Origin of the sequence: Arthrobacter sp. MA-N2, assembly GCF_000517125.1 — a bacterium.
Taxonomy (GTDB): domain Bacteria; phylum Actinomycetota; class Actinomycetes; order Actinomycetales; family Micrococcaceae; genus Arthrobacter; species Arthrobacter methylotrophus.
This window is the reverse complement of the sequence record NZ_KI912155.1, coordinates 1360924-1417999: the sequence shown is the minus strand read 5'-3', so window position 1 is coordinate 1417999 and position 57076 is coordinate 1360924. Positions and strand designations below refer to the sequence as shown.

Annotated in this window: 52 protein-coding genes and 4 pseudogenes (1 of these 56 cut by a window edge); 36 read left to right on the top strand and 20 right to left on the bottom strand. The window is 63.8% G+C overall.

Annotated elements, in window-relative coordinates; translation table 11 throughout:
* A protein-coding gene (locus tag A3M3_RS24085; protein ID WP_035741475.1) for a DUF6390 family protein crosses the window boundary here: on the bottom strand, window positions 1-422 show its 5' portion. It extends 352 nt beyond the left edge of the window; 422 of the gene's 774 nt are visible here — the first part of the coding sequence; the start codon lies at window positions 420-422; its stop codon lies off the left edge, out of view.
* A gap of 121 nt (window positions 423-543) precedes the next feature.
* On the opposite strand from A3M3_RS24085, the gene A3M3_RS0107245 reads away from it, so the two are divergent.
* The 3 genes from A3M3_RS0107245 to A3M3_RS0107235 are packed head-to-tail and all read left to right on the top strand — an operon-like array spanning window position 544 to window position 3572.
* Entirely contained in the window at window positions 544-1725 is a 1182-nt protein-coding gene (locus A3M3_RS0107245; protein ID WP_231497201.1) for an ABC transporter substrate-binding protein, read from the top strand.
* Complete coding sequence (locus A3M3_RS0107240) at window positions 1718-2803, top strand: FecCD family ABC transporter permease (RefSeq protein ID WP_051422991.1); 1086 nt, start codon at window positions 1718-1720, stop codon at window positions 2801-2803. The genes A3M3_RS0107245 and A3M3_RS0107240 overlap by 8 nt, the downstream gene beginning before the upstream one ends.
* Window positions 2796-3572 (top strand): ABC transporter ATP-binding protein, encoded by a 777-nt coding sequence (locus tag A3M3_RS0107235; protein WP_028265790.1) that lies wholly within the window; start codon window positions 2796-2798, stop codon window positions 3570-3572. The genes A3M3_RS0107240 and A3M3_RS0107235 overlap by 8 nt, the downstream gene beginning before the upstream one ends.
* Window positions 3573-3630: 58 nt before the next feature.
* On the opposite strand, the gene ppc is transcribed toward A3M3_RS0107235, so the two are convergent.
* Window positions 3631-6429, bottom strand: coding sequence for a phosphoenolpyruvate carboxylase (gene ppc, locus A3M3_RS0107230; protein ID WP_028265789.1), 2799 nt, complete (start codon window positions 6427-6429; stop codon window positions 3631-3633).
* Between the two features lie 283 nt (window positions 6430-6712).
* On the opposite strand from ppc, the gene A3M3_RS0107225 reads away from it, so the two are divergent.
* Window positions 6713-7549: a DUF1684 domain-containing protein gene (locus tag A3M3_RS0107225; protein WP_028265788.1), complete on the top strand. Its 837-nt coding sequence runs from the start codon at window positions 6713-6715 to the stop codon at window positions 7547-7549.
* Window positions 7550-7555: 6 nt separating this feature from the next.
* Here the strand turns inward: A3M3_RS0107225 and A3M3_RS0107220 are convergent, their stop codons facing one another.
* The gene (locus tag A3M3_RS0107220) at window positions 7556-8770 is read right to left on the bottom strand and encodes an acyl-CoA dehydrogenase family protein (protein WP_028265787.1); all 1215 of its coding nucleotides are present in this window, start codon (window positions 8768-8770) and stop codon (window positions 7556-7558) included.
* A gap of 47 nt (window positions 8771-8817) precedes the next feature.
* A complete protein-coding gene (locus A3M3_RS0107215; RefSeq protein WP_028265786.1) occupies window positions 8818-9609 on the bottom strand; it encodes an SDR family NAD(P)-dependent oxidoreductase in 792 nt (263 codons plus the stop codon).
* Window positions 9610-9718: 109 nt separating this feature from the next.
* On the opposite strand from A3M3_RS0107215, the gene A3M3_RS0107210 reads away from it, so the two are divergent.
* Together A3M3_RS0107210 and A3M3_RS28775 are read left to right on the top strand one after the other, a co-directional pair.
* A complete protein-coding gene (locus A3M3_RS0107210; RefSeq protein WP_028265785.1) occupies window positions 9719-10885 on the top strand; it encodes a glycoside hydrolase family 76 protein in 1167 nt (388 codons plus the stop codon).
* 29 nt (window positions 10886-10914) lie between these two features.
* A complete protein-coding gene (locus tag A3M3_RS28775) occupies window positions 10915-11424 on the top strand; it encodes a hypothetical protein (protein ID WP_231497200.1) in 510 nt (169 codons plus the stop codon).
* Between the two features lie 8 nt (window positions 11425-11432).
* On the opposite strand, the gene A3M3_RS0107195 is transcribed toward A3M3_RS28775, so the two are convergent.
* Window positions 11433-12035 carry a YdeI/OmpD-associated family protein gene (locus A3M3_RS0107195; RefSeq protein WP_028265784.1) on the bottom strand — a complete coding sequence of 201 codons (603 nt, stop codon included), beginning with the start codon at window positions 12033-12035 and terminating at the stop codon, window positions 11433-11435.
* 64 nt (window positions 12036-12099) lie between these two features.
* Between A3M3_RS0107195 and A3M3_RS0107190 the strand changes: the two genes are divergently transcribed.
* The 6 genes from A3M3_RS0107190 (at window position 12100) to A3M3_RS0107165 (ending at window position 17840) form a co-directional block, all read left to right on the top strand.
* The gene (locus tag A3M3_RS0107190; RefSeq protein ID WP_028265783.1) at window positions 12100-12768 is read left to right on the top strand and encodes a glyoxalase/bleomycin resistance/dioxygenase family protein; all 669 of its coding nucleotides are present in this window, start codon (window positions 12100-12102) and stop codon (window positions 12766-12768) included.
* A gap of 238 nt (window positions 12769-13006) precedes the next feature.
* Entirely contained in the window at window positions 13007-13546 is a 540-nt protein-coding gene (locus A3M3_RS0107185) for an NUDIX hydrolase family protein (RefSeq protein ID WP_028265782.1), read from the top strand.
* Window positions 13547-13637: 91 nt separating this feature from the next.
* On the top strand, window positions 13638-14603 hold the full coding sequence (locus tag A3M3_RS0107180) for a DUF6707 family protein (RefSeq protein WP_028265781.1): 966 nt from the start codon (window positions 13638-13640) through the stop codon (window positions 14601-14603).
* Between the two features lie 61 nt (window positions 14604-14664).
* Complete coding sequence (locus A3M3_RS0107175) at window positions 14665-15390, top strand: SRPBCC family protein (protein WP_028265780.1); 726 nt, start codon at window positions 14665-14667, stop codon at window positions 15388-15390.
* A gap of 33 nt (window positions 15391-15423) precedes the next feature.
* Window positions 15424-16764, top strand: coding sequence for a tRNA guanosine(34) transglycosylase Tgt (tgt, locus tag A3M3_RS0107170; protein WP_028265779.1), 1341 nt, complete (start codon window positions 15424-15426; stop codon window positions 16762-16764).
* 146 nt (window positions 16765-16910) lie between these two features.
* Window positions 16911-17840, top strand: a complete 930-nt coding sequence (locus tag A3M3_RS0107165; protein WP_028265778.1) for a type IV toxin-antitoxin system AbiEi family antitoxin domain-containing protein — start codon at window positions 16911-16913, stop codon at window positions 17838-17840.
* Window positions 17841-17949: 109 nt separating this feature from the next.
* On the opposite strand, the gene A3M3_RS0107160 is transcribed toward A3M3_RS0107165, so the two are convergent.
* From A3M3_RS0107160 to A3M3_RS0107145, 4 genes are all read right to left on the bottom strand, one after another.
* Window positions 17950-19455: a DUF6297 family protein gene (locus tag A3M3_RS0107160; RefSeq protein WP_155854307.1), complete on the bottom strand. Its 1506-nt coding sequence runs from the start codon at window positions 19453-19455 to the stop codon at window positions 17950-17952.
* 2 nt (window positions 19456-19457) lie between these two features.
* Complete coding sequence (locus A3M3_RS0107155; protein WP_028265776.1) at window positions 19458-20144, bottom strand: ABC transporter ATP-binding protein; 687 nt, start codon at window positions 20142-20144, stop codon at window positions 19458-19460.
* 123 nt (window positions 20145-20267) lie between these two features.
* Window positions 20268-20966, bottom strand: coding sequence for a queuosine precursor transporter (locus tag A3M3_RS0107150; RefSeq protein WP_028265775.1), 699 nt, complete (start codon window positions 20964-20966; stop codon window positions 20268-20270).
* Between the two features lie 322 nt (window positions 20967-21288).
* A complete protein-coding gene (locus A3M3_RS0107145) occupies window positions 21289-22689 on the bottom strand; it encodes an MFS transporter (protein WP_028265774.1) in 1401 nt (466 codons plus the stop codon).
* 224 nt (window positions 22690-22913) lie between these two features.
* On the opposite strand from A3M3_RS0107145, the gene A3M3_RS0107140 reads away from it, so the two are divergent.
* Together A3M3_RS0107140 and A3M3_RS0107135 are read left to right on the top strand one after the other, a co-directional pair.
* Complete coding sequence (locus tag A3M3_RS0107140) at window positions 22914-23279, top strand: iron chaperone (RefSeq protein ID WP_028265773.1); 366 nt, start codon at window positions 22914-22916, stop codon at window positions 23277-23279.
* Between the two features lie 31 nt (window positions 23280-23310).
* A complete protein-coding gene (locus A3M3_RS0107135; protein ID WP_028265772.1) occupies window positions 23311-23850 on the top strand; it encodes a DUF6036 family nucleotidyltransferase in 540 nt (179 codons plus the stop codon).
* A 165-nt stretch (window positions 23851-24015) separates the two neighbouring features.
* Here A3M3_RS0107135 and A3M3_RS0107130 read toward each other — a convergent pair whose 3' ends face one another.
* A complete protein-coding gene (locus A3M3_RS0107130; RefSeq protein ID WP_028265771.1) occupies window positions 24016-25527 on the bottom strand; it encodes an XRE family transcriptional regulator in 1512 nt (503 codons plus the stop codon).
* Between the two features lie 162 nt (window positions 25528-25689).
* Here A3M3_RS0107130 and aceA point away from each other — a divergent pair, with 162 nt between their 5' ends.
* Complete coding sequence (aceA, locus tag A3M3_RS0107125; RefSeq protein WP_028265770.1) at window positions 25690-27021, top strand: isocitrate lyase; 1332 nt, start codon at window positions 25690-25692, stop codon at window positions 27019-27021.
* 101 nt (window positions 27022-27122) lie between these two features.
* Entirely contained in the window at window positions 27123-28775 is a 1653-nt protein-coding gene (gene aceB, locus A3M3_RS0107120) for a malate synthase A (RefSeq protein WP_028265769.1), read from the top strand.
* A 100-nt stretch (window positions 28776-28875) separates the two neighbouring features.
* Here aceB and A3M3_RS0107115 read toward each other — a convergent pair whose 3' ends face one another.
* Entirely contained in the window at window positions 28876-30072 is a 1197-nt protein-coding gene (locus tag A3M3_RS0107115; RefSeq protein WP_028265768.1) for an MFS transporter, read from the bottom strand.
* 83 nt (window positions 30073-30155) lie between these two features.
* On the bottom strand, window positions 30156-31376 hold the full coding sequence (locus A3M3_RS0107110) for an ROK family transcriptional regulator (protein ID WP_028265767.1): 1221 nt from the start codon (window positions 31374-31376) through the stop codon (window positions 30156-30158).
* Window positions 31377-31545: 169 nt separating this feature from the next.
* Between A3M3_RS0107110 and A3M3_RS0107105 the strand changes: the two genes are divergently transcribed.
* From A3M3_RS0107105 to A3M3_RS0107040, 13 genes are all read left to right on the top strand, one after another.
* Window positions 31546-32664 (top strand): Gfo/Idh/MocA family protein, encoded by a 1119-nt coding sequence (locus A3M3_RS0107105; RefSeq protein ID WP_442853114.1) that lies wholly within the window; start codon window positions 31546-31548, stop codon window positions 32662-32664.
* The gene (locus A3M3_RS0107100; protein ID WP_028265765.1) at window positions 32661-33476 is read left to right on the top strand and encodes a hypothetical protein; all 816 of its coding nucleotides are present in this window, start codon (window positions 32661-32663) and stop codon (window positions 33474-33476) included. The genes A3M3_RS0107105 and A3M3_RS0107100 overlap by 4 nt, the downstream gene beginning before the upstream one ends.
* Before the next feature lie 130 nt (window positions 33477-33606).
* Window positions 33607-34917, top strand: coding sequence for an ABC transporter substrate-binding protein (locus A3M3_RS0107095; RefSeq protein WP_028265764.1), 1311 nt, complete (start codon window positions 33607-33609; stop codon window positions 34915-34917).
* A gap of 13 nt (window positions 34918-34930) precedes the next feature.
* Window positions 34931-35893 carry a carbohydrate ABC transporter permease gene (locus tag A3M3_RS0107090; RefSeq protein WP_028265763.1) on the top strand — a complete coding sequence of 321 codons (963 nt, stop codon included), beginning with the start codon at window positions 34931-34933 and terminating at the stop codon, window positions 35891-35893.
* Entirely contained in the window at window positions 35893-36786 is an 894-nt protein-coding gene (locus tag A3M3_RS0107085) for a carbohydrate ABC transporter permease (RefSeq protein WP_028265762.1), read from the top strand. Before A3M3_RS0107090 ends, A3M3_RS0107085 begins: the two co-directional genes overlap by 1 nt.
* Window positions 36787-36842: 56 nt before the next feature.
* The gene (locus A3M3_RS0107080; RefSeq protein WP_028265761.1) at window positions 36843-37592 is read left to right on the top strand and encodes a sugar phosphate isomerase/epimerase family protein; all 750 of its coding nucleotides are present in this window, start codon (window positions 36843-36845) and stop codon (window positions 37590-37592) included.
* Window positions 37589-38746 carry a Gfo/Idh/MocA family protein gene (locus tag A3M3_RS0107075; protein ID WP_155854306.1) on the top strand — a complete coding sequence of 386 codons (1158 nt, stop codon included), beginning with the start codon at window positions 37589-37591 and terminating at the stop codon, window positions 38744-38746. The genes A3M3_RS0107080 and A3M3_RS0107075 overlap by 4 nt, the downstream gene beginning before the upstream one ends.
* 9 nt (window positions 38747-38755) lie before the next feature.
* The gene (locus tag A3M3_RS0107070) at window positions 38756-39934 is read left to right on the top strand and encodes a Gfo/Idh/MocA family protein (RefSeq protein ID WP_028265759.1); all 1179 of its coding nucleotides are present in this window, start codon (window positions 38756-38758) and stop codon (window positions 39932-39934) included.
* A gap of 36 nt (window positions 39935-39970) precedes the next feature.
* Window positions 39971-40969 carry a sugar phosphate isomerase/epimerase family protein gene (locus tag A3M3_RS0107065; protein WP_028265758.1) on the top strand — a complete coding sequence of 333 codons (999 nt, stop codon included), beginning with the start codon at window positions 39971-39973 and terminating at the stop codon, window positions 40967-40969.
* A gap of 149 nt (window positions 40970-41118) precedes the next feature.
* The gene (locus A3M3_RS24075) at window positions 41119-41988 is read left to right on the top strand and encodes a TolB family protein (protein ID WP_035741469.1); all 870 of its coding nucleotides are present in this window, start codon (window positions 41119-41121) and stop codon (window positions 41986-41988) included.
* A 26-nt stretch (window positions 41989-42014) separates the two neighbouring features.
* Window positions 42015-42527, top strand: a complete 513-nt coding sequence (locus A3M3_RS24070) for a heme-degrading domain-containing protein (protein ID WP_051423300.1) — start codon at window positions 42015-42017, stop codon at window positions 42525-42527.
* Between the two features lie 113 nt (window positions 42528-42640).
* Complete coding sequence (locus tag A3M3_RS0107045; RefSeq protein ID WP_028265756.1) at window positions 42641-43339, top strand: DsbA family oxidoreductase; 699 nt, start codon at window positions 42641-42643, stop codon at window positions 43337-43339.
* 127 nt (window positions 43340-43466) lie between these two features.
* Window positions 43467-44108, top strand: coding sequence for a TetR/AcrR family transcriptional regulator (locus A3M3_RS0107040; protein WP_028265755.1), 642 nt, complete (start codon window positions 43467-43469; stop codon window positions 44106-44108).
* Window positions 44109-44139: 31 nt separating this feature from the next.
* On the opposite strand, the gene A3M3_RS0107035 is transcribed toward A3M3_RS0107040, so the two are convergent.
* From A3M3_RS0107035 to A3M3_RS0107020, 4 genes are all read right to left on the bottom strand, one after another.
* The gene (locus A3M3_RS0107035; protein WP_081736717.1) at window positions 44140-44880 is read right to left on the bottom strand and encodes a LytR C-terminal domain-containing protein; all 741 of its coding nucleotides are present in this window, start codon (window positions 44878-44880) and stop codon (window positions 44140-44142) included.
* Window positions 44873-45172: a type II toxin-antitoxin system VapB family antitoxin gene (locus A3M3_RS0107030; protein ID WP_028265753.1), complete on the bottom strand. Its 300-nt coding sequence runs from the start codon at window positions 45170-45172 to the stop codon at window positions 44873-44875. The genes A3M3_RS0107035 and A3M3_RS0107030 overlap by 8 nt, the downstream gene beginning before the upstream one ends.
* 636 nt (window positions 45173-45808) lie before the next feature.
* Window positions 45809-46396, bottom strand: coding sequence for a TetR/AcrR family transcriptional regulator (locus A3M3_RS0107025; protein WP_081736716.1), 588 nt, complete (start codon window positions 46394-46396; stop codon window positions 45809-45811).
* 335 nt (window positions 46397-46731) lie between these two features.
* Window positions 46732-46911: a hypothetical protein gene (locus A3M3_RS0107020; protein ID WP_028265751.1), complete on the bottom strand. Its 180-nt coding sequence runs from the start codon at window positions 46909-46911 to the stop codon at window positions 46732-46734.
* Window positions 46912-47671: 760 nt separating this feature from the next.
* On the opposite strand from A3M3_RS0107020, the gene A3M3_RS0107010 reads away from it, so the two are divergent.
* Entirely contained in the window at window positions 47672-48010 is a 339-nt protein-coding gene (locus A3M3_RS0107010; RefSeq protein WP_028265750.1) for a cupin domain-containing protein, read from the top strand.
* Between the two features lie 323 nt (window positions 48011-48333).
* Window positions 48334-49833, top strand: a complete 1500-nt coding sequence (locus tag A3M3_RS0107005) for an APC family permease (protein ID WP_081736715.1) — start codon at window positions 48334-48336, stop codon at window positions 49831-49833.
* A gap of 588 nt (window positions 49834-50421) precedes the next feature.
* Here the strand turns inward: A3M3_RS0107005 and A3M3_RS29490 are convergent.
* From A3M3_RS29490 to A3M3_RS0106985, 4 genes and pseudogenes are all read right to left on the bottom strand, one after another.
* A pseudogene (locus A3M3_RS29490) lies at window positions 50422-50711 on the bottom strand (OpcA/G6PD domain-containing protein); the annotation flags it as partial.
* An 18-nt stretch (window positions 50712-50729) separates the two neighbouring features.
* Window positions 50730-51192, bottom strand: a pseudogene (locus A3M3_RS27325) (glucose-6-phosphate dehydrogenase); the annotation flags it as partial.
* Window positions 51193-51207: 15 nt separating this feature from the next.
* Window positions 51208-52841, bottom strand: a pseudogene (locus A3M3_RS24060) (glucose-6-phosphate isomerase).
* Window positions 52842-52846: 5 nt separating this feature from the next.
* Window positions 52847-53119, bottom strand: coding sequence for a hypothetical protein (locus tag A3M3_RS0106985; protein WP_028265746.1), 273 nt, complete (start codon window positions 53117-53119; stop codon window positions 52847-52849).
* A 420-nt stretch (window positions 53120-53539) separates the two neighbouring features.
* Between A3M3_RS0106985 and A3M3_RS0106980 the strand changes: the two genes are divergently transcribed.
* The 5 genes and pseudogenes from A3M3_RS0106980 to A3M3_RS24055 all read left to right on the top strand — a co-directional run.
* Window positions 53540-53917: a cupin domain-containing protein gene (locus A3M3_RS0106980; RefSeq protein ID WP_051422984.1), complete on the top strand. Its 378-nt coding sequence runs from the start codon at window positions 53540-53542 to the stop codon at window positions 53915-53917.
* Window positions 53918-53926: 9 nt separating this feature from the next.
* Window positions 53927-54412 carry a dimethylamine monooxygenase subunit DmmA family protein gene (locus A3M3_RS0106975; protein WP_028265745.1) on the top strand — a complete coding sequence of 162 codons (486 nt, stop codon included), beginning with the start codon at window positions 53927-53929 and terminating at the stop codon, window positions 54410-54412.
* Window positions 54409-55386, top strand: a complete 978-nt coding sequence (locus A3M3_RS0106970; RefSeq protein WP_028265744.1) for a PDR/VanB family oxidoreductase — start codon at window positions 54409-54411, stop codon at window positions 55384-55386. The genes A3M3_RS0106975 and A3M3_RS0106970 overlap by 4 nt, the downstream gene beginning before the upstream one ends.
* On the top strand, window positions 55383-56381 hold the full coding sequence (locus tag A3M3_RS0106965) for a heme-dependent oxidative N-demethylase family protein (protein WP_051422986.1): 999 nt from the start codon (window positions 55383-55385) through the stop codon (window positions 56379-56381). Before A3M3_RS0106970 ends, A3M3_RS0106965 begins: the two co-directional genes overlap by 4 nt.
* 128 nt (window positions 56382-56509) lie before the next feature.
* Window positions 56510-57076: pseudogene (locus tag A3M3_RS24055) on the top strand (primary-amine oxidase); the annotation flags it as partial.

The following is a 57076-nucleotide window of genomic DNA, read 5'->3' as shown; positions in this document are numbered from 1 at the left end:
TCATCGCGGAGCAATCCCAGCCAGGGATAGATCTCAAAGACGTGGAAACTGTGGTGCGGCACTCCACCTGCCAGGACGCCCTCCACCAAGTGCGGGAACTGCAGGCCAGTGCGGGCCCGGAAGCGATCCTCCATCGAATTCCCGATGTTCCTGATGCCCACGGAATCCAACAGGCTGTTGCCCACCCAATAAGCCTCCACCACGCGGGCATCAAGCGGGTCAACTATCCCTATGGAACCCGCTATGAGTTCCAAGTACGGCCACGCCCCCGCGAAACCCTTGGCCAGTTCCCGCAGTCCCTGATCAGTGACGCCGGACTGGCCGTAGTGCAGCAGCGCATCACTGTCCGGGGGCCCGCAGCTGCCCCGGGCATTCGGAGGATAAGCGTAGCGGACGAACAACTGCGCACCATCGGCGATCATCGCGTGGCCACCTTCTGCAAGGGTCCCTTGAAACTAGCACCGGGGCAGACCCGGGACAAGGGATTCGCGCTCGGCTTGCGACGGCAAAATCGTTGACACCCAAACGCTACGAGCGGATGCTGTGAAGACCGACGCACAGACGGGTCAAAACATGGGATCCTCCGAGCTAGACCGCCGCACTGCCCTCCAAATCCTCGTGGCCGGCGGCTCCGCAGCGTTCCTGGCCGGATGTAACGGACCAGCCGGCTCCGCGCCGCCGTCGTCCGCTTCCACCCAGCCGTCCGCTTCCACCGCCCCGAGCATCAGCGTGACTGACCAACGCGGCAAGACGGCTACGTTTGCGCGTCCCGTCACGCGGGTTGTCACCATTCCGATGCCGGCGGCCTCCCTTCTCGTCGCCGTGGACCAGAGCTCGGACCACTTGGCCGCCATGCACAACGTTTCGTGGGTGGCCATGCGCGACGGCGTCATGGGAACCATGTTTCCCCACGCCCTCGATATCCCCCACGACATCGCCGCGCAGGATTTCACCCCGAACGTAGAGAGCGTGCGGGCGCTGAATCCCGACGTCGTGATCCAATGGTCTGATGCGCAGCTCGTCGAGCCGCTCGAGAAGGCAGGACTCACCGTCGTCGGCCTGAAAAACACCGGTACGCAACAAGACGTCGACGCCTGGATCGCGATGTTCGCCGCAATGCTGGGAAAGCCCGAGCGTGCCGTCCAGATCAAGGCCAGGAGTGACCAGGAACTGGCCGCTATCACCTCACAGGCAGCTGCACGCACCAGCAAAGGCCCGAGCATTCTGTACTTCAACAGGTTCACGGGCGGCCTCAAAGTTGCAGGGGCCAACAGCTACAACGACTTCTACATCAAGCTCATCGGGGCCACCAACACCGCCACCGGAAAAGACCCGTTGCCAGGCTCGGGGATGATCGGCCTGGACGTGGAACAGGTGCTCAAGTGGGATCCTGAGGTCATACTTCTGGGCAATTTCGACAACGCGATGCCCCAAGACATCTACGCTGACCCCGTGTGGCAGAACGTTTCCGCGGTCCGCTCGCGCCGGGTCTACAAAGTGCCCCTCGGCGGGTACCGCTGGGATCCCCCCGGCCAGGAATCGCCGCTCATGTGGCACTGGCTCGCCGACATCGCCTTCCCGCAGGAAAAGTCGCCGCTGCGGAGCACGGTGAGCGAATACTTCAGCTTCCTCTACAACCACCAGCCCACGGCCGCCGAGTTGGACAAAATCCTGTGGACCACCAACAACAGCGCATCCGCCAACTACCAGCAATTCAATGCTTGATGAAACCAGCCCTCCCCGCCTGCGTCGTCACGACCGAGCCAAGCCGCGCGACCAGCGGCGCGAACCGGCCGCCGTCGTTCCCCTCGCCCTTGCTGCTCTGTTCCTTGTCACCACAGGACTTGTAGCGCTAGCGCTCGGTCGCTACAGCGTTCCGCTCGGGCACGTCATCGAGATCCTGACCTCCCGGATCGCCCCGTTTCCTACCGAAGCGAACGCCACGGAACAGAACATCGTGCTCCTCGTGCGGATGCCGCGGATCCTCCTGGCGGCGCTGGTGGGCGGCGGCCTGGCGCTCGGCGGCGCAGCCCTGCAGGCCGTATTCCGCAACCCCCTCGTCAGCCCCGAAATCATCGGCGTCTCTGCCGGAGCATCCTTCGGTGGTGCACTCGCGCTCCTCCTGGGTCTGGAATCCGCACTCCTCGTCACCGGGTCATTCGCGTTCGGGCTGATCGCTCTCGCAACCTTGTTCCTGATCACCTCGGGCCGCGGGGGAACGCCGATGTTGATGGTCGTGCTCGGCGGTGTGGTGACCGGCTCGTTCTTCTCGGCCCTGGTCGCATTGGTGACGTATGTCGCGGACCCCAACACCACCCTGCCCGCCATCGTGTTCTGGCTGCTCGGCAGCGTTGCCACGGCTACCTTCACCAAAGTGCTAGTTGCCGTGGTCCCCATCCTGGGCGGCGCCGTCGTACTCTTTGCCCTGCGCTGGCGGATCAACGTGCTCTCCTTGGGCGACGACGACGCCGCGGCCTTGGGCGTGCGGCCGCGGCCGCTGCGCTGGGTGGTGCTGCTCGCGGTGGCCCTGATCGTGGCTGGAGCGGTCGCGGTCAGCGGCGCTGTGAGCTGGGTTGGTCTCGTGGTTCCGCATCTGGCCCGCATGTGGGTGGGTCCCGATCACCGCATCTTGCTTCCCGTGTCCTTCCTGCTGGGTGCGGCCTACGTCGTCCTGGTGGACACCGTGGCGCGGACGGCGACCGCCGGTGAAATCCCGTTAGGCGTCCTCACCGCCTTGATCGGCGCACCAGTCTTCTTCCTGCTCCTTCGCCGTAACCGCGAAAGGATCTGGGAGAGTGCTTGAACTGGACCAAGTGGGCTTTGGCTACAACCAGCGGAAATGGGTCTTTCGCGACGTGAGCTTCAGGGTGTCCCCGGGCACGGCAACCGCGGTGTTGGGACCTAATGGAAGCGGTAAGACCACCTTGGTGCGCTGCGCTGCCGGGCTGCTGGCACCCTTGGAAGGGGTGGTTTTCCGGGAGCAGAGCGCGGGATTCGTGCCTCAGGCACATGGCAGCGCTTTCGCCTACCGCGCCCTGGACATGGTGCTGATGGGGCGGGCGAGGCATGTGGGTGTCTTCCGCACGCCGGGAAGTGCCGATCGTGCCGCCGCTTTGGACGCAATGGAACGGGTGGGCGCCGCCCAGCTCCAAGACCGGCTCTTCCCCACTCTGAGCGGCGGCGAGCAACAGCTGGTCCTCATCGCCCGGGCCATCGCCGCAGGCTCACCCCTCCTGGTCCTGGACGAGCCGGCCACCGGGCTTGACCTGAAGAACCAGGTGAGGGTCTTGACGCTGCTGCGCGAGCTCATGGCCGACGGCATGGCGTTGCTCCTGAGTACCCATCACCCGGACCACGCTATGCACCTGGCCGGTCAGGTTGTTCTCTTGGGCCGCACCGGCGCCCGCGCCGGCCGCGCCGCCGAGCTGCTGACCGATGCCGAGCTTTCGTCCCTGTACGGCGTTCCGGTCAGCACGCTGTCATATTCCGACGGCGGTGTGCCCCGTTTGACGCTCGTGGTGGACTACGGAGCAAAGGTGCAGGAGCGTTCCGGCGAGCGCCCGCATAGGTGAGTGAGCGTTCCCCGAAAAGCCCACATAGCTGAGCGAGCGTCGGCCGGGAAAGAAGTGCTTAGCCGGTGTTGCGGAGGCCGGCGGCCACTCCGTTGACGGTGATGAGCATGGCCCGCTGAAGTCGTTCGTCGATCTCGGCGCCGGAAATGGAGGCTTCGCGGACGCGGCGCAGCAATTCCACCTGCAGATAGCTGATGGGGTCCAGGTATTGGTCGCGGATTTCCAGGGAACGCTTGAGCGTCGGCTGGGCTTCCAGGAGTTCGGTTTCGCCGCTCAAGAGCTCCACTTCGGCAACGGTGAGATCGTACTCCGCGCGGATTGCCTTGAACAGGTGGTGCAGCTCTTCCGGAACCAGCGAAGACACGTAGTGCCCGGCGATGTCCATGTCCGTCTTGGCCAAGGTCATCTCCACATTGGAAATCACGGACTGGAAGAAGTGCCAGCGCTTCGTCATCTCGGCGAGTTCAGCGGAGTTGCCTGCTTCGCGGGCGGCCTCTAACCCTGAGCCCACGCCGAACCAGCCCGGGACGATCTGCCGTGACTGCGTCCAACCGAACACCCACGGGATAGCCCGCAACCCACCCAGGCCGGCTCCGGAATCGGGGCGCTTGGACGGCCGCGAGCCGATGTTCAGGGAACCTAGCTGCTCCACCGGCGTGGAAGCCAGGAAATACGCGGGCAGGTCCGGATCGTCGATCAGCGTGCGGTACTGGGCAAACGCGGCGTCCGAAATGATCTCCATGACCTGCCCGTAGCGTTCGCGCTCGTCGTCGGAAGTGCGTGGGGTGCGGTGCAGCGCGGAGCCCTGCATCACGGCGGCCAGGGAAAGCTCAAGGTTTTCGCGGGCGAGCTCCGGCAGCGAGTACTTGTCCGAGATGACTTCGCCTTGCTCAGTGAACTTGATGGCGCCTTCGAGCACCCCGTTCGGCTGGGCCATGATGGCGTCGTAAGTGGGTCCCCCGCCGCGGCCCACCGAGCCGCCGCGGCCGTGGAACAGCCTGACGTTCACGCCGTGCTTGGCCGCTACGTCGCGCAGCTTGCGCTGGGTTTTGTGGATCTCCCACTGGCTGGTCATGACCCCGGATTCCTTATTGGAGTCTGAGTAACCCAGCATGATTTCCTGGACATCGTCGCGCAGCCGGACGAGCTCGCGGTAGGAAGGATCGGAGAGCAGCAGGTCCACGATTTCGGCCGAGGCACGCAGTTCTTCCACGGTCTCCAGGAGCGGAGCGAAACCGATCTTGGCGTAGGGAGCCGCGCCAAAAAGGTCGATCAGCCCGGCCTCACGGGCTAGCACCGCGGCGGCCAGGACGTCGTCCGCTCCGCGGGTCATGGAGATGATGTAGGTCTCGACGACGTCGGGCCCGTAGGTTTGGAGGGCGTGGCGGATGCTGCGGAAGACGTCGTACGTGCGGTCGCCGTCGCCGTCGAGCTTGATGGGGTGGCCGGACAATGGGCGGCGGGAAGCCAGCTCCGCGCTCAGCCGCTCGAAGCGCTCGGCGCGGCTCAACTCGCCGTACGGGGTTCCCACGCCGATCCGGTCCATCAACTGCCCGACGGCGTCGTGGTGGTAATCGGCATGCTCACGGATGTCGAGGGTCGCCAAGTGCAGCCCGAAGGAGGCGATCGCACGGCGGACACGGGCCAAAGCGCCGTCCGCCACGAGCACCGCCGAGTGCTTGCGCAGCGAGGTTTCCAGCAGCTCGAGTTCGGCCAGCAGCTCCGAGGTTGATGCGTAGTCGCGGCCGGCTTCGTGGTATTTGGATGCGGCCACTCGGCGGCCGGTGTTGATGAGCTTGGCCTTGATGCACGTCAGCTTGAGGCGGTAGGGCTCCTGCGCGTTCAACTCCAGGACGCGTCTGTCCAGGCCCGGCAGGTTCTTGAGGTCGACGGCGATCGAGTCCAGGAGGTCCTCTTCCGCGTCCACCAAAGCCGTGGAGTTGGAGAGGATGGAGATCAGTTCGTCGATCATGGAGATGCTGATCCGCACGGCGTGCTGGTTCTGAAGCTGCAGGACTTCGCGGGTCACAGAGGCGGTGACGTTCGGGTTGCCATCGCGGTCCCCGCCGATCCAGGACCCGAAGCGGATGGGGGCGTTGTGCGGGGGCAGGACCACGCCGTGTTCGCCCAGCAGTTCAGTTAGGTCAGTGAGCATTTCCGGCATGGCGTCGGTCAGGATGCTGCTGAGGTAGTAGATGGCGTTCCGGGCCTCGTCCACGGGGGTGGGACGGACTTGGCGCAGTTCGTCGGTCTGCCACATCTGGTCAATGACCTCGGCGAGTTGGCGGTCCTGGCGTCGGCGCGCGGCCGTGCCCTCGAGAGTGGATTCGGCCAGGACGTCCGAGAGCTTGCGGACCTTGTCCAGCACGGAACGGCGGGAGGCTTCGGTGGGGTGGGCGGTGAAGATCGGGCGAACGTCAAGCTCGTTGACGACGTCCTGCAGGGCCTGGGTTCCGGCTTCCTCGGCAATCTCCGTCACGGCTTTGGCCAGCCAGCCGTCCTTTTCCTTGCGCGTGCGCAGCCCGCGGACGCGGTGCACCTGCTCGGCGGCGTTGGCAAGGTGAAAATAGAAGGCGAAGGCGCGCACCAGCTCCGTGGCTTCCTCAAGCGGCAATGAGGCGAGCAGCTCCCGGACCTGTGCGACGACGTCGTGCGCGCTCCAGGGGCCTGTGGCGTCAGCACCGCCGCGGGCTGCTTCCTTGGATTCCTTGGTGAGCAACCGCACCTGCTCAACGAGCTGCAAAAGCTCCGGCCCGTGCTGGCGGACCAACGACTCCCCGAGAAGCGTGGAGACGCGGCGGACGTCCGCCCGGAGTTCCGCGGCAAGGTCGGTGCTGAGATGTGCAGTGTCAACCATGAAAAATACCTTCTGGCGTTGTGTGTGGCCCGTACACTGCGCTGGATACTGTGAGCCGGATTACTAATATTTCCTAGGGAATCTTACCCGCAGCTCTTCCGGTGGTGGCAATCCGTCCCAAATGTTGTCGCTGCCCCCGTACCCGCCCGCCCAACTGACTCGCAGTTGTTGTCGTTTTGAGCCCTCAGAACGACAACAACTGCGAGCCAGTTGGGTTCCGGGAATGGCGGCGAAAGGTGCATGGTTAAGGCAACCACACACCGTCCAAGCCGCTGGAGGAACCATGAGCACAACAGCTCCCGCAAGCAATGCCCAGCTGGAACGCTGGCAGCGTTTCCGCAACGGCCGTAACGCCGCCCTCGCAGCGGACCACGGCTGGCTGACCCTCACCTCGTTCCAGTGGCTCGAATCCGCACCCGCCGCCGTCGAACTCGTCCCGGGGCTCTGGTCAACGGACGGTACGACGGCGGCCCTCACCGCGAGCGCGGCGGACGGGCTCACGCTCGCGGAAACGGGAGCTCCCGTGGACGGCACGATTTCGGCCACCCTCCAGGACGAGGAATCGCTCATGTGGGTGCAATTCGGCGGCACTGACGGCAGGCAAGTAGTGGTGGAACTCGCCATGCGCGCGGACAAATACGCCATCCGCACCAGGGATGACTCCTCGCCCGTGTTGACCGAGTTCGACGCCGTGCCCACCTACGAGTTCAATCCCGCCTGGGTGCTCGAGGGTCGCTTCGAGCCCTACCCCGAGCCGGTGGATGTACCGATCGGGACGGCCAACCCCTTGGTGGACGGGGTGCACCGGTCCGTGGGCGAAGTCGTCTTCCGGGCGCCGGGCCTTCCCCACGAGGTGCGCCTGCATGCCGAGGCGGAGAAGCTCGGAGCCCTCACCGTCACGTTCCACGACGAAACGAACGGCGACACCACGGACGAATGGCGCAAGCTGTCCGTCTCACGCCCCCGGCCCGATGGGTCCGTCGTGCTGGACTTCAACCGAGCCATCAACTACCCCAGCGCTTTCACCCCGTACGGCACGTGCCCCATGCCGGTGCCGGGAAACTCGATCGACGTGGCGGTCGAAGCCGGGGAGAAACTGCCGGCGGGACGGATCGTCTAAAGACCCTCACACGATCGCGGAAACCCCCGTCACGGCCCGGCCCACGATGAGTGAGTTGATCTCGAACGATCCCTCGTACGTGTAGATCGCCTCGGCGTCGGCAAAGATCTTGGCCATCCGATAATCGGTCACAATCCCGTTTCCACCGAGGATGGACCGGCCCATGGCCACGGTTTCGCGCATGCGGGCACTGCAATAGGACTTGGCCAGCGCCACTTGGGCCATTTGGGCGCCACCGTGCCGCACTCCCTTGCTGTCGGTGTACATGTCCTCCTGCAGCTGGGCGATCCGCACCATCATGCCCATGCTGGCCACGGCATTTCCGAGCATGTCCACCAGTTGCTGCTGGATGAGCTGGAACTTCGCCAACGGCCGGCCGAACTGCTGGCGCTCGAGCGCGTACTGCCGGGCGACGTCGAACGCCGCCAATTGCTGCCCCACGGCCTGCCAGGCCACCATGAGCCTGGAACCGCGCAGCAGGTGGTTGGTATCGGCGAAACTGTTGACCCCGGCGAAACGGTCCGCCTCGGCGACCCGGACGTCCTTGAGGACAATGTCGGCGTTTTGCACGGTACGCAGGGCGATCTTGTTCTCGATCCTGGTTCGCGTCACTCCGGGAAGCGTGGCGTCCACGATGAAGCCGCGGATGGCGCCGTCGGCCTCGTCCCGTGCCCAGACGAGCACGTGGTCGCAGAACGTCCCGTTGCCGATCCAGCGCTTGGCGCCGTTGAGCACCCAGTAGTCGCCGCCGTCGTCGCCTCCCCCGGCGACCCGACGGGCCACCGTCTGCATGCCGCCGGCCACGTCGGATCCATGGTCAGGTTCAGTGAGCGCGAAGGCTCCGGTGGTCCTCAGGTTGGAGGCATCGTCCAGGTATCGGTCCTGTTGCTCCTTGGAACCGAACTCGTAGAGCGCTTCGATGAAGAGGTCGTGGTGGACCATGAAGAACGTGGCAATGGAGGTGTCCACGCGGGTCATTTCCGCAATGACGAGCCCGGCGAACAGGTTGCTGTAGCCGCGGTGGGTCGGCGTGCTCAGGCGAAGCGCGGCGAGCTTGGGCAGGATGTGCGCCGGGAACTCGGCCTTGTCCCACCAATCCTTGGCGTAGGGCGCGATTTCCGTGGCAAGGAATTCCCGGAGTTCATTGATCTTGCGTTGTTCCTGGACGCTGAGGAGCGATTCGAAATCGAAAAAATCCGCCCCCGGCAAAGAGTCCGGCAAAGAGCCAGACGAACGCCCGACGCCGGCTGCCGCCTTATGCGTCTGGCTCACTTCGGTGCCATCCGGATAGCGCCGTCAAGGCGGATGGTTTCGCCGTTGAGCATGGCGTTTTCCACGATGTGCGCCACCAGGTTGGCATATTCGGCGGGCCGGCCCAGACGGGCGGGGTGCGGTACTTGCTGGCCCAGGGACAGTTGGGCATCCTGCGGCAATCCTGCCAGCATGGGGGTTTCGAAGATGCCCGGCGCGATGGCCATGACGCGGACCAGCGAGCGCGCCAGTTCGCGGGCCAGGGGTAGTGTCATGGCGGCCACCGCCCCCTTGGACGCGGCATATGCGGGCTGCCCGATCTGGCCGTCGAACGCCGCCACGGAGGCCGTATTGATGATGACGCCGCGTTCTTCACCGCCGAGCTCGGTAGACGCAGGCTCGTTCCGGACCATCGCGGCTGCGGCCAAGCGGATCACGTTGAAGGTACCTACGAGGTTGATCTGGATGACCCGGTTGAAGTTCTCCAGCGGAAGCACGCCGTCCTTGCCGAGCACCTTGCCCGGGGTTGCGATACCGGCGCAGTTGACCAGGATCCGGAGCGGGCCAAGGGCGACGGCGGCATCCACCGCGGCCTGTACCTGATCCTCGTTAGTGACGTCGGCGGGGACGAACACCGCTTTGCCTTCGGCTCCCGAGGCATTGAGTTCGGCAGCGAGGGACTCACCCGGTGAAGAGCGGAGATCAAGCAGCACTACTGATGCTCCGGCGTCGAGCAATCGCCTGGCGGTTGCTGCCCCCAGTCCCGAAGCTCCGCCGGTTATCAACGCCACTGCGCCCTTGATGTCCATCCATCCTCCTTGATGCAGAACCAAAATCCGTTAATGCATGTTAACTGAATCACGTTGATTGTGCACTGTGGAGGGCAAGCCGTTCACGCTGTCGCGTTAAGCTGTCACCATGCCAGCCCCCGGAACGCCCGAAACACCGGTTTGGGCCGCCCGGGCCAACGACGCCGCACGCTCGGTGACCCGGCATTTCGGCCGGCGCCTCGTGTTCCTCCCGGGAACCCATCTCGCTGCGTCGCGCTGCCCCTCGAACCGATTTCCGTTCCAGCCATGGAACTATTGGTGGCAGGCGCACTACGTCGATTGCCTCGTGGACGCCGGCATGCGCGAGCTGGCTTCGGGATCAAGGTTCGACGGCGCCACCCGGCCTAGCGCCGGCGCCTTGGCTTCACGCCTGGTCACCACCATCCGCTTGCGCAACTTCCTGCGCTACGTCAACAGCTACTACGACGACATGGCATGGCTGGCCCTCGCGGCCCTCCGCCTGGACGGCTTGGCCGAGAAATCGCACAAGCCGGGCCGCCGGCGCAACGCCCGCTTGCAGAAAAGCCTCTCGCCGCAGTTCGAGTCGGCCTCCACGGACCACATGGGTGGTGGCACCTTCTGGAACACCACACGAGATTTCAAAAACACCCCCGCCACGGCCCCGGTAGCCCTGTATTTCGCCCGGACCGGCAAACCGGAGCGTGCCCAAGGGCTGCTGGACTGGCTCGATTCCACGCTCTACGAACACGCCCGGGGCCTATACCTTGACGGTGCCAAAATCCAAGAAGGCAAACTCGTCCTGGCAGAGGAGATCTACACCTACAACCAAGGCCCGGTACTCGGCGCCTTGTTGGAACTGGGTGGAGAAACGAACCTGGCACGCGCAGCCGCCCTCGTCGGCTCGGCGGCCGAACATCTGACCGTGCAAGCGTCTCCCAGGCAGCAGGAGAACCTGGTCCTGCGCGGCGAAGGAACCGGCGACGGCGGACTCTTCACCGGGATCCTGGTCCGCTACTTGGCGCTCGCCGCGAAGGACCTGCGTTTGCCTGCCGTTACCCGTGCCACCGCCCGCCAATTGGTGCTCGACACCGCGGAGGCGCTCTGGACGGGGCGCGCCACGCGCACCGACGCTACCGGCAGGACGTCCGGAAAGCACGACGGCGGTGGCTGGCTGGTGTTCTCGACGGAACCCCGGCACCCGGCCACCGAAACGTACCCGGCGGGCACCGCCGTCGGACTCTCCACGCAACTGCAGGCATGGACGGTGCTGGAAGCCGCTTCGCGAGTCCAGTAATTGTCAGTGCCGAGGCCTAGTCTGGAGGCGTGAACCCTTCACCGAGTCCGTTGCCTGTCACAGTGGTCGCTCCGCCCGCGGAATGGTGGCAGATCGTCAGTGCGCTCAGCCCACTCGCGGTCCTCGTGGCGGCGATCGTTGCCGCGGTGGTGGGCCTGCTGTCCCTGCGGCAGAAGGCGCGGGCGGACAACAGGTCCGAATGGTGGCGTCGGGCTCAATGGGCGCTGGACGCATCCCGGTCCCGCAGCCGCTCCGAGGCCGGGATGGGCCAGAAAGCCATCGAAATTCTGGGCCAAAGCGAGCTCGCGTCCCGGGAGGAACTCGAGCTCCTCAAAGTCGGCACGGAAGATGCCCTCCTGGCAGCGGCCAAGGCATCTGAAACCCCCACCGTTACGCAGTCGCAGCGTCCCGCCTCAGTGAGCCCCGAGGACCGCAAGGTCCAGATCGCCGCAGCCAAGGCCAGGGTCACACTCGACAAGCGGCTCGGCGAGGACACCCCTGAATGGCTCGCTGCCCTGGCCCGGGAAACCCCCGGGTAACTCTCCGGCTATTCTGCCACCGCGGGCTTTTTCTTCTGCGGATGCGGGGTCTCCTGCCGCGCCAACATCTCCACGAAGCCGGCAATCTTCCTGGCCCGGGTCTCCGCCTTCTTCACCGCGTTGGTGCGGTAGATCAGGGAATAGCGGTTGACCGCCGTCAGGACATCGAACATGGCCTGGGCTTCGGGAACGGCGGCGATGGCGGCAGCGAGGTCCTCGGGGACTTCCGCATCCGCTTGACCCACGTAGGCGGCCTCCCAGCGCCCGTCGGCCTTTGCGTCCTCGACGGCGGCCCGGCCGGCGGCGGTCATCTTCCCTTCGGCTTCCAAACGGGCAACGTGTGCAACGTTCCGTTTGGACCAAGGGCTTTTAGGGCCGCGGCGGGTCATGCGCTGGAAGACGCTCTCGTCGTCGCGCCTTCTGCCTTGGCCGTCGATCCACCCGAAACAGAGGCACTCATCCAAAGCAGCGGCGTAATCCAGTTCCGTCACGTTGCCGCCCTTTTTGTGCAGTACGAGCCACACGCCGGGGCTATCGGCGCCGTTCTTTTCGAGCCAGGACCGCCATTCGGCAGCGTCTTTGACGATCAGTTCTTCAAGTTCAACAGCCATGGCCCCATTCTGGTGCGAGCTAGGCTGAGACGAAAGCCCACTCGAGCTATGTCCCGGAGGATCCATGCTGCGCGTCCGCCCCATCCAGTTCACCTCCGACATCGCTGGCTGGAAGCGCCTTCTTACGGCGCTGGGCCTCGTGTGCGTCGCGGACCACGGCGGCTGGGTGGAGTTCGATTCCGGCGCGGGCCGGATCGCCCTGCACCGCACGGCCCTTGGCTCGCCCGACGACGGCACAACGGTGTTCGGCGTCGAAGTAGGGGATCTGGCCGAGTTTGCGCGCCGCACCACGGCGGACGGAACCCGGGCCGAGCTGATCGACGCCGATCATGGCCAGGCCGTCCGTATCGTCGCGCAGGACGGCTTCCGCTTCCTCGCAGACAGGGCGGCCAGCCGCAGCACCAGCCCTGAAGCGGATCCGCGACTCGCCGTCGTCGGGACCTGGCTCACCCCGGACGTTCAGCAAGCCGCGCGGGAGTTACGCAACATCGGCGCGCGGCCGCGGCACATGTCCACTGGCGCCGCGGATTTCACTACGAAGAACGGCGGCATCCTTGTGGTCCGGGAATCCGCGGAAACTGCCGCAGGCGGCCTCGCTTTCGAGTACGACGGCGACCTCGCGGCCCTGGATACCCGGCTCGCCGCCGCGGGCGTCGGCTCAGCCATGGTCGGCTCGGTCCTGACGATCCCCACCCCGCGCGACGGCACCACCACCGTGGCCCAGGCTCCCTAGCCCAACCCTCCCTCACCTATACCCACCCCTAGCCCAACCCTCCCTCACCTATACCCACCCCTAGCCCAACCCTCCCTCAGATCCCGCAGATGCGTCGGGATAGGGACATAGATGTGAGCGAGCGCCGCCCGAATTAGCGCCAAAGGTGAGCGAGCGTCCCCGGCTTTGGGCTCGACGCAATCCTGGGCTGTCTGATTGCTAAGCCTCGGAACAGCAAGGGATGGGGTAGAACTTAACCATGAGTGTTCGTACCCCTGACCCCTACTCCGGCTGGCTTTCCGATGAAGACCTCTTCGAAGCCCGCGGCCGCCTCCCCATGGTTTATGTTGAGGCGGTTCCCGTGCGTTTGGATCCGCTCGGCTTCGTCAACGAGGTGGGCACCCTGCTTCAGGGCGATGCCGACGGCACCATGGTCCGGTCCTTCGTTTCCGGCCGTGTGCTTTACCGCGAAACCATCCGGGCAGCGCTGCTGCGGCACATGGAGAAGGACCTCGGGCCTCTCGCCTTCCCGCAATTGCCTGTCAGTCCCGTGCCGTTCACGGTGGCCGAGTACTTCCCGGCGCCGTCGCAGACCGGCTTCACGGACGACCGCCAACACGCCGTGTCCCTGGTTTACGTCATCCCTGTGACAGGCGAGTGCGAACCGCGCCAGGACGCCCTCGAGCTGACGTGGATGACCCCGCAGGAGATCCTGGGCGACGACGTCCAGCAGGAATTCAGCGGCGGACGCAGCAACCTGGTCCGCCAGGCCCTGGCTTTCGCTGGGGTCGGACAGTAGCCGCACCGTCAGTCAGTAGCTGCCTCCCCCACTTGTTCGGTGGGGTTTTATAGACTGTTGGGCGGACCCCAAGAGAACCAAAGGACTTCCGATGACTCACAGCCCAGCCGACCAGCAGTACCGTGAAAAGCAGGCTGGGGCCCTGCAAGTCGGAGACTACCTGTTCCTCCCCGGAGATGGTCCCGCGGAGGAAATCACCCACATCGAGGTCGAACAGGACGACTTTGGCGTTCCCGCACTCATCTTGGTGACCACCATCGCTGGCGGTAAAGTGCGGATCGCAGTCGGGTCCGGCGTGCCGGTGGGCGAGGCAGTTGCCGCCCCCGACGACGCAGCTTCCAACGAAGGTGACGCGCCCGCAGAGGCGATTCCCGCCGTCGTCGTGCCTCCGCTGCCAGCCGTGGCGCCCACTGTCAGCGGGTCTCTTGTGCCGGGTCCCGCTCAGCTCGCGCTGATCCCGGTGCCGAGCGATTCTCCCGAGGACGTGGTGGCCGCCGCTGCCGAAGCGCACCCCGGCAGGAACGGCGTCGCGGTCCTCAGCGAACGGCTCGTGAAGGGCATCAACACGAAATCGGGAAGCTGCCTGCGGGATGTGAGCGATCTGGCGCACGATCTCTTCATCGAGCTGCGGGATCCGGACAACGCCCTGGCCGTGGCCGATATCCTCAATGTGCTTCCCTACGACGGAAACCGCGATCGGTGGATGTCCGTTGAACGCGCCCTCGCCCTTTCGAGCTTCATTTGCCGCGAGCTCGGCCAAACGGAGCGCGCAGAGGTCTACGACCAGCTCCTGCAAGCGCAGGACACGCTGGAGACAGACCCGTTCAAGGCCCGGATCGCCGCCAAAGTCCGGCAGCGCGGGCTCAACGAACCGAATCTGTATGACAAGGAAATCTTCCGCTCCATCGACAACGGCAATCGCGACGCCGAGCGCGAATGGCGGCTACTTCGGCTCGAAACCCTGCTGTTCCTGCGCGCGCACGGGGGCTCGAACACCCTCGGCGTGGGTGAACTCGATCACCGGATCGCGAACGAACTCGAGGCCGTGCGCGCCTAAGCGCTATCGGAGGATTTCACAAGACCTGTCGTGTTCGCTCCAACGGCGGTAGATTCGGGCCATGACGAACAATCTGAGCGTTGTGATTAATGCCGACGCGCAGCAAGTTTGGACTTCGCTGCGCGAACCGTCGCTCGTGGCTCAATGGCACGGCTGGGAAGCCGACGAGCTTGGCGACGAAATCAACCAAATCTATTTCACCACCAACGTAGTTGAGGGTCCGGCGCACACATCTCTGACCGTCAATGGCGGAGACGTCTTCGAGCTCACTCCCGTCAGCGGAGGCACCGAGGTCCGCGTGACGCGGGCGGCCTTGGACCACGATTCCGAGTGGGCCGCTTGGGACGAGGACATCACCCAGGGTTGGTTGACGTTCCTGCAGCAGCTCCGATTCGCCCTCGAACGCCATCCGCACGGACACCGGCGTACGCATTTCGTTTCGTTGCCCGGCGGTAGCGGTTCGGGGCTCCAGAAGCTCGGCCTGTCCGACGTCCCGTCTCCCGGCGAGGATTACTCCCTGACCCTGCCGACGGGCGAGGCCATTTCCGGCAAGGTCTGGTTCCGGAGCAACCACCAGGTGGGCCTCACCGTGCACAGCTATGCAGAGCACGGGGACGGGCTGCTGATTGTGGCCGACCAGCCTGTCATTCCGGAAAAGAGGCCCGACGGCGGCACTATCGTCATCGCTTCGACCTACGACTTGGGTGCCGGCAGCCTGGACTCGATCCGCTCGCACTGGGATAGCTGGAAGGCTGAGAACTACCCCACAGAGGTCCATTCGCACTGACGATTCGCGCCTTGGGGCTGGCAGACTGTAACGGTGCCAGCCGATTCCTCCTTGCCCCCTTCCGCGTCCGGTCCTGCCCCGGCCGCTGCCCAGCAGTCCACGTTCTCCTTCGAGGTGGGCGCGCGACTCAGCGAGACGCGCCCGCCGTCGTCGGTCCAGCGTGAGCCAAACGACGGCGGCGGCAGCCGTCACGACGGCGAGCGCGGGGAGTTCCTGGGCCGCACCGGCACCATCACCACGCCGCACGGCCAGATCCAGACGCCCGCGTTTATCGCCGTCGGGACGAAAGCCACGGTCAAAGCGGTGCTGCCCGAATCCATGAAGGAGCTCGGCGCACAGGCTTTGCTGGCCAATGCGTACCACCTGTATCTGCAGCCTGGTCCGGAAATCCTGGACGCGGCCGGCGGCCTCGGTGCGTTCATGAACTGGGACGGGCCCACGTTCACGGACTCGGGCGGCTTCCAGGTGATGAGCCTCGGCTCGGGGTTCAAGAAGGTCATCGACATGACCTCGGTGGACATGTCCGGTCCTGACGACGCCGTGGCCCCAGGCAAAGAGCGGCTGGCGCATGTGGACGAGGACGGCGTCTGGTTCAAATCGCACCTGAACGGGGACCGGCACCGTTTCTCGCCCGAGATCTCCATGCGGGTGCAGCACCAGATCGGCGCAGACATCATGTTCGCCTTCGACGAGTTGACCACGCTGCAGAACTCCCGTGGCTACCAAGAGGAGTCGTTGGAACGGACACGTCGCTGGGCCGAGCGCTGCGTCGTCGAGCACGAGCGGCTGACTGCGGAGCGGGTGGGGAAGCCGTACCAAGCCCTGTTCGGCGTCATTCAAGGCGCGCAGTACGAGGACCTCCGCCGCAAGGCCTGCCGGGACCTGGGCGGGATGCCCTTTGACGGATTCGGTATCGGGGGCGCCTTGGAAAAGGAGAACCTCGGCACCATTGTGCGTTGGTGCAACGAGGAACTTCCCGAAAACAAGCCGCGGCACCTCCTCGGCATCTCCGAGCCGGACGATATCTTTACGGCCATCGAAAACGGCGCCGACACCTTCGATTGCGTCTCCCCCACCCGGGTGGCCCGCAATTCGGCCTTTTACACGCCGTCTGGACGGTTCAACCTCTCCGGGGCACGCTACAAGAAGGATTTCGGACCCTTGCAGGACGGCTGCGACTGCTACACCTGCGCCAACTATTCGCGGGCGTACATCCACCACCTGTACAAGGCCCACGAGATGGTCTCGGCCACGCTCATCTCCATCCACAACGAGCGCTTCGTAGTGAAGATGGTGGACGACGCGCGGTTGGCTATTGAATCCGGGGACTTCTTCGAGTTCAAGGGCGAGACCCTGGGGCGGTACTACTCCTAGCCGTCGCAGCTCCCGCCGAGATCGCCGGAACGGTGCCGTTTCGCCGGAGCGTTCCGGCGTCCCGGCACTGTTCCGGCGACCCCACGTTTTCCACATAGCCGAGCAAGCAGCTTCCGTTGGCCCAGCCGGCGAACAAGGCTGGATCAATGACGCCTTCCCAGCCGCTTTCGCTCCCGGACAAGGGAAACCTTTGGCGCACCGATCAACTTCACGCACACGGCCTCAATTCCCGTGCAATCCTGCTCTTGGTGCGTCGCGGCCAGCTGGTCCGGCTACGGTATGGCTGCTACATTCGGGCCGCGCTCTGGGCGAAACAATCCGCCTGGATCCGTAGTACTCAATTGATTTACGCCCATGCGCATGGAACGCTCACGACGTCGACGGGAGACTACGTATATAGCCACACCTCGGCGGCGCGGCTGCACCGCCTGTTCCTCTGGAATGTTGACGACCTCATCCACATCCTGCTGCGGGTGCGGCCCTCCAGCGAGCGCCTTGGCAAGGACGTCCGCGGTCACACCAGGCCTTTCACCGAGACGGACATTGTGACAATCGGGAACTTGCGGGTCACGTCCTTGGAGCGGACGGTGGTGGATTGCGCCATGCTACTCAGCTACAGGCACGGGCTGGTGCTCATGGATCATGCACTGAGGCTTGGCGCTGATCGTGCGCTAATGCAGGCCATGGCCGAGGCATTGGATGGCCGACGCGGCATCAGGAAGCTTCGACAGGCCCTGGCGAACGCTGATCCGCGATCCGAGTCGGCCGGCGAAACCTTGTGTCGGGAACTCATCTCGCGGCTGAAGTTGCCGATGCCTGAACCGCAGGTTGAGGTGCAGAGCCGGGCAGGTCGGCATCGGCTCGACTTTGCCTGGCGGGAGGCAAAGGTCGCGTTGGAATTCGACGGCGAGATCAAGTACTTCGATTTCAAGCCAACAGCCGAGGTGATTTTCCAGGAGCGGCGCCGGGAGAAGGCCCTTAGCGAGAATGGTTGGCGCTTCGTCCGTGTGGAGTGGAAGCATCTCTTTCGCGAGGAGGAATTCAAGGGCCGCATACTGAAGGCCCTCCGCCGTTAGCCTGCCGCCAAACCAGCCTGCCGCCGTCGAGCTCGCCGGAACGCGCCCTGGTCGCCGGAAAGTTCCGGCGAGCCGGCACGGTTCCGGCGAGCTCGCGCCGGGGAGACGCTCAGGGACGGTCCGCCATCGTCACGCCGATCACTAGGAGCACCACATTGAGCACGACGGCGGGCGTCACCAGGACCTCGGGGGCGTTGAAAAGCATGCCCAAGGCCAGTGGGACCACGGCGAAGAGGCACAGCACGTAGCCTCGGATCCTGGTTCCCAGCATGGCAGGCCCGCTCCGTCCAAGCTGCATGAGGTACACCAGCTTGGTCAGGTCTTCCGGCTGGCGGAATGCGCGTCGCAGCATTCCAGCACCCAGACCACAGCCCGCCGCCGCTCCCAGGACGAGGAGCTCCACGCGGAAACCGCCAGCCAGCACGAAGAATCCGGCAGCCGCCGTCGTCCACAACGACATCAGCAAGACCGGCAATGCGACGTGGACCCAGCGCGAAGCTGTCCTGGAAATCGGGAGGAGCGCGTCGAGGCTTGGAGCCATGCGCAGCTGCCAGAGTGGCCCCGCCGCCGCAGTGGCAGAGAAGATCGCCGCGGCAAGCAACACGGGAAGGAGGATGATGGGCGAATCGAACGTCCGGACCAGCCCGGTCAAGGGAATGACGGCGAGACCCAGTCCCCAGCGCCACAGCCGGCCGGGCTGCCGGGCGAGCACGGTTGCCTCCGCGTGGAAGAGCGCGCCAGCTGCACTACTTGGCGTACCGGGGAGCCTGAACCTGCTCCGTTTGCCACCGCTGGAAAGCGAGGCGCTGAGCTCCCCGCTATCCATCAGCGTCAGCGCTGCCTGGACATGTCCCCTTGCGGAGCCTGCCTTGAGCAGCGAGGTCGTACGGACGGTGGAGAGTTTGTTTCGCATGCCCGCAGCCGCAGCCATCAAGGCCACCGCAGGCGCGATCGCGAGGATCCAGTTTCCCTGCAACGTCCCGAACAGCATCGCCCCGAGTGCCGCCGAGGCAGCCGCCAACACCCACTTTGTCGGCCCGCGTTGCCCGGCCGACGCCGCTGAACGCGTCTGGGCGAAAGCCGCGAGTGCCAGGATCGCCGCCCCGGTCAGCGCACCCGTCAGGATACGCCCGGCAAACACCGTCGCGTTCGAGCCACTGATGATCGCTACGGGAATAGTCGCGAGGGCGCCGACGACGGCGGCCGCCAGGATGGCGCGACGCAAGCCTCGCGCTAGAAGGGGTTCGCGATTGATGGCCAGCGAGTACCACCAATGCCGCTGGTTCGCCGTGATGGCTAGTGGCCCGAGCCGGCTGGCCATCCAAAAGGCTGCGATGCCCAGGAGACCAAACCCGGCAACCAAACCGTACTCCACGGGCACCACTCCGTAGTTGTCCGAAACCAGATGGCCTCCGAAGCCATGATTCGCCGCAGCGGTAAGCCCGTTGAGCAGGCCTGTCGCGTAGATCAGGGCGACGCCGAAGGTCAGGAATTGGACGTACAGCTCGTTGAGTCTGGAAAGCAGGGACTGACCGCGCGGTCTGATGACCTTGCGTGTGGCACGCTCGGGGTCGAAGTCGACGAACTCCGGTTGCGCCGTCGCAACAGTGGACATGTTCACCTGCGGATCCTCGCCACGGCTTCGTCCGTGCCGACCACCCGCGCACCGCCGTCGTCGACAATCACGGCCCGCGTGCACGCGACCTGGGCGACGTCCGCATCGTGGGTAACCATGACCACAGCCGCATTCTTCTTGGCCGTCCGGGCAATCCGCTGCGCGAGCAGGCCGCGCATGCGGGTATCGAGCCGCTGTTCGGGCTCGTCCAATACCAGCAACTCGAAGGGCCGGATGAAGGCCGAGGCGAGGAGCAGCTTGCGCCGCTGTCCGGAGGAAAGCTGATCGGGAAACGCGTCCGCTACGGTTCGGAGTTCAAAGAAGTCGATCTCGCCCTCCACCGCTGCATCGGGGTTGGGAAGTCCATGCCCCCGGGCCACCAAGGAAAGGTGCTCGCGGACCGTGAGGGAATCGAAGTAGGCATCCTCGTCCAGGAGCACCGAGACTTTGCTGCGGAACAGGGCCGAGCGGTCGTCCGGCATCAAGCCGAGCACTTGGGCATCGCCTTCGATCGCGGCCTGCGCGCCGATCATCGTGCGAAGCAGCGTGGACTTGCCGGCCCCGTTTTCGCCGACCATCCCGAGCACCTGCCCGGAGAAAACTTCGACGTCGAGCGGCCCACACACGGCGTGCTCACCATAGCCCGCAACAAGATTCTCGGCCGTCAGCACGGCTTTTCCCAGCTTCATCCTCTGAAGCTACCGGACTTCCCTGCGGTTCCCCTGAGCCAACCGCCGTCGTGCTTTGCCGGAACGCTCCCGCACCTATGTCACCTTCCGACCGGACGCCCGCTCACCTATGTCGCGATTTGCTCAGGCCCAGTAGCTGGGCTCGCGCTTCTTGATCCAGCCAATGACCAAGGACGTGACAGGCACGAGGATGTACTGCACTCCCACCTTGTAGACGAAGCCGACCACCAGGTAATTGACGAAACCTCCGAAGTCCGTGATGCCGATCACCGAGTACGCAATGCTACAGAAGATGAGCGTGTCCACGAACTCCCCCACACCGGATGAACCCATGAGCCTGGCCCAGAGGGTGCGTTCGCCCGAACGGGCTTTCATTTTGACCAGGATGAGGGAGTTGATGGTCTGGCCCGCGAAAAAAGCAAGCAGCGAAGCTAGGACAATCTGCGGAACCGGACCCAGCGCGCCTTCAATGGCGGCCTGTTTGGCGGTCCCGTAATCGTCGTTGAAACCGGGCAGCGCGATGATGATCCAATAGCAGAGCGATGCGAACGCCGATAGGGCGAACGAGGTGATGATCGCTTTTCGGGCCACCTTAAAGCCGTAAATTTCACTCATGACATCGCCAAGAATGTAGGCGAGCGGGAACAGGAAGAAGCCGCCGTCTGTAATGATCGGACCGAAGGCGACCCCTTTGGCCGCGCCAATGTTGGAGAGAATCACCACCACGGCCATGCATGCCAGCATGATGCCAAAGTACGGGGAGCCGATCGACGCGAAACGAGGCGCGGGTTTGGTGAGGGTCTGGGATTCTGGAGCTGACATATTCGATTGTCCGTTCGTAGTGGTTCGCGCAGGCGGCCGGAATGGGCACGGCGCCCCGCTGTATTAGCACTGTTGGTGGTCCCGCTTGCAAACCGCGGAGCCTCCCCTATTCTCGCATCGAGGAACAAAGAATCATGGATCCGCACGCATACTGGTTGGTCCCTCGTCACCTATGCTCCCGCAGAGAGGCTCGCTCAGCAGACGTGAGTGAGCGTCGCCCCTAAACCCCACACAAGTGAGCGAACGTCGGGAGGGAGAGGGGACGACGACGGCGGGTGGCCGGCGTTCGAATGCCAACCACCCGCCGTCGGGCGCCAAAAAGTCAGGCGCTGACGGAGTCCTGATCATCAGCACGTGAGTTGTCGTCCGCGCGGGGGGAGCCGAAGGCGCTCCCCTGTTCCTCGTCCAGGTGGGTGGAATTCTTGTTCTTCAGGGCGAATAGGTAGACCAGCAGGGAAATGCCGATGGCCACGGTGACGTAGGTGAAGAAGACCTCCACCTGGCCGGCTTTCTGGAGGGCAGCACCCACCAAGGGAACCGTTCCGCCGAATAGCGAGTTGGCGATCGCGTACCCAAGGCCCACGCCAAGCGCGCGGATGGACGAGGGGAAGAGCTCGGCCTTCACCAAGGCATTGATGGAGGTGTAACCTCCCACAATCAGCAGTCCGCCCATCATCAAAAGGAAGGCCACGAACGGGTCCGTGGTTCCGCCCAGCGCAGACAACAGCGGCCAAGTGCACAGCACCCCGAGTATGCCGAACCATAGGAGAAGCGGCTTGCGGCCGACCTTGTCCGAAATCATGCCGTAGACCGGTTGCAGGCACATGAAGATCAGCAGTGCCCAGAAGTTAATCTGGCTGCTGGTCTCCTTGGCGATGCCGCTGGTGTTTTGCATGAAGGACAGGATGAAGTTGGTGTACGTGTAGAACGCCACCGTGCCGCCCAGGGTCACGCCGATGCAGATCAGCAGTGAGCGCCAGTGCTTGGTGAAAAGCAGCTTCAGGGTGCCAGGCTGGGCCTCGCCGCCCGCAGGAGCCGTGGCCGCAGCAGTCTGCTCCGCGGAAATCGTTTCCTCCATGGAGCGTCGGAGCCAAAGAACTATCAACGCGGCAACGCCCCCGATGAGGAACGGAATGCGCCAACCCCATCCGGTCAAAGCTTCCTTGCCGAGCGCCTGTTCCAGGATGACGAGGACCAACAGGGCCAGCATCTGACCACCGATCAGAGTGACGTACTGGAAGGAGGAAAAGAAGCCCCGGCGCTTGGCTGTTGCGGCCTCGGACATGTAGGTGGCGCTGGTGCCATATTCGCCGCCCACGGAGAACCCTTGGATCAACCGGATCAGGATCAGGAGCACCAGTGCCCACCCTCCGATCACGTCCTTGGTGGGCAGGATGGCGATGGCGAAGGACCCCGCGGACATCATGGTGACGCTTACCGTCAGGGCGGCCTTGCGGCCCTTGCGGTCGGCATAGCGGCCGAAGAACCAGCTGCCGATAGGGCGCATCAGGAAGGTTACGGCGAAAACGGCCATGGCTTCCAAATTGCTCTGCAGCGGGTCTTTGGAACTGAAGAAATGGGATGCGAAATAGGCAGAGAACGCCGTGTAGATGTACACGTCATACCACTCCACAAGGTTGCCGGCCGAGCCTTTGAGGATATTGCCGACGGCCTTGCGCGTCCGGGCTGCCTCACGCTGGGGCGCTGCTTGCTGGGTGCTCATCGATGAACCTTCCTGGGCTTGCCGCAGCCACCGGCCGCGCCGTCGCCACCATACCGCTGGGTAACATAGCGGCTGGCGTTTCGGTCATATTGGTCGTTCCCGTAAAGCTGACGACGGCGGTGCCTTCGAAGCGCGCCGACGCCGGGGAGCGCCCCTCTGGCAGTGCGCCACGCAATGGGGCAAGCTATGCCCATAACCGAGCGGCAAGTATTGGAGGAGGGCTTGTGGCGCAGCACCTTGAATCCGTGGATGATTACGTCGCGTCCCAGCCAGACGAGGTGCAACCCATCCTTCACGAGATCCGACGCCGGACCCTGGCAGTGGTACCCGGAGCCAGCGACCGGATCAGTTACGGGATCCCGACCATCACGCTCGACGGCCACTACGTGGTGTATTTCGCCGCGTGGAAGCACCATATTTCGGTCTATCCAGTGCCCGACGGCGGCGAGGACTTCGAGCGGGAAATAGCCCCTTTCCGGGCGCCCAAGGGCACGTTGAAGTTTCCCCTCGGGAAGCCAGTGCCATACGAACTCATCGAAAAAGTGGCGACCCTGCTGGCTGAGCGCGAACGGGGACGGGGCGGGTACTGACAATCGGGCTGCGCGGGGGTACGGTACAGCCATGCGCCGCGAAGATCTTGAGCACGCCATCCGCGCTGCTACCGACATCATTCACGGCGACCGGGTGATCGTGATCGGCAGCCAGTCAATTTTGGGGTCCTTCACGGAGGACCAGTTGCCTGCGGCAATCACCATGTCGGATGCCGTCGACATCGCCCCGTTTTCCGATGACGACGCCGGCACTCTCGCGGACAGCATCGATTCGGCGCTTGGCGAGTGGTCGCCGTTCCACAACGAGTTCGGGTTCTATGTCCAGGCCGTCGAAAGGGAGACCGCGGTGCTTCCTGCCGACTGGGAGTACCGCTTGGTCGGGGTGCGCAATGAGCGGACCCGGAACAGCACCGGGCTTTGCTTGGATCCCTACGATCTTTGCGCGGCGAAGCTCATTGCGGCACGCCCCAAGGACCATGCGTTCGTTCTGGCGCTCATAGAGGCGTCCCTCATCGACCGCGTCCGGCTCGTGGACACACTCCGGCTGATAGACCCATCCGAGCCTCGACGCGATGCGGCTTTGTCCTGGGTCATGTCCCTCCGAAACTGAAGGAGCAAAAGCTGTGACCAAGGTTGTGGCGATGCGGCGTCACACCAGGCGAGTTTTTGGGTCCACCTCATGGGTCAATCCGCGGAATTCCGGGGTGGTTCAACCCCAAGGAATCCGAAAAGTTGCGTGGCGTGACGCGTCCCAAGCAACAGCCCCACGCAAAAACTATCCCGAGTGCGCTTCCAAGAACGCATAGACCTCGGTCTCGTCGACGCCGGGGAACGCGCCGGGTGGCATGGCGGCCAACAGGTGTGAGTGGGCGCGGGCGGACGGCCAGGCGTTGCCTGCCCAGGAAGAAGCCAACGACGCCGGCGGGCGCTTGCAGCAGTTCGGGTCCGGACACGTGGAGGTAGCCCGCGCCGTCGTCTCCCTCCCGCGGAACCACTTCACGTGCTGGTACGGCACCCCGATGCTGAGCGAAAACTCCCCGGCCGCCGAGCGCTCCGTGCGAGCGGTGCACCAATAGGTGCCCGAGACGGTGTCCGTGTATTGGCTGTAGGCGCTGAACTTGTCCGGAACGTCGAACACGGCACGCGAAGTCCATGCCTTGCATGCCGGCTGCCCTTCGATCGCACCCGTGTGGTCCTGAGGGAAGGCTACGCCGTCGTTCTCGTAGGCCTTGTAGATGATGCCGCTCTGGTGGGTTTTCTGGAAGTGCGTGGTGATGCCCAAGTGTTTTGTGGCCAGGTTGGTGAAGCGGTGCGCAGCGGTTTCGTAGGAGACGGCAAAGGCGTCCCGGATGTCCTCGACGGCGATCTCCTTGGCGGCTTTCGCCTTCTGCAGGAACTCCAGGGTGGCGTGCTCGGGCAGGAGCAGCGCCGCGGCGAAATAGTTGGTGGCGACCCGTTGCGCCAAGAAGTCCCCGTAGCTCTTGGGCGTCTCGTGGCCCAGGACGTAGTGTCCGAGGGCTTGAAGGAGCACCGAACGGGGATCGTGGTCCTGCCGCTGGCTTTGCGTGAGATAAATTCGGTGATTCTTTAGATCGGTCACTGAACGGGTGGAATGGGGCAAATCACCCACGTGGTGCAGCGTGAATCCGAGGTGTTCGGCGATGTCCGCAATGACGTGCTGGCTCAAGGGACCCGAGGTATATCCGACGCCCTTGAGCACCTTTTGCGCCTCGGCCTCGTACTCCGGAAAATAGTTGCCGCGCTCACGCATCATGGCACGTAGTTCACCGTTCGCGCGGCGGGCCTCTTCCGGCGTCGCGATCTGCTCGTTGAGCTTGCGCTCAAGCTCCTGCAGGAGCCCTACCTGCGACTCCAGCACGTCGAGCGGGAGCCGCGCGCTGACGCGGATTTTCGGCAGGTTCAGCGATTCATACAGGGGCCCGCGCTGGTACCGTTCCAGCTCGATTTCCAGGGCGGCGCGGCGGCTGGGCGGCTCCGCTCCGAGCAACTGGTCGATGCCCACATTGAGGGCGGCTGCGAGCTGCTTCAGTAGGCCCAGCTTGGGTTCCCGTTTGCCGTTCTCAATGAGGCTCAGCTGGCTAGGAGCGGTCCCGACGGCGGCACTCACGTCGTCGAGGGTCAGCCCGGCCTGCTTGCGCAGATACCGCACGCGGCGGCCCAGGCTGATGACGTCCAGTTCGGCGGTGGAAGCGGACGACGACGGCGGTGGTACTTCGCGGTTCCAGCTCACAGGTGACATTTCTTGAGGATACGCGAAGAAGTGCATTTCTTTCCATACGTTTCCTCTAGATAGCCCCTTGGAATTGCTGAAAAGTAAGAACCACGGAAAGAAATACCGCTCGGGACCAACCGGCCTGAACTGCAATGGCGCAGTGAGGGCCGGCCCCGGGAGGGAATCACACTCAGTAGCGTCAAGGGAGACAGAACAATGACCGCAGCATTTGAGCCCACTCAGCAGACAGCAACCGAGCAGGCCGCCGCACTGGAGCTCGAATGGGCTGCCAGCCCGCGTTGGGAAGGCGTCACCCGCGATTACAAGGCCACCGACGTCGTCCGTCTCCGCGGCCGGGTCTCCGAAGAGCACACCCTGGCCAGGCGCGGATCCGAGAAGCTGTGGAAGCAGCTCACGGAGGAGGCTGCCACCGGCGGTTACACCAATGCTTTGGGTGCGCTGACCGGCAACCAGGCCGTGCAGCAGGTCAAGGCCGGGCTGCGGGCCATCTACCTTTCGGGCTGGCAGGTCGCCGCCGACGCCAACAACTCCGGCCACACCTACCCGGACCAGTCGCTCTACCCGGCCAACTCGGTCCCCACAGTGGTGCGCCGGATCAACAACGCGCTGCTCCGTGCCGACCAGATCGAGTTCTCCGAAGGAATCCAGACCGTCGGGGACTGGCTCGTCCCGATCGTCGCCGACGCCGAAGCCGGTTTCGGCGGCCCGCTGAACGCCTACGAACTCATGAAATCCATGATCCAGGCCGGCGCCGCAGGCGTGCACTGGGAAGACCAGCTCGCCTCGGAAAAGAAGTGCGGGCACCTCGGCGGCAAGGTCCTCATCCCCACCCAGCAGCACGTCCGGACGCTGAACGCCGCCCGCCTCGCGGCCGACGTCGCTGGCACGCCTTCGGTGATCATCGCCCGCACCGACGCCGAGGCAGCCACGCTGATCACTTCCGACGTCGACGAGCGGGACCAGGAATTCATCCTCCGCGAAGGGGGACAGCCGGTCCGTACCGCGGAGGGCTTCTACAAGGTCCGTAACGGCATCGAACCCTGCATCGCCCGTGCCAAGGCCTACGCCCCGTATTCGGACCTCATCTGGATGGAAACGGGCACCCCGGACCTTGAGTTGGCCCGCAAGTTCGCCGAGTCCGTCAAGGCCGAGTTCCCGGACCAGATGCTCTCCTACAACTGCTCGCCGTCGTTCAACTGGCGCAAGCACCTGGACGACGCCACCATCGCGAAGTTCCAGCGTGAACTCGGCGCCATGGGCTTCACGTTCCAGTTCATCACCCTGGCCGGCTTCCACGCCCTGAACTACTCGATGTTCGACCTCGCCCACGGCTACGCCCGTGAAGGCATGAGCGCCTACGTCGAACTCCAGGAGAAGGAATTCGCCTCCGAGTCCCGCGGCTACACCGCAACCAAGCACCAGCGCGAAGTCGGCACCGGCTACTTCGACGACATTGCAACTGCGCTCAATCCGAACGCATCCACCCTGGCCCTGGTGGGATCCACCGAAGAAGGCCAGTTCCACTAGCCCACACCCTTTCCCCAACTAGGTAGCAGTAGGTGTCGTTTTGAGCCCTCAAAACGACACCTACTGCGAGTCAGTTGGGAACCATTCAAGGAGCCACTCCCATGAACAGCTTCACCGACAATTGCACGATCAACGGCATCACGCTGACCGCCCAGCCCATTCACCGGCAGAACGAGGTCCTCACCCCGGACGCCCTGGAGTTCGTCGCGGCCCTGCACCGCGCGACGGCGGAGCGCCGCCAGGAACTGATGCAGGCCCGGCACACCCGCCGCGGCCAGATCGCCGCCGGCCAGGATCCCCGCTTCCTCCCGGAAACCGCGGACATCCGCAACGATCCGAACTGGCGTGTCGCTCCCCCGGCCCCGGGACTGGAAGACCGCCGCGTGGAAATCACCGGACCCGTTGACCGGAAGATGACCATCAACGCGCTCAACTCCGGCGCCAAGGTGTGGCTGGCCGACATGGAAGACTCCTCCACCCCTACCTGGCGCAACGTCATCCAGGGCCAGCTGAACCTCACGGACGCCCTGGAACGCCGCATCGACTTCACCAGCCCCGAAGGCAAGGAGTACAAGCTCCGCGCCGCCGAGGAGCTGCCGACCATCGTGGTCCGGCCCCGCGGCTGGCACCTGCCGGAGAAGCACATGCTCATCGACGGGAAGCCCGTTGCCGGCGGCGTGGTGGACTTCGGTCTGTTCTTCTTCCACAACGCCCGCCGCCTCCTGGCACAGGGCAAAGGCCCGTACTTCTACCTGCCCAAGATCGAGAACCACCTCGAGGCCCGCCTCTGGAACGACATCTTCATCCAGGCCCAGGACCTGCTCGGCATCCCGCAGGGCACCATCCGCGCCACGGTGCTGATCGAGACCATCACCGCGGCGTTCGAAATGGAGGAGATCCTGTACGAACTGCGCGATCACGCTTCGGGCCTGAACGCCGGCCGCTGGGACTACATCTTCTCCGTGATCAAGAACTTCCGCACCCGTGGCCCCCGCTTCGTGCTGCCGGACCGCGCCCAGGTGTCCATGACCCAGCCGTTCATGCGCTCCTACACCGAGCAACTCGTCCGGGCCTGCCACCGCCGCGGCGCCATGGCGATCGGCGGCATGGCCGCCGCCGTCCCCAACCGCAAAGACGAGGCAGCCAACACGGCAGCGTTCGAAAAGGTCCGGGCGGACAAGACCCGCGAAGCCGGCGACGGCTTCGACGGTTCCTGGGTTGCGCACCCGGACCTGGTTCCGGTCTGCCGCGAAGTGTTCGACGGCGTACTCGGGGACCGCCCGAACCAACTGGACCGCTCACGCGAGGACGTCACCCCCGACGACCGTGCCCTGATCGACATCGCCTCCACCGAGGGCACCATCACCGAAACCGGCATCCGGAACAACATCGAAGTGGGCATCCGCTACATCGAGTCCTGGCTGCGCGGCAACGGCGCCGTGGCCATCCACAACCTCATGGAAGACGCCGCCACCGCCGAGATCTCCCGATCCCAGCTCTGGCAATGGATCTACTCCCACGCCATCACCGACACCGGAGAACTCATCACCCGCGAGTGGATCAACGACCTCCTGGACGAAGAGTTCGCACGCCTGGAACGCTTCGACGACGACCGCTTCAACGACGCCCGCAGCATCTTCGAAGAAGTCACCCTCGCCGAAGAATTCCCCACCTTCCTGACCATCCCGGCCTACGCACGCTACCTCACGGAAGCCCGCGAGGAAGCCACCAAGGAAGAACTCGTAGCCGCTTGAACCCCTCACCACCCAACTGACTCGCAGTTGTTGTCGTTTTGAAGCCTCATAACGACAACAACTGCGAGTCAGTTGGGTGTACGACGACGGCGGCGCGCACCTAGCGTTGCCGGGCCACCCAACGCACGGACAGAGTGGTGCAGACGCAAAACGCAGCGACCGAAGCAAGGATGACCAGGAGTGGCACGGTCCAGCCGCCGGAAATGCCGTGCACATAGCCCACGATGGTTGGAGCAAGGGCGGCAAAGCAATAGCCAACGCCTTGCACGATGGCGGACATCCTGCCCGCCGAAGCTTGGTCGCGGGCGAACCTGATGATGGCGATGAAGATGACGGTGATGCCGCCGCCCTGGGCCACGCCACCTAGGGAAGACCACAGCCACCACCAGTCCGGGATCAGCAACAAGCCCAACGGCACGGTGAGCCAAAGTCCGCTCAAGGTGACCGCCACCGCCGTCGTGCTGGTGAACCGGGCAAGCAGCGGCACGCCGAGGCCGCCCATGATCGCGAAGATCTGGAAGAGCGATGACCCGGCCCCGGCCTGTGCGGTGCCCATGTGCAGCTCATCGGACAAGAAACTGGGCAACCACGCCGTCACGCCGTAATAAGAGAAGGCCTGGCCAGCGAAGCCGAGGGTCAGGCCGACGGTCAGCCAGCCCACGCCGGAGGCGTTGCCGGCTCGCGACCCGTCGGGGGCCCGAACAGGAGCCGGAACGAAGGCCCTCCGGGCACCCACTGCGGGGATCCAGAACAGGATGGCTGCCAAGGCCAGGATGGCACTTGCCGCGAGGGCAAGCCGCCAGCCCACAAGTTCGGCGAGCGGGGCGGTGGCCACCGAGGTCAGGAAAGACCCGATGTTCAGGGCCGCCGTGTACACACCCATCGCGGCTGCCTGGCGTCTCGGCGCGAAGTCTCGGCGGATGATGAGCGGCACCGCGATATTGCCGATGGTGATAGCGAGGCCGATGAAGACGGTGCCCACCATGACCGGAACACCGCCGCCGCTGGAGCGGATGACGACGCCGGCCAGCACACCCAGGAGGGTGAGCATCACCGCGAATTCGGCACCGAACCTTCGCCCGGCCATCGAAGCCAACGGTGCCGCAAGCGAGAAGCAGAGCACGGGAATGCCGGTCAGGAGGCCGAGTTCCACTGGCGAGAATCCAAGGTCCCGCTTCAGGGAATCCACCACCGGTGCCACCGCGACAAAGGGTCCGCGCATGTTGAGGGCGATGAGGCCGATGCATGCGAGGATCAGCCAGCCTCGTGGGACTTTGGCGAGGAATTGACCAGTCATGGGATGCGCTGAAGGGTGGGGAAAGTAGCCATTAGCTTCATTGCTATCACGGCATGCCGCTCCGGACGGCCAAAAGACGCAGCTCAGCCCGTCGCTTGGAGCGTGGCTTCAATCACGGCCGGGGACAAAACGTGTTGCGTGACCATCTGGCTCGCGCCGAGAATCGCGGCCTGGTCCCCCGCCATCGAGATGCCGATGCGCAGATGCGATGTAGCCAGGGGCAGCGAGCGTCGATAGACCACTTCGCGGATGCCGGCCACGAGGTGTTCACCGGCCTCACCCACGCTGCCACCGATCACGATCATGGAGGGGTTGAGCAGGTTCACCACGGTTGCGAGGACATCGCCGACGTCGCGTCCGGCTTGCCGGAGTGCCTGGATGGCTTGGAGGTTTCCCTCGGCGACGAGCCGCAGCACGTCGCCGCCATTGCTCGCCTCTAGTCCTTGGGCCTGTAGTTGGCGGGCGACGGCGGGCCCGGAGGCGAGCGCTTCGAGGCAGCCATAGTTCCCGCATCGGCAGAGGACGTCGTCGCCTCGGGGAACCCTGACGTGGCCGAGGTCCCCGGCGGTGCCGTTGGCGCCTCGTTGCAACTCGCCGCTGCTGATGATGCCTGCGCCGATGCCGGTGGCGATTTTGATGAAGAGCAAGTTGTCGTGGTCCGGCCAATACGCTGTACGTTCGCCCAGGGCCATGATGTTGACGTCGTTGTCCACCAGGACGGGGACTGGCAGCGAGCGCTGCATGTAGCGGACCACGTCGAATCCGTCCCAGCCGGGCATGATGGGCGGTTTGACCGGCCTGCCGGTGTCGTGTTCCACGGGGCCGGGCAGTCCGATACCGATCCCGGCAAGGTCCTCGAGGGCGCGGCCTGTTTCGGTGAGGAGCTCCCGCCCTTCCTTCACTACCCTGCCGAGCACCACATCCGGACCGTCGGCGACTTCCTGCGCCAGGCGGCGCTCGGCCAGGATCGTTCCTCCGAGGTCGGTGACCGCTACGATCACGTGCGTCGCTCCGACGTCGACCGCCAGGACAACGCGGGCTGCCGGGTTGAAGGCAAAGCGCGACGGCGGCCTGCCGCCGCTGGAGCTCGCCTCGCCGGCCGGGCCCACGAGTCCGGAGTTCATGAGTGCGTCAATGCGGGAGGCGACGGTGGACCGGGCCAGTCCCGTGGTGATGGCGAGTTCGGCCCGGGTACGTGCGTGGCCGTCGCGAAGAAGCTGAAACAGATCTCCTGCGCGCGAAAGGCTCCCGGCGTCCTGTACGGAGCCGTCCTTGCCAGGGGCTTTTTCGGGTGCTGAGGTCATGCATCAGTGATAGCACGATTGCTTATGCGTGTCACGCAGCAAAAGATTGGCGAATGTTTTTCAACTTTTGCTTGCTCATCGACAAAAGTCGGTTTAGGTTATGTGTGAGAAGGGTCACGTAGCCTCCCAGCCGCGGTGAACCTCGGAGAATCCTTTTACGAAGAGGTAACTGAACTTGTCCAGCCACTCACAAGCAGCCCCGTTAGGATCACTGCAGCCCCTCGGCGTCGGGATCCTTGGCGCGGGCCCGGTCACCCAAGCAATCCACCTGCCCTCGCTCGCCCGGCTCCGGAACATCCTGGAAGTCCGCCACATCATGGACGTCGACGCCGGAGTCGCCGAATCCGTCGCAGCACGCGTCGGCGCCAACCACAGCACCCGCATGGACGCGCTCCTGGGCGATCCCGACGTCGACATCGTTGCGATCTGCAGCCCGCACCAGTTCCACGCCGACCAGGTCATCGCCGCATGCCGTGCAGGGAAGAAGGCGGTCCTCTGCGAAAAGCCCTTCGCCATGAACCACGAAGAAGCAACCCGGATTTCAGCGGTCAGCGAGGAAACCGGCGTGCCGATCATCGTAGGCGCCATGCACACTTTCGATCCGGGTTGGCTCGCGGCCGAGGCCAATTGGGGCGATCTTCCGCAGAACGTCCACACCATCCGCTCCTCGATCGTCCTCCCGCCCAATTCCCGCTTCGAAGACTTCGCCACCGAAATCATCACCCGGCCTGCCGGAGGCGTCCCCGACTACCGCGACGTCGAATTCATCAAGAACGCACTCCGCGGCGGAATCATGGGACTCGCCATCCACGACCTGCCGCTCGTCAGGCGATTCACCCCGGATTTCGAAGACCTCGAAGTGCTGCAGGCACGCCATGTGCGGCCCTTCGGCTACGTGATCTCCCTTCGTTCCGGAAAACAGGGCGCAGATGAGCGGATCATCGAATTGCGCGCAGCCATGAACACGACGTGGAAGCCGGAATGGACCTTCGAAGCGATCTCGGACGATGCTGCCCTTCGCGTGGAGTTCACTCCTTCCTACGTCCAGGCGGGATCCGCGGTGGCGACCATCACCCGCGGCACCACGGGCACCACCTTCGGGCCGTACGAGCACAACGGATATGAGGGCGAATGGCGCGAACTCGCCCAACTGGCCCGCGGAACCAAGCAACCGCCGTCCGCCGAAAGCCTTATCAACGATCTCACCTTCGCCATCGCCATCGCCGACGCCACAGTGGATATGGTCGCGGCCGAGCACACCAACAGCCATGCAGGAGCCCGCTCATGAGCACCCAGTACACGGTTACCGTCACGGCCATGGCCACGGCTGACGCCGAAGAGAGCGGCGCTGTGGCCCTCGCGGTCGCTTCCCTGCCTGCCAGCTTCGAACCCGCCAGTGAGGCGACGCCCGCTCCGCAGATTTCCGCCATCGAGGGCGCCCCGGGCTGGACCAACGAGGCGATCAAAGCGATCGACGGCGGAGCGCTGGGCATCGTCGTCGTCAATCCCGTCCCGGAAAACACCGCAGCCCTGCTCGACGCCGCTGAAACCGCCGGCGTCGTGGTTGTCCTGGACCAGCGCTGGGCGTCCAACCCGGCGCTGGTTCCGGCCGAAGACGCCGTTCGCTCGCTCGCCGGGCGCGCGGCCATGCTGGATTCCGTCGCCACTGCCGCGGTAGGCAGCGATCCGGAACGGCTGCTGACCGAGCATCTCGCCGCCGTCGTACGCGTCACCGGTCAGTTGAACGCGCTTCGCGTCCTGCGCCGGGGCGCGCACGGCTACACGATGTCCGGCCGGCTCGCGAACGGTGCCCCGGTTTCGTTCCAGGGCCTGCTGAGCAACGCCCGTCCCGCCGGCGTCGAGATCCGTCTCTATACCGACGACGGCGGGGTCAGCGTCGCAGTCCCCGAACCGCTTGCCGCGTGGCCGGCGGAAGTCCGGGCTACCGGACCCCAAGGCGAAATCCTTTTGCCCACGCTGTACGAATCCGCACATCGCGCTACGTGGCGCCGGCTCAAGGAGCACCTCCACGCCGGAACCTTTCCCTCCGACCTGGCTGGCTTTGCACGGCTGACGGAATCCATCGCACACCTGTTCTGAACCCGAGCCCTCAGACCCGCAAGCAGCACAACCGAGCAACCGCGCACCAAAAGCAATCATTCGCCTTCTCGACGTCGAGCCAGACCGCACCAAACGCGAAGACCACGCAGCGGTCCCGAAAGGAATCACCATGAATGTTAAGTCCGAAGCCAGCCGCAATTTCTCCCGCAGGGGCTTCCTCGGCCTCACGGCGGCAGCAGCGGCTGTCCCTCTGCTCGCAGCGTGCGGAGGCGGCTCCAGCTCAAGCTCCGCTGGCGGCGCCATCAAGTTCTGGGACATGCCGTGGGCCACACCGGCATATAACGATGCCGCGAAGAAGGTCACCGAGGGCTTCTCCGGAGCCAACAGCAAGGCCAGCTACCAGATCATCCAGTGGAACAACTTCTACCAGACCTTCTCCTCGGCCATCGCGTCCAAAACCGGCCCCGCAGTGTCCACCGGTGGCGGCTTCCAAGCGTTCCAGTTCGACCAGCAGGGCCAGATCGCCTACGCGGACAAGGTGGTGGACGCGCTCAAAAAGAACGGCCAGTTCGACGACTTCCTGCCGGGCGTACTGGAGCCCTTCAAGTCCGACAAGGGCTACGTCGCCGTTCCGTGGCAACTGGACATGCGCCCCCTGTGGTACCGCAAGTCCCTCTTCGACCAGGCCGGGGTTGCGGTCCCGAGCGACTGGCCCAGCCTGCTCGACGCCGGCAAGAAACTCAAGAGCATCGGTGCAGTCGGGTTCGCTACGGGCTCCGGCGCCGGCAACAACATCGGCAACCACTTGATGATCATGATGATGATCAACAACGGTGGCGGCGTCTTCACCAAGGACGGTCAACTGGACGTCATGAACGACCGCAACGTCGAAGCCACCGAATTCCTGCTCGAACTGGTCTCCAACGGCATCATCGATCCCGCGGCCGTCAGCTACACCTCGGACAACCTCGATGCCCAGTGGAAGAACAAGAAGGCGGCCTTCGGCATGTATGTGCTCGGCGTGCCGCAGCGCGTGGGAGACACCTCGGGAGACCTCCTGGTGGCCAGCCCGATGGCCGGTCCGCACGGCGACAAGGCCACACTGGTGTTCCCGAACAACATCATGATGTACAAGAACACTCCCTCCCAGGACGCCTCGGAGGCCTTCCTGGTCTACTACATGGGCCAGCTCAAGCAGCTGTGGCAGCAGAAGCTCATGAACGCGCTCCCGGTCTTCAAATCCATCACCGAGCTTCCCGAGTTTGCCAGCGATCCCAACAACGTGAAGATCGTCAAGGAGTACCAGCCGATCGCGAAGACCTTCGCCGCGCAGGGAACCTCCCTCAACGCCAACCTCGCAGTCCTCGACGGCGGCCAGGCGCTCAACCAGTTCACCCAGACCATCCTCACGGGCAAGACCGACGCAAAGTCGGCACTCACGGCCTTCCAGACCGGCCTCCAGTCTGTCCTCAAGAAGTAAAGCGGCCCCTGCCATGTCATCAACCACTACACAATCGAGCCTGGCCCGGGCCCGCCGGGGCGTTGCCCCCGGTGGGTCCGGGGTCGGGAACGTGAACCGCAAGAGCAAACTGTCGGGCCAGACCCGCCGGACTTTTTTCTGGCTTCTGTTGCCCTCCATCGTCCTGCTTATCCTGATCAACGGCTACCCGCTGATCTACGCCGGCGTCCAAGCGACCCACGACGGCTCCTTGATCGACACCGGCAACTTCGTCGGCGTCGACAACTTCGCCACCGTCCTCTCCTCGCCCGCTTTCTGGAAGGCCGCCCAGTTCACCCTGTGGTTCACCATCGTCGGTGTCTTTGGTTCCTGGCTGGTGGGCTTGGGCCTGGCATTGCTCTTGCGCACCAAAATCCCCGCGGGCGGCACCTTCAAGGTCCTGCTCCTTCTGCCCTGGGTAGTGCCGATCGTGGTGTCCTCGACGGCCTGGAACTGGCTCGTCGCCACCCCGGACAGCCTCATCCCCTCCATCTTCCGCAACCTCGGACTAGGCACCCCGCTGTTCCTGGCCGACCCGCACCTCGCGGCCGTCATGGTCATGGTCTTCAAGGTCTGGGTCAGCTTCCCGTTCATGATGATGATGATCTCCGCCGCGTTGGCCTCCGTGGACACCACCGTCTACGAAGCCGCCAGCATGGACGGCGCCAGCAAGTGGCAGCAGTTCACCCAGATCACGCTGCCGATGATCGCCCGCTCCACCTACATCAGCTGGATCCTGATGACGATCTTCTGCGTCAACGACTTCCCCACCATCTACCTCCTCACCGGCGGCGGACCCGTCGACGCCACCACTTCCCTCGTGGTCCTGGCCTACCGCAGCGTCTTCCAGGACTTCCAGACCGGACCCGGCGTCGCCATCGCCTTCCTCATGACCCTCACCCTCGTGGTCGTGTCGGTCCTCCTGTACCGCCAGATCCGAAAGTCGAGCGTCGAATAATGAGCGCAGTACTCCACGCCCACCCCGAATCAGGACCCGCCCTCGGCGTCGCGGGAGCCGAAAAGACCCGCCGCGTCCTCTCAGAAGCAGGCATGCAAGGACGCTGGTGGCGCTTCGCCCTGATCCTCGTCATCACCGCGATCGTCCTCGTCCCCATCATGGTCACGGTAATACTGGCCCTGACCCCGGGCCCGAACAGCACCGCGACCGGCCTGACACTGGAAAACATCACCGGCGTCTTCTCCAAAACCCTCGCCGGCACCTGGCTGAGCAACAGCCTCATCACCACGCTGTCCACCGTGATCGTCGCCGTCGCCGTCGCGGCACCTGCCGGCTACGTCCTCTCCCGCGGCCGCTCCAAAGCCGTCTCGGGCTATTCCCTGCTGCTGTTCGTCATGCAGTCGCTGCCGATCATTACCTCCGTGGTGCCGCTGTTCATCCTCTTCGCCGGCATGGGACTCGTGGACAACCTCCTCGGCCTGATCATCATCTACGTCGGCTCGACAATGACCGTCGCCACGTGGATGATGGCGGCATACTTCGATTCCATCCCGATCAGCCTCGAGGAGGCCTCGTGGATCGACGGCTGCTCGGTCTTCGGATCGTTCACCAAAGTGGTGCTGCGCAACTCGCTGCCTGGCATCCTGTCCACCGCGATTTTCGCCTTCCTCCTGGCCTGGAACGACTACCTCGTGGCGATCGTGTTCCTGCGCTCCAACGAGATCTTCACCCTCCCCGTGGGCGTGCAGTCCTTCTTCCAGCAAAACCTCACCGACTGGTCCGGCGTCATGGCCCTCGCCGTCGTCATGATGCTCCCGCCCATCATCGTCTTCGCCACCCTGAACAAATACTTCAGCGTCGGCGGCATCGGCGGATCCCTCGCCGGCCGCTAGCCGGACCCTCCTCAAGCAATGCCTTTTTCACGCAACTGACCAAGCAAAGGAAAACCATGTCTTACTCGATCCAGCTGTACACTCTGCGCAACGCCATGCAGGAAGACCTGCCGGGCACCATCAAGAAGGTTGCCGAGATCGGTTTCACGCAGGTTGAACCCTACGATTTCGTTGCCACGGCGAAGGAGCTGGGCGCTGCATTGAAGGAGAATGGGCTGACCGCCCCTTCCGGCCATGCACCCTTGCTGAGCCAGGACCAGGACGAAATCTTCGCCGCTGCCAAGGAATTGGGCATCTCCACGGTCATCGATCCCTACCTGCCTGCCGAGCACTGGCAGAACGCCGAGGACATCCAGGCCACCGCGGCAAAACTCAACGCCGCAGCCAAGAAGGGGGCCGACTACGGGATCCGCGTCGGCTACCACAACCACGCCTGGGAGCTTGAGTCCAGCATCGAGGGCCAGACCGCCCTGGAGTACTTCGAAAGCCTCCTGGACCCGGAACTGGTCCTGGAAGTCGACACCTACTGGGCATCGGTCGGCGGCCAGAACCCCGTCGAGTTGCTTGCCCGCCTGGGTGACCGCGTGAAGTTCATCCACATCAAGGACGGCCCCGGCACCACAGACACAAAAGCCCAGCTGCCGGCGGGCAAGGGCACCATCCCGGTGCTCGACGTCGTTGCTGCCGCGAAGTCCCTGGAGGTGGGCGTCGTGGAATTCGACGACTACGCCGGAGACATCTTCGAAGGCATTGCCGAAAGCCTCGCCTTCCTTCAGGACAACGCAGCACAGGACGTGAACGCATGAGCGCCGCAACGCAGCAGAGCACACCATCGAACCCGTCTTCCCTGAGTCTTCCCTCCGGGGGGCCCGTGGGCGTCGCCGTCATCGGCGCCGGGAACATCAGCAAGGCCTACCTGGACAACCTGACGGTCTTCCCGGACCTGAAAGTCCACGTCATCGCCGACCTCTTCGAGGAAGCCGCGGAAGCGCGGGCCAAGGAATACGGCATCCCCGAGTGGGGCGGGGTGGACGCGGCACTGAACCATCCCGACGTCGAAATCATCGTCAACCTGACCATCCCGGCGGCGCACGTCGAGGTAGCCACCGCGGCCGTGGCTGCCGGCAAGCACGTCTGGACCGAGAAGCCGTTCTCCCTGGACCGCGAATCCGGTTTGGCCCTGCTGAAGACGGCCGACGCCGCAGGCATCCGCCTCGGCTGCGCACCGGACACCTTCCTGGGCGCCGGCCTGCAGACGGCCCGCCGGATCATCGAACGCGGCGACATCGGAACCCCGCTGACCGCCCTGACCATGTTCCAGACCCCGGGCCCGGAGTCCTGGCACCCGAACCCGGCATTCCTGTTCCAGCACGGCGCGGGCCCGCTTTTCGACATGGGCCCGTACTACATCACCGCACTGGTCCAGACCTTCGGTTCGGTGCGCAAGGTGGCCGCCGTCGGCTCCAAAGCCAAGGAAGTCCGCGTTGTCGGTTCCGGGCCCAAGGCCGGGGAGGAATTCGCCGTCGAGGTCCCCACACATGTGAGTGCCATGCTCCAGTTCGAAGGGGGCGCCTCCTCGCACAGCGTCTTCAGCTTCGAATCGCCCCGCTTGCGGATGGGCTTCGTGGAAATCACCGGAACCGAGGGCACCCTCGAGCTCCCGGACCCGAACTTCTTCGACGGCGACCTCAAGCTATGGCGCGCGGGAGCCGAAGAAGCGGAAATCATCCCCGCCACGGGACCGGCCAACGGCCGCGGCATGGGCGTGCTGGACATGGCACGTTCGCTCCGCGCCGGTGTTCCGCACCGCGCCCAGGGTGCCCTCGCCTACCACGTGGTCGATACCCTGGTCTCCATTTCCGAGTCCGCCGAATCCGGCACCTTCGTAGGCGTCGACAGCTCCGCCGTGACCTCCCAAGCCCTCCCCGAGGACTGGGACCCGATGGCCGCCACCCTCTAGGAATCTCTCATGACTAGCTCCGCCCCCACCAACCCTGAAAAAGGCCATCCGGGTAAATCACCCCTCGGTGTCGCCGCGATCGGCTACGCGTTCATGGGCAAGGCCCATTCGAACGCGTGGCGGAATGTGGCCAGCTTTTTCGACGTCCCGGCTTTCGAACAGAAAGTGCTCGTGGGCCGGGACCCGGAACAAGTTGCCGAGGCCGCGGCGAAGTACGGGTGGAGCGAGTCCGCCACGGACTGGCGCTCGGTCCTGGAACGCGATGACATCCACATCGTGGACATCTGCGCTCCGGGCTGGATGCACGCCGAAATCGCCATCGCGGCGCTGGAAGCGGGCAAGCACGTCCTGGTCGAAAAGCCCCTCGCCAACACCCTCGCCGAGGCCGAAGCCATGACGGAAGCCGCGCGGGCAGCCCGCTCGCGCGGCATCCAATCCATGATCGGTTTCAACTACCGCCGGGTACCGGCCCTCGCCCTGGCCCGCGAACTCATCGCTGAGGGCAGGCTCGGCACTGTCCGGCACGTCCGCGCCGCATATTTGCAGGACTGGCTCGTGGACGCCGATTCCCCCATGACCTGGCGCCTCAACAAGGAAACCGCAGGATCCGGCGCGCTGGGCGACATCGCCTCCCACGCGATAGACCAGGTCCTCTTCCTGCTCGGCGACTCCGTCACCGAAGTCTCCGGCCGGCTGCACACTTTCGTGAACAGCCGCCCCGGTGCGGACGGCCCGGAAAAAGTAACGGTCGACGACGCCGCCTGGGCCACGTTGACCCTCGCCTCCGGGGCAGTCGCGTCCGTGGAAGTCTCCCGCATGGCCACGGGCCGGAAGAACTCGCTCACCATGGAGGTCTACGGCGACAAGGGCTCACTCCTCTTCGACCTGGAATCCATCAACGAGCTCGGCTTCCTCGACGCCACGCTTCCTGTCCGGGAGCAGGGCTTCCGCCGGATCCTGGTCAACGAAGCGCAGCACCCGTATATGGGTGCTTGGTGGCCGCAGGGCCACGTGATTGGCTGGGAACATACCTTCACCCACGAAATCCGCGACTTCCTGGCCGCCATCGACACCGGGACGCCGCCGTCTCCGGCCTTCGAGGACGGGCTCGCTGTCCAATACATCCTGGCCGCTATCGAAGAATCCGCCGACGCCAAGAGCGCCATCATCCAGCTCGCCGGTGACTGAACGGCTCTGCCCCCCGAAACTTTGCAAGGAGAACCAATGTCCCGCCCGTATACCCTGTTCACCGGCCAGTGGGCCGATCTGCCCTTCGAGGAAGTCGCCCGCCTGGCCTCCGGATGGGGCTACGACGGCCTGGAAATCGCCGTCTCCGGAGACCACCTGGACGCCTGGCGCTGGGACGAACCCGGCTACGTCGAGAACAAACTCGCGGTGTTGGAGAAGTACAACCTCAAGGTCTGGGCCATCTCCAACCACCTCAAGGGCCAGGCCGTGTGCGATGACCCCATCGACTTCCGCCACGAGGCCATCGTCGGAGCCAAGGTCTGGGGTGATGGCGAACCCGAAGGCGTGCGGCAGCGCGCCGCCGAAGAAATGAAACACACCGCCCGCCTCGCCCGCGCTTTAGGTGTGGATACCGTCGTCGGGTTCACCGGCTCCTCCATCTGGCAATACCTCGCCATGTTCCCGCCCGTCCCCGAGAAAGTCATCGACGCCGGCTACCAGGACTTCGCGGACCGCTGGAACCCCATCCTTGACGTCTTCGACGAATGCGGCGTCCGCTTCGCCCACGAAGTCCACCCCTCCGAGATCGCCTACGACTACTGGACCACCGTGCGCACCCTGGAAGCGATCGGGCACCGGGAAGCGTTCGGACTGAACTGGGACCCCTCGCACTTCATGTGGCAAGGCATCGACCCCGTCTCCTTCATCTGGGACTTCAAGGACCGCATCTACCACGTGGACTGCAAGGACACCAAGCTCCGCCCCACCGGCCGCAACACGGTCCTGGGCTCCCACCTGCCCTGGGGCGACCCGCGCCGCGGCTGGGACTTCGTCTCAGCCGGACGCGGCGACGTGCCCTGGGAATCGAGTTTCCGGGCCCTCACCGCGATCGGCTACACCGGCCCGATCTCCGTCGAATGGGAAGACGCCGGCATGGACCGCCTCCACGGCGCCCCCGAAGCCCTCGCCGCCCTCAAAAAATACGACTTCCCGCCCTCACAAACCTCCTTCGACGCCGCCTTCAGCCAGGACTAAGCACCCCTCCAGTTAGCGCGAACTGGCAGCAGATGACCCCAAAATCCGATGTTGCGGGCATCTGCTGCCAACTCGCGCCAAAGACGAAAGGTCGTACGCATGTCTCGGACCACAGCACCCGATGAGGACGGATTCGTCGAGGAAGCACTGTGATAAGAACCCTCCAACCCGGCCAGCGCTGCGAAGTGTGGAGCGCCTCTGCCACCGGCACTTCCGAGCTAGCCTTCACCACGGACAAGCTGCTGCTGGAAGCTCCCAACTGGACGCTCGATGGCCAGGCCCTGATCCTCAATGGTGATGGCGCCCTGTGGCGGCTGAAACTTTCCGGAGGCACGATCGAAAAGCTGGCAATCACCGGCATCCCGGACCTCAACAACGACCACGTCCTCGCGCCCGACGGCTCCACCATCTACCTCTCGGCGAATGACGGCCACATTTACCGAGCGGCCCTCGACGGCGGAGAAGCCACCAAGATCACGGACGACGACGGGTCCTTCCATTTCCTCCACGGCGTCAGCCCCGACGGACGGACACTCGCCTACGTCGGAATAGAAGCGGGAGACTTCACCCAGCCGGGCAGGCTGATGACGATCCAGGCCAGCGGCGGCCCCGCGGCGGCGATCGACATTGATGGCCACTGCGATGGACCCGAGTTTTCTCCAGACGGCGAGTGGCTGTACTTCAATACCGAGGCCTTCACGGACCGGCCAGGCCACGCCCAACTCGCCAGGGTGCGGGTCGGCACCGGAAGCACAGCCGAACGCATGCTCCACAGCGAAACCGTCGACTGGTTCCCGCACCTCTCCCCCGACGGGCGCCTCGCCAGCTACATCCGTTTCCCCGGCGGAACGGTGGGCCACCCCGCGGACTTGCCGGTCGACGTCGTGCTTGTCTCAACAGATGACTGGGCGACGCCCCTCCACGTGTGGCCGCTCTTTGGCGGCCAGGGAACGCTTAACGTCAATAGCTGGTCTCCTGACTCCGAGCGCTTCGCGTTTATTGCGTACCCGGAAAACTGATGGCAAGAAGAAAGGTGAACGGCCGCATGACCGACATTCCCACTGTTGAAGCACTTGAACGCCAGGAGGAGGAACTGCTTTTCACCTCTTTCGACCACGCAGACGCATGGAAGCTCGGCTCCCGGCTCACCGAGATGGCGCAGGTGGCCGGCCACTCGATCGGCATCGACATCCGACGCGCCGGGCTCATCCTTTTCCGCGCCGCTCTACCCGGCATCACACCAGACCAGGAATCCTGGATCGCGCGGAAGTCCGCACTCGTGCTGCGGATGGAAGCGAGCAGCGCGCTTGTGGAGGCCCGGCACGCCTCTGCCGGAATAGATGCGGTCGCCGCAGGGTGGCTGGGCACCGACTATGCGGTGACCGGGGGCTCGTTTCCGGTGCGGGTCCGTGGCGTTGGCGTCGTCGCGGCCGTCACGGCGTCGGGACTTTCGTCGCAGGCGGACCACGAACTCATCGTCGAAGGGATCCGCCAACATCTCGCAGCTGAATCGGACCACCGATGCGCAAACGGTTCCACGACGCCTGGATACCCGTAGCGCCTGCCCGTTTCTGCATCGCATACCATTTAGCGTGTCGTGGATGCCGTGCTGTGACCAGTCGAACAGGCCAGCTCGGGAATGACGCGCCTGAATTTCGGGTTGTCGACATCATGAAGATTGAGATCTGGTCGGACGTCGCTTGCCCGTGGTGCTACATCGGAAAGCGCCGGTTCGAAAAGGCCCTGGGAGAATTCCCACACCGCGACTCGGTAGAGATCCAGTGGCGCAGCTACCAGCTGGACCCGAGCCTCCCTGAACACTACGACGGCACCGAGCTCGATTACCTGAGCAAGCGCAAGGGCATGAACCCGGCGCAGGTCAGTCAGATGTTCGAGCATGTGGCATTGCAGGCAAAGGGCGAGGGCCTGAACTACCGCTTCGACGACGTCGTGGTGGCCAACAGCTTCACGGCGCACCGCCTCATCCACCTCGCGGCCGCCCACGGCCAACAAGACCAAGCCAAAGAACAGCTCCTGAGCGGCCATTTTGAACACGGCGAGGACATCGGAAGCCAGGAATACCTGACCAAGCTCGGCCGCGATTTGGGCCTGCCGGAAGCGGAAATCGCCGAATTGTTCAGCACCGACAAGTACGCCGAGAACGTCCGCAGCGACATCGCCGAAGCCCGGATGATCGGAGTCACCGGTGTGCCGTTCTTCGTCATCGACCGCAAGTACGGTCTCTCCGGCGCGCAGCCGTCCGAGGTCTTCAGCCAGGCCCTCACACAGGCGTGGCAGGAAGCCAATCCGCTAGTCGCCGTCGGCAGCCCCGACGCCGAAGCCTGCGGTCCCGACGGCTGCGCGATCTAGCGTCTTTCGATACCGCCCCTCCGCGAACTGGCAGCAGGTGACCCCAAAACTGCGTCCGGAGGTCATCTGCGGCCAGTTCGCGCCATGCAGTCACGGCTTTGCTGACAGATCGCTGTAAAGTGTCTGTATGCCTAGGATTACGGCCGCCAGCAACGCGGCGCAGCGCGCTGAAACCCGACGCCGGATCCTGACCGCTTTCGGTGAGCTGCTCTTCACCCACGGCCTGCCCGGACTGACCATGACCGATGTCGCTCGGCATGCGGGCGTCGGCCGGACCGCGGTATACAACTACTACGCCGACATGGAACAACTCCTGATCGCCTATGCCTTGGACGAAACTGAACGCTTCCTCGGCGACCTGCGCGAATCCCTGGCTGCCCTGCCGAATCCCGTGGACCGCCTGGCCCTCTACGTACGTGCCCAGGTCGAGGATCTGAGCCGCCGTCATCTTCCTCCGGGCCCTGCCATGGCGGCCGTCCTGTCCCCTGCTTCCTTTGCGCAATTGGCGGATCACGTCGGCGAACTCAACGTGTTGCTCCAGGACATCCTGCGCGACGGGATAGCGGCGGGCTACCTACCGCCCACCGACGTCGAGCAGCTCGCCAGGCTCATCCACGGAACGCTCTCCTCCAGTGCGGCCCGCGGCAATGCGGCGAGCGGGTCGGAGCCGGAAGAACTGGAGAAGCGCTTGCTTCAGACCGTTCGGTTCGTCCAGTTGGGCGCGGGAGCAAGGTTCGACGACGGCGGCCGGCCCGCGCACTTGGCGTGACACTGCCACTGGGCTAGCACTGCCACCGAGGCTAGGGCGTGGGCGGCGGGAGCACCGGCAGCTTCGAATTGTCCGCAATCCGCTGGTCTTGGCGAGGACAACTGAGCTTACCCGGGGTGTTGTCTACCAGTTCCGCCGGCACCAGCGCCGAGAAACCGGGAGCGAGGATGATATCCACGGAGGCATCCGCCCGTTGGTCCTGGAAGAAGTCAGTGTTCGGAACGTTTCTTTGGATGTTGAACGCTGCCGCTTCGCCGCTGGATCCCGAAACAACCATGGCCGAGCCCGTGTAGCTGGTGGTGGAGTTGTCGACGCTGCCCACGATGTATCCCCGGGCTTTCAGCTGGTCGGCCACGTTCTTGGCCAGACCAGACCTCCCGGCTGCGTTGTAGACATTGACCTGGATCTTATTGTTGGGCGTGTAGTCAAAAACAGTCGTCGGGCACACGGCCGCCGGTGCACTGCTCGCAAGGGCGGAGGGGAAGCGGATCACGCCGTTCATGACTGCCCAGGCGCCCACAAGACCTGCAACGATCAGCCCGATGAGCAACGCGAGAACGATCCCATGCAAGAGGCGGCGGCTGAACCACCCGGGATGGCTCTCAGGTCCAGGAGAATCCACAAAGGTCGCCCGGAGTTCCGGCCCAGTAACAACACGATGCCCGTGCAGAATCGTCGGGTCTTTCTGACGATTCGGATGGTTCCGGCGCTTCCTCGGATTCGCGTTATCGGGCACAGCCACCTGCTCTTCGGGGATTGTCTCGTTAACCATCTATCACAAGCACGCGCGCGTGGATGGCCGTGCGCTGGTGTAGCGCGGTACGGACTGCACGGTGGAGCCCGTCTTCGAGGTACAACAAGCCCTGATACTGCACCACATGCGGGAAGAGATCTCCGAAGAAGGTTGAGTCCTCGGCCAACAGCGCTTCCAGGTCAAGGGTGCGTTTGGTGGTGACAAGTTCATCGAGCCGAACAGGACGCGGTGGCAGTGCGGCCCAGTCCTTGGGCGTGGAATAACCATGGTCAGGGTACGGGCGTCCCTCGCCCACAGCTTTGAAGATCACTGTGCAAGCCTAAAGAAGTAAGCCGTCCAAGGGAACTTGTGAGAAGTCGGGCATCAAGGTTGTGGCCAAAAGGTAACCGTTTGAAGGGTGGACGGCATACACCGAACTACGCACTTCCACGATTGCGGCCGTCGCCGGTTTCAGGTGACCAGAAAGAGGGCATGGCGGCGTTCTCCGAGGAGAGGGCCCAACATTTTGAGCAACGGAAACAGCCCAACATCCGGCTCCACCAGCATCCTCGAGACGAAACCGGGATGGCACCGATCACGCCAGCCCCTAAACCAGGGAAAGGCGCATTAGATGCAGGAACCCTACAACGGGCAAGCGATCCAAGAGTAAATTCAGGCTCTAGCATCCGAATGCAGTTATCGCGCCAAGGGTGACCTGACCTGCGGAAGCGCCGATTTAGTCATGGAACGGGAGTTCTGGCAGCTACTTCCACTCCCGGTAAAAGTCACCGGTCCTGGAGCGCTTGAACCTCCGGCCAGCGAGGTGCGCCAGCCGACAGGCGACGCTGATGGCGCCCAAGCTACTCCCGGCCCATGAATACCCCGCGTGCCATTTCCAGTCGAAAGTTACCACTCGGAATGCTCCTGCCGGGACCGACCTCTCCGCGTTGCCACGTCGTGAGGACTGTTACACGCAGGCCTTGGTCAGTAGTGCATCAAGCATCATGAAGAACAAGCCACGGTGATCGGCCGCCTTCGGGTCGGTCATGTATTGAACGGACGCTCCGTCGTAGATCATCAGGAAAGACCTCACGAGCGCAGGGATGGCAATACAGCAGTGGTCACCATTGTTTTGTGCCGCAGCGGAGAATATGTTTCCCAGTTCAACTTCGTAGGCCGGATAAATCTTCGCGGCCAGCGGGCTCACCGGGGCATTACGTGCTGCCCACAGAATGAGTTCGATCTCAGCAAGGAGGCTGGCGGGCTCTTCTTCCAGTGCGCGCCAGTAGCCTTCGGCTACTTGTTCCACGGCCTTACGAAGACCTAGGTGGACCGGGACCTCGCCGGAAAAACTGCTGAGGTTCTTCAGCCAAGCCTCGGCGGCCGCCTCCATAAGCTCTTCTTTACCGCTGAAACAGTAGTGAACGGCGGCCAAGGGAGCATTGGCCTCTTTGGCGACGGCCCTCATGGTCACGGACTGAACGCCCTCACGCCTCATTAGTTCCACCGTCGCTGAAATCAATTGTTCTTTTCGATCTTTCGCGGCTACCCGCATAGCTCACTCCCCAGTCTCCGATTTCAGTCCGTCTGAACACGTCCTAAGACTATTGCTTGGAGAGTAAAAGGTCCCACCTTCGTCTTGAACGACCGACCTGAATTTCTGTTCGGTCTTGGGTGGATAGCGCCATATGTAAGCACTCAAGGTGGTTGCCAGGCTGGGTCCTGTCATGGCCGGGACACCCTTCTTTCAGACGGAAGGGTCCAGAGGGAGACTGATCCGCTCTCACTGGCGGAGGGTTGTACAGTCTGGAGTGCACAAGCGGGTGATCGGAACCTCTCCAGATCCCTTGCCTGCCCATGTTCTTAGGGACAGGCTAGCCGCGTACTTGGTCAGCTTGCCGCGGGGGTGTTGGTGTCGATGTCCTGGGACGTGCCGTTCAGGTATCGTTCGAGGGAGTCGTCCATGGCGTTGAGCCAGCGGGTGTGGTGTTTGACTGCCATGGTGCCGGTGACCACGGAGCGGTGGATCATGCCGCGGTATCCCGGGATGCCCTCGTGCTTGTGCTGCATCCAGTCCTTGAAGAGCTGGGAAACGGCGTCCAGGTCGAAGGGCGGGTAATCGGTGGCGTCAATGAGTTCGCGCAGGTAGTCCTTCTGGAAGTCAACAGAAGAACTGGCACACCGTCCGTCAGACCGTCGGCAATCACCGCTGCGACACCGCCGCCGAGCTGGAACTGTTGAACCGGATCTTGGCGCTACAGCGGCTGTTGACGAATCATTTCGAGCCACGGCAGAAGCTCCTGGCGAAGGTCCGGACCAGAGCGAAGATCAGCAAAACATACCACCGGCCCGCGACTCCGTTCCAACGCGTTCTGGCCGACTCCGGCACCGTCTCCCGGGACGTTAAGACGCGGCTATGGCGGGAAAACACGCCCCTGAACTCGGCCGGCATCCCACGTCAGATCCAGGCACTTAGCGCCGAACTCCTAACACTGACCAACACGAACAGGGCACCAAACCCCAGCCCGCCATCCGGGCAAAACCAAATGATTCCCCGGGGCGTTCAAGAAGACTTTTTCTCAGAAGGGCGGGGTGAGAAATTATGGCAGACCATTGACTTAGACGCTCGTCCCTGTCACAGTGGACAACACCGTGATTCAGATCACCATTACGCGATCTGACCCGGATTTATCGAAACATCCCACACTGCAAATAGCGCGCTTAGGGATATGTCGCGCATAAGAAAGGGTCTAAAGCAATGGGCGCGACCACACCTCAGTTCCTGACACCCACAACAGGGGAAGAGATCGAATTCTGGTCAATGAGGCCCATGAAGCCCATGAAGGACGAATGGCAACGATTGCTCTGCAGATTCATCAATGCCGATCCTGTGGGCAGCTGGGATGACTTCATATTGTCGGAGTGGGAACTGAGGTCCTGCGGTTGGGAAGATTTCCACCCCCACACCGAGACGAACTTCCTGATGGAGGGCGAACTCCACATCGAGAGCGAAGGCAAGACGGTCATCCTGAAGCCCGGAGATTCAGCCCGCGTAAACCCGGGACAACTCGGCAAATACTGGGCGCCTGTCTACGCTCGAATGTTCACTATCTATGGCCCCAACCCCAAAGGTCTGGAGTCACACTCCTTCCGATACTTCGAAATCTAACCGAGTTACAGCCGCACCACAGGCCCTACACGGTCTCCACAAGTTAAGGCCCAAGGGTCACCTGCCCCAACGCCTCGCCTGTAATCGGAGGACAAACGTCCCGCTACATGTTCGGGCTAATCTCGCGCAACGGCTAACCCGCCCCGCTGAGCGTTTGAATGTGGCAAACCACCATCCGCACCACTCGCGTCTATATCCCGGACATAAATCCGGAACGCCAGACATCTTTGGTCACTGAGTGGTGTCTGGCAATGGCAAGGTGCCGTCTCACCGCTGCCCGCACAATTGTTTGTGTTTATCACTGCCATTCAAAGGAGAATCTTATGAGTGAAAACAGTTTGAGCGCTGTCGATGACCTGAAAAGGTCGATTGACTGGAAGCAGGGTTTGTCCATTTCACTGGGCGTGCCTTTGCTGATACTACCGTCCTTGGGCTATATCCCGCTGTATTTGTCAGCCGCAGCAATTCTTATCTGGGGGCTGTCGGTGGTTCAAGGTTTCTTCCAAAACACGGCGTACGCCGAAATGGCCACCACGTTCCCCAAAGCCTCTGGCCTACCGGGCTATGCACAGCACATATTCCGCACCGAAAACTACAAGGGCAAGTACGACAAAGGCAAGCTGATCGGCGGCTTCAGCGCATGGAGCTACTGGTTCGCCTGGAACCCCGTGCTGGCGATCTTCGCCATTCTGGTTGGCGGCTACCTCCATGGGCTGTTCCCGGTGCTCGCCGAGACATTCACCGAATATCAGCTTTCGTTGCTTTCAGGTCTGGTAATTTTCGCGGGACTATTCGTGGTCAACTGGTTCGGCCTTAAGGACGGCGCCATCCTGGGTTACATCCTGGCGGCTGTTTCCCTGATACCGCTGATTGTCCTGGCTGTGGCACCTTTTGCCACAGGGCACGTTGACCTGGCCAACATCACTGGCAACTGGTTGCCGGCCGACTGGACATGGGACATGCACCACGTCCTCATTCTCTTTGGCATCTTCGCGATCGCACAATGGAGTGCTTGTGGGTGGGAAACGGCAGCCATCTACGGCCCGGAATACAAAAATCCGGCCAAAGATGTTCCCAAGGCGCTTTATGCTTGCGGCATCATCTGCTTCTTCTCGTACGTTCTGGTCCAAACAGCCGTTATCGGCGTCCTGGGCGTTGACGGTGTCAAGGCCGAGCCTGTCTCACCCCTGATTCCGGTCGCCCGGGCTGTCTTCGGCCAAGCCGGTTCCATCGTCACCATCATCGTGCTGATCGCCGCCATGGTCCTGATCATCCAGACGGCCTATCTTGGTTCGTCCCGTGCCATGCACTCCATGTCGGCGGAAGGCAACCTCCCCAAGGTCTTCGGCAAAACGAACGGCCACGGAACTCCGTTCGTTGCCTTGCTTGTCACCGCAGCATTCAACATGGTCCTGATTTCGCTTGGATCCCTCGCGGCAATTCTTGCGGCCGCTGCGATCGGCTACACCTGCGCCAACGGCATCAGCCTGTTCGCCTACGTCAGGGCCAGGAAGCACCCCGCCTTCGCTCAACTGGAACGGCCTTTCAAAGCACCCAAGGGCTGGAAACACGTCGCCATGCTCTTTGGGCTGTTCAACCTGCCCCTGTGCCTGATTGGGGTGGTTTACCTGAACAGCCTGGAGATCGGCTGGACCTCAACCTGGCTCGGCTTTATCGTGCTGGCACTCTACATTCCGATCTGGTTCTACTCCCAACGTGAATCCAGGCGCGCGAATCATGAACCAGCCGCCGCTGCCCCCTTTCTAGCCCGCGATCCCGATGAGGACGCCGCTGCCCTGGAAGAGCTTCCGACTGGCAGGTGACACGGGATAACGCCTGAATACTGGCCCCATGGCAGGGACCGAACTCCAACTCAGGACCGCAACAACTCTCGTTGTTTCAGCATCAAATCCTCGGGATGAATCCGGTCGCCGCTGTCACCAATTCAGGACCCTCGGGCCGCGCCAGCTCGGAACCGAGCTGGCGCGGCCACCGGTGATACCTCCCTAACTACGCAGGCAGGAACCCAGGAGCGAGTTTTACTCGCGGGGCACCCGAGCAGAAAATCACTGTTGGAACAGGCACACAACGACGGGTAGCTAACGCCTTGTACCAGCAGGCGCGGCAGGAAATGTCCACGCGGCAAACGGATCCCCGCGTGGATGTATGGCAGGCCGAGGAAGGAAAACAGATGTTCCCGACCGCCGAGAAAAGGCTGGTGGGCGGTTGCGGAAATTTCGCTGTTTGCTTGCGCTCTCCCGCGGCCGCGGGCCCTCGCTGCGCGAAAGCCCCGGTCTGACATTTCCTTTGCTACCGCATTCGCATCCGGTTAAACAGTGGTCAGTGAAAAGCGGCCCCGGTTTCGTCCTCGCTCCGCGCTGACGATTGACCGGGAGCTGCTTTTTTGGGCGCATTTTGGAAGTTCCGAGATTTTGAATGGTTTCTCCGAAGACCTCATCGGGGTCGAGACGGCGCAGTTCTTCGGCAAGGCAGTCCCGCAGGCTGCGGTGTGGGAGGGTGATCCGTTGGGCGGGTTGGCCTGGTTGGGTCAGCTCGGCGGTAGACAGGCCGCGTCCGCGACGATGGTGACGGGGGCGTCCAGGGCTTGGTGGAGCCAGGCGGCGAGGAGGATCGTGCTGGGTGAATCGGAGGCGCCCTCGACTTCGATCGCTGTGACGAGGGATTCGCTTTCCTTGGCGAGTTCCCCGTAGCCGCGCAGCACGATGTTCTGGACCGTTTCCTTGCCCAGGTAATGATCGACGCGGAACACCGCGTCCGGCGGGACCACGGACTCCACAATGTCGTTCAGCTGCAGGGCGGACTCCAGGTCAGGACCGAAAGGCTTCTCGATCACCGCCCGCCGCCACTGCCCGTCCCCGGCCTGCGCCAGGCCTGGGCGGGAGAGCTGCCGGCAGACCCCTGACCTCGTTGGCGAAGTCCTCGTTGCTCCACTCGCGCCGGCCAAAACCGAGCAACGCGAAGCTTGGCGGCAGCAGGCCCCGGTTGGCGAGGTCGTACACGGCGGGCAGGAGTTTCTTACGGGCAAGATCGCCGGTGACTCCGAAAAGAACCAGTGATGACGGCCCGGCGATGCGGTTCAGGCGGCGGTCACGCGGATCCCGGAGGGGATTGCGGCGGGTAGCCTTTCCGGTGGACCTGTAACCGATTTCAGTTTCTGGCATGTTTGGGTTTGTGCCTTAGCTTTCGAGCGGGCTGGTCTGGCCGGCCAGCGCAGCGATGATTTCCTGGAGCTGGGCGACCCCGGCTGTGCGGTCCGTGAGGTGCAGGCGCAGGACCGGGCGGCCGTGGTTCTCCAGGACCTGGGCGTCTCCGGCGGCCTGGGCCGCGATGAGCTGACCGAAGGTGAAGGGCCGTTCCGGGATGGCGATGTCGCCGTTCGCGGAAGCCGTTACCTGCAGGAATGAACCGATCGCGGGCCCGCCTTTGTGGAACTGTCCGGTGGAGTGCAGGAAACGCGGACCCCAGCCGAAGGTGACCGGGCGGCCGCTGAGGCGCGGGCGAGTTCCTCGCGGACACCCTCGAACCCGGCGTACGCGATCCGGTCGAAGTAGGCCTGGACGCTGAGGTAACTGTCGTCGTCGAGCGTTCCCAAGAGGGCCCCGACGGCTTCCTCTGCGGTGGCTGCGCCACGGAGGAAGTCACCGCCGCGTACTTCGATCGCGCCGTCGGTGAACGCGGCGGGGGTGGGTTCGGGGCGGGCGTCCAGCAGGCCGCGCGCGGCGATCTTGGCGGCCTCGACGTCGGGCTGGTCGAAGGGGTTGATGCCCAGCAGGCGCCCTGCGACGGCCGTGGCGAATTCCCAGAGGAACATCTGCGTGGCCAGGCCACCGGCGATCGCCGCTTCGTTCTCACCGAGTTCGACGTCGGAATCCGCACCGACCAGACGCACCACCAGGACGTCCTCCGCGCCGCTGCTGACCTCGGGGGCGGAAGGACCGGCAACGACCGGCAGCACGCCCGTGCCGTGCTTGCCGGTGGACTCGGCGATGAGTTGTTCGGCCCAGTCCGCGAAACCCGCAATGCCGGAGCCGTCTTCGACGATGAGGATCTTGTTGCGCAGCGGGGTGGTTCCGCCCAGGGCAGCACCGAGCCGGAGCCCGATGTTTTCGAAGGAGTCCTCGTTCAGGACCTCCGCTGCTTCCTCGGCCTCGTCCAGGAACGCCTGGATATCGACTCCGGCGAGGCCGCTGGGGACCAGCCCGAAGGCCGTGAGCGCCGAGAAGCGGCCGCCGACGTTCGGGTCGGCGTTGAAGACCGCGCGGTAGCCGGCTTCCCGGGAGGCCTTGTCCAGCGGGGACCCCGGGTCCGTGACGATGATGATGCGGCTCCTGGCATCGATGCCGGCCTCGGTGAAGGCCTGTTCGAACACCCGTCGCTGCGAGTCGGTTTCCACGGTGGAGCCGGACTTGGACGAGACCACGATGGCGCTCTGGGCCAGGCGGTCCGTCAGGGCGGCACCGACCTGTTCGGGGTCGGTGCTGTCCAGCACGGTCAGCTCGACGCCGGCGGTGCCGGCAATGACCTCCGGGGCAAGCGAAGAGCCGCCCATGCCACACAGGACAATACGGGAGACGCCTTCGGACCTGAGGGCATCCCGGAGTTCCAGGATTCCTTCGACCAGGGACCGGGAAACGGTAGCCGCGTCCACCCATCCAAGACGGACGGCGGACTCGGACTCCGCATCGGCACCCCACAACGTGTGGTCCTTCGCGAAAATCCTCGAGGCGATCCGGTCTTCAACAAGGGCCGGGACGTGCTGCTCGATGGCCTGCTGCGCAGCACCGCAGGCGTCATAGCTGAGAGTGTTCATGTGGGTTAGGAAGCCTTCCGTGCAGAGGCAAGGGCACCTTCGACGTCGGCCAGGAGTTCCTTCCAGCTGGCCACGAACTTGTCCAGGCCCTCGGACTCAAGCTGGGCGACGACGATCCGGCCGCTCAGGTAGATGTGGCGTGCCAGGGTAACTACCTGCTGTTCGTCGATTTTGGCCGTCGTGGCCGCGATCTCGTCCCTGACGAGGGACAAGTTGGGCACAATTTCTTTTGCCGTGCCGTCGTCCACCACGGTCCTCGCGATTGCTGTCAGATTCACGGTTATTCCCCCTTCATTTTTGCAATGCTCCGTGGGCCTGGTGCGGACTCGAGTGATCCGGTCACGTGGCTCCAAGGCTGACATGAACACTTGTTCTAGTCAATGGTTCACAAAATACGATAGCCGTCTTAATTGACCCCGAGGCGTACATTCTGGGCGGAATATTCATGTGGAACGGTTGACTTATACATCTGTTCATGTGAAAGTTTGTGGAACGCGCTTCCGTGACCGGCATCACAACGCCAGTAGGACTCAGGGCAGAGCTCGACTGGTCCCTTTGGAAACAGAGAATGCCGGATTCGCAAATCCCCGTTCCCGGAATCCAACCGGGAAAGGGGATCTCAGCGCAGTTCCATCACCCAACCCAAGACGAACAGTTCTAACGAACCATGCACGTCACTATTCATGGAGGAGAAACAAATGGAAACCGTTGTAGGAACACTGAGTAAGGCCGGATCCATCCACAAGGTAGTTGGCGGTTATTTGGGCCTGCCGCCGATGAACGAGCCAGGGACCGTCGCTGCCATCGGTGACTCCCTCCACAACCCCGAAGGCTCGGTCATGTGCGCCGGATTCTTCGAGCTGAAGGCTTCCGAGCCGTTGGTGTACACGTACACCTACGACGAAATGAAGGTCGTCATCAAGGGCGAATTCATCCTCACCGACGAAACCACAGGCGAAGTCACGCACGCAAAGGAGCGCGACGTCCTGTTCTTCCCGAAGGGAACCACAGTCAAGTTCGAGACCCCCGAGTACGGCCTGGGGTTCTTCACCGGCGACCGCACCTTCGCCCCGTAAGGACCGACCATGCGTTCCGCGTCCATGCCGCCGGCAGCAGGCACAGGCCTGGAACCTGGTTTCCGCGGTGTCATCTGTGCGTCTTTTGGCGCCACAGGTGACACCGCGGGTCTAGACACCGGTGTCCAGCCCAGGCATGACCTTCGTTTCCAAGCTGCAAACCACGAGGCCCTCACGGAACTGAGGTCCGCGCTCGGGCGTTCGCACGTCGGAGTCCGCCTCGTACTCGCCGGCCCGCCGGCGGACATCCGCGCAGCCGCAGCCGCAGCAGCGGATTGCGGACTGCAACAGGAGGAGCTCACCCTCCTGAACGACGAGACCGCACCCCGGGTAATTTACTGCCCGCATTGCCATGCCACCACGGCAACCGTTCGCGAAGCGGGCTCCGAGGTGCAGTGCCAGGGATGTGCCACCACTCTGGCTACAACCGATCACTTCTCGCGCCGAATGGGCGCGTACCTGGGGTACTCAGCCCACGCCGAGGAGGCATCATGACTATCACGGCGCTCCCGATCACTGCCCACCCGGCCGTGGAAGGCGGCCTCCAGCTGGAGGTGACGAACGTCAGTCCCCAGACGGAATCGATTGTCAGCATCACGTTGGCTGATCCGTCGGGGGCACGCCTTCCGTCCTATGTCCCGGGCAGCCACCTGGTTGTCCAGTACGGCAGCGGCGTGAATGCGTATTCACTCACCGGTTCGGGCAACGCCCCGTCCGAATACGCCATCTCAGTCCTCCGGGTCGAGGACGGCGCGGGCGGCTCAGTGGCGATGCACCATCTCGCGGTCGGCGACCGGGTGTATGTCTCGCGTCCCCGCAGTGCTTTTGCCCCGGCATCTACAGCCACCCACCATCTGCTGATCGCTGCGGGAATCGGCATCACGCCGGTACTCTCGCACGTCAGAGCGGCCGCCGACCGCGGCACGACATCATCCTTGATCTACGTGTACCGGCCCGGGACCGGCGCCCACGTCGAGGAAGCCAGGGACCTGCTGGGACCCGCGCTGACCGAATGCAGCGACCGCGGCAGTTTCCAGAATGTCCTCACCGAACGGCTCATGACCCAGAGCCTGGGAACCCACCTCTACGTCTGCGGCCCGATTGCCTTCATGGATGCAGTCCTGAATCAGGCTCAGGAGCTGGGATGGCCACCGGCGAGGCTGCACTCGGAAGCCTTCGGGGCGGCCGAACTGGACGACGGCGAGCCGTTCACGGTGAACTTGGTCCGCAGCGGCCTCAAGCTGGACGTGCCGGCCGGCGTGTCGCTGCTGGAAACACTCGAAAGGGCAGGGAAAACCATCCCCAACATGTGCCGCAAAGGCATCTGCGGGGAATGTGTCCTGCCGGTCCTCCGGGGAACCCCACAGCACCGGGACCTCTACCTGACCGATCAGGAAAAGGCCGAGAACACCACAATGATATGCTGTGTTTCACGCAGCGAAGACCCAGAATTGGAGTTGGACCTTTGAGCATCACCATTGGCAAAGACACTGACGCCGCCACCCTTCCGGAACGCATCAGGCGCTTTCCTTTCCCCTTCACCGGTGAAAGCTACCGCTACAGCGCCAACGTCGAACCGGCCAACAAAAACGTGCCGACAGACGCTGGCGCCTGGGGAGCCGGAGTCATCGACATCGACGAGTTCTACCTCCAGGAACTGGCCGACCGCGACCAGATCCTGACCCGGGACCCCTCACGCATGCAGGTCCTGCCCCATATGCGGCCCGCCGTGTGGGACACGATCGCCACGCTGCTGCCGGCCATGGCCGAAGATTACCCGGACATCATGTCCTTCCAGCGCGAAGGGAACGCCTGCCGCTGGCAGAACAAGCTGCAGGGCCTCGACGTGGAGTTCACCGTCGGCGACGACGACTCGCTGCCCATGGGCCCCCTGCGGTTTTTGGGTAGCCAGATCCAGGATGACATCGTTCTCCTCGACATTCGAGACAACACGATGTGGCTCGACGCCGGGCTGGTCTCCTTCGCCGCGGACTGGTCCTTCAACTTCGACGTCGGCATGAACTTCCTCGAAATCCACGGGCCCGTCCCGCGGGTCAAGGAAGAAAACATCATCAAGCGCGCCGAGCAGTTCCTCCTGCGCCTGCAGCCCGGAGAACAGTTCCGCCGCACCAACTGGACCATGACCGTCGGCAACCGCTTGGACACCTCCACCGAAACCTACCCCGAGTGGGGCCCGGACCGCGGAACCATCGCTACCGACCCTGACATGCCTGACAAGCTCCACCTTCGCGTCGAGGTCCAGCACCTGATCCGTCTCCCCCACACCGGAGTCCTGCTGTTCCTGATCCGCAGCTACCTCCTGCCCCTCAGGGACATCGCCCAGGTCCCCGTCTGGCGCGAGAGGTTTGGCCACGTGCTGGCAGAGCTCCCGGAAGACATGGCCGAGTACAAAGGCATCATCCGCTACCGCAAAGCGGCGTCTGACTGGCTGCTGGCCGGCTAACGAGCGCGCCCTGTCAGAGGGCTGGCTGGCCGCATCCAGCCGGTCCCGAATCACAGGCACCCTCACCCTGATCAACCAACTCTGTACCACAAGCTCGTCCTCAAACAGGACCAATCAAGGAGATAATCATGACTATCAGCAGTGAAGCTCAAGCCGTTGTTGGGACGGCGCATCCGTTGGATCCGTTGTCGCGGGCGGAGATTTCCCGTGTGGTTTCGATTTTGAAGGAGGGGCCGGCTGCGGGGGAGTCGTTCCGTTTTATCAGTGTTGAGTTGCGTGAGCCGTCCAAGGCGGATTTGCGTGGTGGTGTGCAGGTGGCGCGTGAGGCGGACGCGGTTTTGGTGGACCGGGCTCAGGGGCGTGCGTTCGAGGCGGTTGTTGGTCTTGATACGGGCACGGTTGATAAGTGGGCTCAGCTTGCTGTGGGTGTTCAGCCGCCGTTCATGGTGGATGAGTTTGCCGAGGGTGAGGAGAGTTGCCGGAAGAATCCCGAGGTTCAGGCTGCTTTGGCCAAGCGTGGGATCACGGATATGTCCTTGGTTTGTTTTGAGCCGTGGTCCGTGGGGTATTTCGGTGAGGATGATGAGGGGCGGCGTTTGATGCGTGCCCTGGTTTTTGTTCGGGACGAGGCGGACGATAGCCCGTACGCGCACCCGATCGAGAACTTCATTGTGATCGTGGATTTGAATTCCGGT

Excerpts from the sequence above, each read along its gene's own strand:
- A3M3_RS0107240 (WP_051422991.1), top strand. The coding sequence starts at position 1,718 with ATGCTTGATGAAACCAGCCCTCCCCGCCTGCGTCGTCACGACCGAGCC.
- ppc (WP_028265789.1), bottom strand. The coding sequence starts at position 6,429 with ATGGTTGACACTGCACATCTCAGCACCGACCTTGCCGCGGAACTCCGG.
- A3M3_RS0107225 (WP_028265788.1), top strand. The coding sequence starts at position 6,713 with ATGAGCACAACAGCTCCCGCAAGCAATGCCCAGCTGGAACGCTGGCAG.
- A3M3_RS0107215 (WP_028265786.1), bottom strand. The coding sequence starts at position 9,609 with ATGGACATCAAGGGCGCAGTGGCGTTGATAACCGGCGGAGCTTCGGGA.
- A3M3_RS0107210 (WP_028265785.1), top strand. The coding sequence starts at position 9,719 with ATGCCAGCCCCCGGAACGCCCGAAACACCGGTTTGGGCCGCCCGGGCC.
- A3M3_RS0107195 (WP_028265784.1), bottom strand. The coding sequence starts at position 12,035 with ATGGCTGTTGAACTTGAAGAACTGATCGTCAAAGACGCTGCCGAATGG.
- A3M3_RS0107190 (WP_028265783.1), top strand. The coding sequence starts at position 12,100 with ATGCTGCGCGTCCGCCCCATCCAGTTCACCTCCGACATCGCTGGCTGG.
- A3M3_RS0107185 (WP_028265782.1), top strand. The coding sequence starts at position 13,007 with ATGAGTGTTCGTACCCCTGACCCCTACTCCGGCTGGCTTTCCGATGAA.
- A3M3_RS0107180 (WP_028265781.1), top strand. The coding sequence starts at position 13,638 with ATGACTCACAGCCCAGCCGACCAGCAGTACCGTGAAAAGCAGGCTGGG.
- A3M3_RS0107175 (WP_028265780.1), top strand. The coding sequence starts at position 14,665 with ATGACGAACAATCTGAGCGTTGTGATTAATGCCGACGCGCAGCAAGTT.
- A3M3_RS0107165 (WP_028265778.1), top strand. The coding sequence starts at position 16,911 with ATGACGCCTTCCCAGCCGCTTTCGCTCCCGGACAAGGGAAACCTTTGG.
- A3M3_RS0107160 (WP_155854307.1), bottom strand. The coding sequence starts at position 19,455 with ATGTCCACTGTTGCGACGGCGCAACCGGAGTTCGTCGACTTCGACCCC.
- A3M3_RS0107155 (WP_028265776.1), bottom strand. The coding sequence starts at position 20,144 with ATGAAGCTGGGAAAAGCCGTGCTGACGGCCGAGAATCTTGTTGCGGGC.
- A3M3_RS0107150 (WP_028265775.1), bottom strand. The coding sequence starts at position 20,966 with ATGTCAGCTCCAGAATCCCAGACCCTCACCAAACCCGCGCCTCGTTTC.
- A3M3_RS0107145 (WP_028265774.1), bottom strand. The coding sequence starts at position 22,689 with ATGAGCACCCAGCAAGCAGCGCCCCAGCGTGAGGCAGCCCGGACGCGC.
- A3M3_RS0107135 (WP_028265772.1), top strand. The coding sequence starts at position 23,311 with ATGCGCCGCGAAGATCTTGAGCACGCCATCCGCGCTGCTACCGACATC.
- A3M3_RS0107130 (WP_028265771.1), bottom strand. The coding sequence starts at position 25,527 with ATGCACTTCTTCGCGTATCCTCAAGAAATGTCACCTGTGAGCTGGAAC.
- aceA (WP_028265770.1), top strand. The coding sequence starts at position 25,690 with ATGACCGCAGCATTTGAGCCCACTCAGCAGACAGCAACCGAGCAGGCC.
- aceB (WP_028265769.1), top strand. The coding sequence starts at position 27,123 with ATGAACAGCTTCACCGACAATTGCACGATCAACGGCATCACGCTGACC.
- A3M3_RS0107115 (WP_028265768.1), bottom strand. The coding sequence starts at position 30,072 with ATGACTGGTCAATTCCTCGCCAAAGTCCCACGAGGCTGGCTGATCCTC.
- A3M3_RS0107110 (WP_028265767.1), bottom strand. The coding sequence starts at position 31,376 with ATGACCTCAGCACCCGAAAAAGCCCCTGGCAAGGACGGCTCCGTACAG.
- A3M3_RS0107100 (WP_028265765.1), top strand. The coding sequence starts at position 32,661 with ATGAGCACCCAGTACACGGTTACCGTCACGGCCATGGCCACGGCTGAC.
- A3M3_RS0107095 (WP_028265764.1), top strand. The coding sequence starts at position 33,607 with ATGAATGTTAAGTCCGAAGCCAGCCGCAATTTCTCCCGCAGGGGCTTC.
- A3M3_RS0107090 (WP_028265763.1), top strand. The coding sequence starts at position 34,931 with ATGTCATCAACCACTACACAATCGAGCCTGGCCCGGGCCCGCCGGGGC.
- A3M3_RS0107085 (WP_028265762.1), top strand. The coding sequence starts at position 35,893 with ATGAGCGCAGTACTCCACGCCCACCCCGAATCAGGACCCGCCCTCGGC.
- A3M3_RS0107080 (WP_028265761.1), top strand. The coding sequence starts at position 36,843 with ATGTCTTACTCGATCCAGCTGTACACTCTGCGCAACGCCATGCAGGAA.
- A3M3_RS0107075 (WP_155854306.1), top strand. The coding sequence starts at position 37,589 with ATGAGCGCCGCAACGCAGCAGAGCACACCATCGAACCCGTCTTCCCTG.
- A3M3_RS0107070 (WP_028265759.1), top strand. The coding sequence starts at position 38,756 with ATGACTAGCTCCGCCCCCACCAACCCTGAAAAAGGCCATCCGGGTAAA.
- A3M3_RS0107065 (WP_028265758.1), top strand. The coding sequence starts at position 39,971 with ATGTCCCGCCCGTATACCCTGTTCACCGGCCAGTGGGCCGATCTGCCC.
- A3M3_RS24070 (WP_051423300.1), top strand. The coding sequence starts at position 42,015 with ATGACCGACATTCCCACTGTTGAAGCACTTGAACGCCAGGAGGAGGAA.
- A3M3_RS0107045 (WP_028265756.1), top strand. The coding sequence starts at position 42,641 with ATGAAGATTGAGATCTGGTCGGACGTCGCTTGCCCGTGGTGCTACATC.
- A3M3_RS0107040 (WP_028265755.1), top strand. The coding sequence starts at position 43,467 with ATGCCTAGGATTACGGCCGCCAGCAACGCGGCGCAGCGCGCTGAAACC.
- A3M3_RS0107035 (WP_081736717.1), bottom strand. The coding sequence starts at position 44,880 with ATGGTTAACGAGACAATCCCCGAAGAGCAGGTGGCTGTGCCCGATAAC.
- A3M3_RS0107025 (WP_081736716.1), bottom strand. The coding sequence starts at position 46,396 with ATGCGGGTAGCCGCGAAAGATCGAAAAGAACAATTGATTTCAGCGACG.
- A3M3_RS0107020 (WP_028265751.1), bottom strand. The coding sequence starts at position 46,911 with ATGCAGCACAAGCACGAGGGCATCCCGGGATACCGCGGCATGATCCAC.
- A3M3_RS0107010 (WP_028265750.1), top strand. The coding sequence starts at position 47,672 with ATGAAGCCCATGAAGGACGAATGGCAACGATTGCTCTGCAGATTCATC.
- A3M3_RS0107005 (WP_081736715.1), top strand. The coding sequence starts at position 48,334 with ATGAGTGAAAACAGTTTGAGCGCTGTCGATGACCTGAAAAGGTCGATT.
- A3M3_RS0106980 (WP_051422984.1), top strand. The coding sequence starts at position 53,540 with ATGGAAACCGTTGTAGGAACACTGAGTAAGGCCGGATCCATCCACAAG.
- A3M3_RS0106975 (WP_028265745.1), top strand. The coding sequence starts at position 53,927 with ATGCGTTCCGCGTCCATGCCGCCGGCAGCAGGCACAGGCCTGGAACCT.
- A3M3_RS0106970 (WP_028265744.1), top strand. The coding sequence starts at position 54,409 with ATGACTATCACGGCGCTCCCGATCACTGCCCACCCGGCCGTGGAAGGC.